This is a genomic window from Maribellus maritimus (assembly GCF_022267315.1).
Taxonomy (GTDB): Bacteria; Bacteroidota; Bacteroidia; order Bacteroidales; family Prolixibacteraceae; genus Draconibacterium; species Draconibacterium maritimum.
The window spans coordinates 173,015-230,685 of the sequence record NZ_JAIKLE010000002.1 but is presented as its reverse complement, the minus strand read 5'-3'; the positions used below and the strand labels follow the sequence as shown (position 1 = coordinate 230,685).

32 protein-coding genes (2 of these 32 running past the window's edge) are annotated in these 57,671 nt (G+C 39.7%); 9 read left to right on the top strand and 23 right to left on the bottom strand.

What is annotated here, in order from left to right:
• From K5G00_RS02950 to K5G00_RS02925, 6 genes are all read right to left on the bottom strand, one after another.
• On the bottom strand, window positions 1-945 hold the start of the coding sequence (locus tag K5G00_RS02950) for a GH92 family glycosyl hydrolase (protein ID WP_238764187.1). It extends 2,097 nt beyond the left edge of the window; 945 of the gene's 3,042 nt are visible here — the first part of the coding sequence; its start codon is at window positions 943-945; its stop codon lies off the left edge, out of view.
• A 25-nt stretch (window positions 946-970) separates the two neighbouring features.
• Window positions 971-1,951: a CPBP family intramembrane glutamic endopeptidase gene (locus tag K5G00_RS02945; RefSeq protein ID WP_238764185.1), complete on the bottom strand. Its 981-nt coding sequence runs from the start codon at window positions 1,949-1,951 to the stop codon at window positions 971-973.
• A gap of 17 nt (window positions 1,952-1,968) precedes the next feature.
• Complete coding sequence (locus tag K5G00_RS02940) at window positions 1,969-4,353, bottom strand: beta-glucosidase (protein ID WP_238764184.1); 2,385 nt, start codon at window positions 4,351-4,353, stop codon at window positions 1,969-1,971.
• Window positions 4,354-4,426: 73 nt separating this feature from the next.
• Window positions 4,427-5,818 (bottom strand): hypothetical protein, encoded by a 1,392-nt coding sequence (locus tag K5G00_RS02935; protein ID WP_238764183.1) that lies wholly within the window; start codon window positions 5,816-5,818, stop codon window positions 4,427-4,429.
• An 87-nt stretch (window positions 5,819-5,905) separates the two neighbouring features.
• Window positions 5,906-7,165, bottom strand: a complete 1,260-nt coding sequence (locus tag K5G00_RS02930; RefSeq protein ID WP_238764182.1) for a sugar MFS transporter — start codon at window positions 7,163-7,165, stop codon at window positions 5,906-5,908.
• A gap of 118 nt (window positions 7,166-7,283) precedes the next feature.
• Window positions 7,284-9,983, bottom strand: a complete 2,700-nt coding sequence (locus tag K5G00_RS02925; protein WP_238764181.1) for a glycoside hydrolase family 2 protein — start codon at window positions 9,981-9,983, stop codon at window positions 7,284-7,286.
• 208 nt (window positions 9,984-10,191) lie between these two features.
• Between K5G00_RS02925 and K5G00_RS02920 the strand changes: the two genes are divergently transcribed.
• The gene (locus K5G00_RS02920; RefSeq protein ID WP_238764178.1) at window positions 10,192-12,567 is read left to right on the top strand and encodes a GH92 family glycosyl hydrolase; all 2,376 of its coding nucleotides are present in this window, start codon (window positions 10,192-10,194) and stop codon (window positions 12,565-12,567) included.
• 111 nt (window positions 12,568-12,678) lie between these two features.
• Here the strand turns inward: K5G00_RS02920 and K5G00_RS02915 are convergent, their stop codons facing one another.
• The 15 genes from K5G00_RS02915 to K5G00_RS02845 form a co-directional block, all read right to left on the bottom strand.
• Window positions 12,679-14,292 (bottom strand): L-serine ammonia-lyase, iron-sulfur-dependent, subunit alpha, encoded by a 1,614-nt coding sequence (locus K5G00_RS02915; RefSeq protein WP_238764177.1) that lies wholly within the window; start codon window positions 14,290-14,292, stop codon window positions 12,679-12,681.
• Between the two features lie 123 nt (window positions 14,293-14,415).
• The gene (locus K5G00_RS02910) at window positions 14,416-15,426 is read right to left on the bottom strand and encodes an ornithine cyclodeaminase family protein (RefSeq protein WP_238764176.1); all 1,011 of its coding nucleotides are present in this window, start codon (window positions 15,424-15,426) and stop codon (window positions 14,416-14,418) included.
• Window positions 15,427-15,447: 21 nt separating this feature from the next.
• Window positions 15,448-17,694, bottom strand: a complete 2,247-nt coding sequence (locus K5G00_RS02905; protein ID WP_238764175.1) for a S9 family peptidase — start codon at window positions 17,692-17,694, stop codon at window positions 15,448-15,450.
• A gap of 75 nt (window positions 17,695-17,769) precedes the next feature.
• Window positions 17,770-20,247, bottom strand: coding sequence for a glycoside hydrolase family 95 protein (locus tag K5G00_RS02900; RefSeq protein WP_238764174.1), 2,478 nt, complete (start codon window positions 20,245-20,247; stop codon window positions 17,770-17,772).
• 17 nt (window positions 20,248-20,264) lie between these two features.
• Window positions 20,265-22,331: a glycoside hydrolase family 31 protein gene (locus tag K5G00_RS02895; RefSeq protein ID WP_238764171.1), complete on the bottom strand. Its 2,067-nt coding sequence runs from the start codon at window positions 22,329-22,331 to the stop codon at window positions 20,265-20,267.
• A gap of 15 nt (window positions 22,332-22,346) precedes the next feature.
• A complete protein-coding gene (locus K5G00_RS02890) occupies window positions 22,347-24,476 on the bottom strand; it encodes a M1 family aminopeptidase (RefSeq protein WP_238764169.1) in 2,130 nt (709 codons plus the stop codon).
• A gap of 156 nt (window positions 24,477-24,632) precedes the next feature.
• A complete protein-coding gene (locus K5G00_RS02885; protein WP_238764166.1) occupies window positions 24,633-26,444 on the bottom strand; it encodes an arylsulfatase in 1,812 nt (603 codons plus the stop codon).
• 43 nt (window positions 26,445-26,487) lie between these two features.
• Complete coding sequence (locus K5G00_RS02880) at window positions 26,488-27,924, bottom strand: sulfatase family protein (RefSeq protein ID WP_238764163.1); 1,437 nt, start codon at window positions 27,922-27,924, stop codon at window positions 26,488-26,490.
• 76 nt (window positions 27,925-28,000) lie between these two features.
• Window positions 28,001-30,097: a LamG domain-containing protein gene (locus K5G00_RS02875; RefSeq protein WP_238764162.1), complete on the bottom strand. Its 2,097-nt coding sequence runs from the start codon at window positions 30,095-30,097 to the stop codon at window positions 28,001-28,003.
• A gap of 210 nt (window positions 30,098-30,307) precedes the next feature.
• Window positions 30,308-31,777, bottom strand: coding sequence for a SusD/RagB family nutrient-binding outer membrane lipoprotein (locus K5G00_RS02870; protein WP_238764161.1), 1,470 nt, complete (start codon window positions 31,775-31,777; stop codon window positions 30,308-30,310).
• A gap of 24 nt (window positions 31,778-31,801) precedes the next feature.
• Window positions 31,802-34,960, bottom strand: coding sequence for a SusC/RagA family TonB-linked outer membrane protein (locus K5G00_RS02865; RefSeq protein ID WP_238764159.1), 3,159 nt, complete (start codon window positions 34,958-34,960; stop codon window positions 31,802-31,804).
• A 61-nt stretch (window positions 34,961-35,021) separates the two neighbouring features.
• Window positions 35,022-36,188 carry an iron-containing alcohol dehydrogenase gene (locus K5G00_RS02860; protein WP_238764157.1) on the bottom strand — a complete coding sequence of 389 codons (1,167 nt, stop codon included), beginning with the start codon at window positions 36,186-36,188 and terminating at the stop codon, window positions 35,022-35,024.
• A gap of 315 nt (window positions 36,189-36,503) precedes the next feature.
• Window positions 36,504-36,647, bottom strand: coding sequence for a hypothetical protein (locus tag K5G00_RS02855; RefSeq protein WP_238764155.1), 144 nt, complete (start codon window positions 36,645-36,647; stop codon window positions 36,504-36,506).
• A 9-nt stretch (window positions 36,648-36,656) separates the two neighbouring features.
• Window positions 36,657-37,679, bottom strand: a complete 1,023-nt coding sequence (locus K5G00_RS02850) for a zinc-dependent alcohol dehydrogenase (RefSeq protein ID WP_238764152.1) — start codon at window positions 37,677-37,679, stop codon at window positions 36,657-36,659.
• Window positions 37,680-37,765: 86 nt separating this feature from the next.
• Window positions 37,766-39,400: a sodium:solute symporter gene (locus K5G00_RS02845; protein WP_238764151.1), complete on the bottom strand. Its 1,635-nt coding sequence runs from the start codon at window positions 39,398-39,400 to the stop codon at window positions 37,766-37,768.
• A 702-nt stretch (window positions 39,401-40,102) separates the two neighbouring features.
• Between K5G00_RS02845 and K5G00_RS02840 the strand changes: the two genes are divergently transcribed.
• Window positions 40,103-41,335: an ROK family transcriptional regulator gene (locus tag K5G00_RS02840; RefSeq protein ID WP_238764149.1), complete on the top strand. Its 1,233-nt coding sequence runs from the start codon at window positions 40,103-40,105 to the stop codon at window positions 41,333-41,335.
• A gap of 115 nt (window positions 41,336-41,450) precedes the next feature.
• Here the strand turns inward: K5G00_RS02840 and K5G00_RS30125 are convergent, their stop codons facing one another.
• Complete coding sequence (locus tag K5G00_RS30125; RefSeq protein WP_394800852.1) at window positions 41,451-41,630, bottom strand: hypothetical protein; 180 nt, start codon at window positions 41,628-41,630, stop codon at window positions 41,451-41,453.
• Window positions 41,631-41,780: 150 nt separating this feature from the next.
• Window positions 41,781-41,984: a hypothetical protein gene (locus K5G00_RS02835; protein WP_238764147.1), complete on the bottom strand. Its 204-nt coding sequence runs from the start codon at window positions 41,982-41,984 to the stop codon at window positions 41,781-41,783.
• A gap of 479 nt (window positions 41,985-42,463) precedes the next feature.
• Between K5G00_RS02835 and K5G00_RS02830 the strand changes: the two genes are divergently transcribed.
• From K5G00_RS02830 to K5G00_RS02800, 7 genes are all read left to right on the top strand, one after another.
• On the top strand, window positions 42,464-46,534 hold the full coding sequence (locus K5G00_RS02830) for a hybrid sensor histidine kinase/response regulator transcription factor (RefSeq protein WP_238764145.1): 4,071 nt from the start codon (window positions 42,464-42,466) through the stop codon (window positions 46,532-46,534).
• Window positions 46,535-46,631: 97 nt separating this feature from the next.
• Window positions 46,632-48,953 carry a family 43 glycosylhydrolase gene (locus tag K5G00_RS02825; protein ID WP_238764144.1) on the top strand — a complete coding sequence of 774 codons (2,322 nt, stop codon included), beginning with the start codon at window positions 46,632-46,634 and terminating at the stop codon, window positions 48,951-48,953.
• 98 nt (window positions 48,954-49,051) lie between these two features.
• Window positions 49,052-52,105 carry a SusC/RagA family TonB-linked outer membrane protein gene (locus K5G00_RS02820; protein WP_238764143.1) on the top strand — a complete coding sequence of 1,018 codons (3,054 nt, stop codon included), beginning with the start codon at window positions 49,052-49,054 and terminating at the stop codon, window positions 52,103-52,105.
• A gap of 12 nt (window positions 52,106-52,117) precedes the next feature.
• Entirely contained in the window at window positions 52,118-53,611 is a 1,494-nt protein-coding gene (locus K5G00_RS02815; RefSeq protein WP_238764141.1) for a RagB/SusD family nutrient uptake outer membrane protein, read from the top strand.
• A gap of 162 nt (window positions 53,612-53,773) precedes the next feature.
• Entirely contained in the window at window positions 53,774-55,849 is a 2,076-nt protein-coding gene (locus K5G00_RS02810; protein WP_238764139.1) for a LamG-like jellyroll fold domain-containing protein, read from the top strand.
• A 134-nt stretch (window positions 55,850-55,983) separates the two neighbouring features.
• Window positions 55,984-57,396 (top strand): sulfatase family protein, encoded by a 1,413-nt coding sequence (locus K5G00_RS02805; protein ID WP_238764138.1) that lies wholly within the window; start codon window positions 55,984-55,986, stop codon window positions 57,394-57,396.
• Window positions 57,397-57,486: 90 nt separating this feature from the next.
• Window positions 57,487-57,671: the 5' portion of a glycoside hydrolase family 2 protein gene (locus K5G00_RS02800; protein ID WP_238764137.1), read on the top strand. Its footprint extends 1,657 nt past the window's final position; the window shows 185 of its 1,842 coding nt (coding positions 1-185); the start codon lies at window positions 57,487-57,489; the stop codon falls past the right edge of the window.

The window sequence follows — 57,671 nt, the reverse complement described above, 5'->3', positions numbered from 1 at the left end:
AATTTTTTTCAGCAATGCATTCCAAACATTTCTCGCATTATCGTGTGCTTTATCAAAATCCCAACCAAAAGGATCCATTTCGGTATTCAGGTTCAACCAGGCTTGTTCTGTACTTACATATGAAATGGCTGTTTTTAACAACACAACCTGATCATCTGCCAAATCAAATCCAAGAAAAGCGCCCAAATCCATGTCTTCAGAGACTTGTATATCTTCGGTATCTTCAAGAATTTTTGTTCCTTTCCATCCGCCCATAGATTTAAAAGGACGGTTAAACCGAGCTGCGAAATGAAGCGTATATTCATTCCATTCACCTGCTTCGCGCTGCACAAATCCTTCTATTTCGGTATCACTTACTTTTCGGATTTCAGCTTTTATATTTTTTGAAGGCTCTTCTTCAGCAACTTTTAAATCAAAAAGAACCCGGCCATTTTCTCCTTTTGGAAACGTATACCGCTGAAATCCGGCCCGAGTGGTTGCAGTAAGTTCAGCAAGAATATTATAATCTTCCAAAACAGTAGAATAATAACCGGCTGTGGCAACAGTGTTATCATTGTTTATACGTGAGCGATATCCGGCATCCGGATCATCTGATGTTCCGGGGTTTATTTTTAACTCTCCGGTAGTTGGCATGGTTGTAAAACTTCCCATCATCCATGAATGCACATGCCCAAAACCGGAAATACTATTTATTTTATATTCGTATCCGGCTCCCAACTGATAATGTGTCTCATCGGTATTATCTGGACTCAGTTTAACCATACCAAAGGGCATACTTGGCCCCGGATAAAGCATCCAGCGTGATGAAGAAGTTCCCAACAAAGTATTTACATAATCAACGGGCTGTTTTTCTTTTGACATGGGAGAACAACACCATAAAGCCCCTGTTAAAAAAAATACAGAGACAATTTTGAAGAACACTTTACAATTTTTGATTTTTAACATTTTAGATATTTAAAGATTTATTCTGTTAACCTGCGAGAACCAGTTTCCAAACCCAATCGACTAACGTATGAGTAAGAATGGCGGCCAATAAATTATTGCCACTCTTTTTGTATGCCCAGGCATAGCCAAGTCCGGCAATTGTGGCTAAGGAAAAATAAGTTATCTGTGTTGGTAATGTACTAACATTATTCCAGTGCATTAATCCAAAAGCAAGTGAAGACACTACCCATGGAATCCATTTTTTTGAAGTTGCCTTCTCAAGTCCTTTAAAAAGTATACCTCTAAAAAACAGCTCTTCAGGCAAAGCAACAGTTAAAAAAAGGCCGATAAAATGAGCAGCAAGTTTTGGAACGTCAAGTGTTTTGGGAAAAGCGAAAGTCAGAAATCCTGTTATTAATCCGGGAGGAACAACCAATACCATTATCCCTAAAAGGGCAAGAAGTGCGATATACAAATCTTTAATTTTGGGTACCAGACGGTAGCCGATATCAGCATTCCTATATCCATACCAACCTATAACAGCGATAACCGAAATGGTTATTGACCACCAGTTATAATCCAGTAACGGATGCATTTTCGTTGACCAGCGAAGATCAAATGGAATCCAAAGAATAATCCAAAGGGCAAGGTCAATCCACCCGAACTGAAAGTGGTTACTTTTTATATGTTTCAATGAACCAAATACAGCCAAAACTATACATGCAAAAATTGCAGTAAAATAAGGATCAAAAGTTAACGTCAATAATCCCGGAATGGCAAATAATAGCGTTATTCCTCCAGCAGTATAGTAAATTGAGCTTTTATCCTTCTGTAGCCAGGAATTAAATTGTTGCAACGCTTTTGGAGAACCTAGAGCCAGCATTAAACCCAAAATAGGAGAAATGCTTAAAACCATTGAAATAACCGACATTATTGTCTGGTCTGAATCGAGACTCAGTAAGGCGTATATTAACACAGCCCCTAACAAAGACCAAATAAACCAAAGGACAAAAAATCTGTTTTTCATGATTTGCAATCTAAATTCTATTTACTATTATTTCGGCTCAATTCCTCCATAGCGAAATTAGGATAAAGCACATCGTGCACTTTTTCTACCACAATATCATTCGATAAATTAAATGAAGCTTTTAAACGAATATCTCTGGAAGACGCTCCAATACGCACTTCATAATCACCTTTATCAGCCATCCAGGCACTAATACCACTTCTAAAAGATGCCAGTGAAAGCGGAGCCAGTTCAAAAGAAAGTTCCTGGCTTTCTCCTGGTTGCAGAAGTTTCGTTTTAGCAAATCCTTTTAATTCCTTATCCGGTTTTTCCATTTCAATGGTGGGAGCTGCCAAATACAGTTGAACCACCTCTTTTCCGGCCACATTTCCTGTGTTTTTAACGGTTATGCTGACTTGTAAACTGCCGGAAAATTGTGTACTGCTTAAAGCTAAATCTGAATATTCAAAGGTGGTATAGGAAAGGCCATAGCCAAACTCGTAAGCTACCGGGACATCAAAAGAATCGTAATACCGGTATCCTACATAAATACCCTCTTTATAAAAAGAATTTATTGGATCCTCCGGAGGTAATCCCGGAAAAGTAGAAGCCGAAGGAACATCTTCATATTTTAACGGAAATGAATCTGTTAACTTCCCTGATGGATTTACTTTTCCTGTGAGAATATCGGCTACTGCGCGACCACCTTCCTGTCCGGGTTGCCAAGCCATTAAAATGGCATCGGGATAATCTCTCCAGGTTACTGTTTCCCATACACCACCTACATTGAGTACTACAATAACCTTTTTACCGTTGGCATGGTATATTTCGCACACATTTTTAAGTAAATCAAGCTCAACCTGCGTGATAGGCAGATATCCATTTTCATAATTTTCACCACCGCTTCTGCCAAGTGTTATTAAAGCAACTTCAGATTTGGGTTCGTATTTTACAATATCTGCTTTTGAAAGCGGTTGTTCCTTACTAAAAGCAACCAATCTCTTTTTGAAATGTGGCGGTGCCTGATCATCAGTTATGCCATTGTCTGCCCGCATTTTTGGATTGTTAAAATAATCAGGAACCAGATTTTCCCGCTTGATTTTTTCGATATAATCCAGGTAATTTTTCTCCATCTCAGGTAAGATGCTAAACCCAGCTTCTTTCAAACCTTCATTTACAGAAATTGCGTATTTGTTACTTCTGATTCCTCCACTTCCTGTTCCGGCCTCAATCAGATGATAACCAGTTTTACCAAAAACAGCTATGGTATTTTTTTCTTTTAATGGCAGCGTATTATTTTCATTTTTAAGAAGTACCATTCCTTCACCTGCTGCCTCTCTTGCAATTTTTGCATGCGCTTCCAAATCAGGCTTCATGGTTGGTACATACCCTTTTTCTGAAGGTGATTTTTGCTTCAATTGCATATTAAACACAAGGTTTTCGTCAAGCGTACTTTCGTCCAGTGTTTTATCTTTAATTGCCTGTGTCAACTCCCTTACTTCGTCCATATTTCCTCCCATAAGCATATTGTTACCAGCTCTTACTTTTGCCACCGCACTTCCATACCCATCAAAATCGGTCATAAAAATTCCTTTATATCCCCATTCCTGTCGTACAATGTCTTGCAGTAATTCAGGATTCTCTGCTGTATAAAAACCGTTAACTTTATTATAAGAAGTCATTATTGCCTCAGGATGTCCCTCTTTTACAGCAATTTCGAAGCCACGCAGATAAATTTCTCTAAGCGCCCGCCGGCTAATCACCGCATTGTATGTTCTGCGATTGGTTTCCTGGTTATTTCCTACAAAATGTTTTAACGTAGATCCAATTCCCTTAGATTGAAGTCCCTGAACCATTGAAGCTGCCAATTTTCCTGAAAGCAAAGGATCTTCGGAATAATATTCAAAGTTTCGTCCACACTTTGGATCTCGGTGAAGATTCATTGCTGGCATCAAAATAACATCGTAACCGTATTCCAGTAATTCATCCCCAAAAGCCTCTCCTATTTTTTTGGTCAACTCTGTGTTCCAGGCTGACGCAATACAGGTAGAAGTTGGAAAAGAAGTAGTGTACGTGTATTCTGTTGCTCCTTCAGGATGCGGATCACGGTTTATTCCCGAAGGTCCGTCGGTAAGCACAGTTTTCTTTACTCCAAGACGTGGAATGACAACATTTGCTTCCTGATTGGCGATTATAACTCCTGTCCCCTGTTCTATTTTTTCAGGTTTTTCTTTGGGAAGAAATTTTCCGTCACCAACAGTCAGACCTATTTTTTCCTCGGTCGTCATAGCAGAGATTATCTCTTTTGCATTGTCTTTTCCAAACTTTGGTGTATCAGTTGGTTGACTATTTTGACAACTCTGCAAAACAAGTTGAACGACCATCAGGAGAAGCACTCCAATAAAACTATTCTTTACCTTCATAATGGATAAATATTATTTGTTATGAACGGAAGGATACTGAATGAACAGGTAAACTCTCGTTCGGATTATTATATCAATTAGTTCCGAATTTTATTTTCTTTTTTAAAACCCAGGTCAGCGCAATGGCAGAAGCGGCAAAAAAGATATCCACGATATATTTTCCACAGACAACCTGACAAAAGGTTAAACCTTCAATATCTAATTTTGCGGAATCGACAAACATCCGCAAAAAAGAAATTGAGATACATGACCAAATCAACAGATAAAACAGGTTAACTATCACCATTTTTCTTTTGCTGAAAAAATGGGTTAACAAAGCAACTGCCATCGTAAAAATAAAAATGTAGAAGAAACGAAGATTAAAAGGCAACCACGGATTTATATCCGGATAAAAATCGCGAAATAAGTCGATAGCTGTATGACAAAATGTAAGTGTAATCCCAATTTGCCAGGCAGCTTTTGGAAAACGCATCAATACCAATACAAATATCAGCCCTGTAACGGTATAATTATCTGCGATCCTTGCAATTTCTGCGCTGATTGTTCCACCAGTCATATTATTGACAATAGATGTATTTCCTAACCATTCAATTGTGTTAGGCAGTAACCAGAAAATAAAAAGTCCTGTTCCTAACCCAATACTTATCTCTTTCCACGCCGGAAATTTTTTTTCATTGGGTTCCTTTTCTTTCAATCCTTTAAGAATGACTTCTCCCCGGCTTAGCCAGGCTGCATATCCTAAAAAAGCCCCCAAAAGCAAGCCAAATGAAAACTCCATAGCCTTCCACCAACTGGTAAATACTACCCCAGGCAACCGACTTCCCAAATAAAGCCATAAACCGCCCAACCCAAAACCCAATGCACCGCCAATCATTCCCCATAAAGCAAAGCGGAAAATGATCTTAAAAGAAGAAGCCTGAATTTTTAGCTTCAGATAGATTAAGAGGAAAATAGCGCCAAATAAAAGGCCAGCCCATGATTCTGCACGAGGCTTTTCAGGATCAGAGAAATAAAGAATCATAGGATCGTTTATCAGTTTAAATCCTAAAAACATTCCCAGAATCACTAATAAAAGGGCAACTATAATTCTTTTTTTAGAAATTTCTTTGTAGACAAATCCCAACGCCAAAACAGCACCTCCCAATAATCCCCACATGGCACCTTTCAGGGTAGTTCCTGCAGTTCCCCACATAACGGTATCCGGACTGCGAAGAAAGCCAAGGGTTTGGCCGTAGGTCATTTCCCCACCAATACCAATTCCAAATACGGCAAAAACAAGTAATACGGAAGTTGCTGCTGCCGGAAGTTCAAGTAAAAGACCAATACTTAAAGCAACCATTGCTCCGGGAATCATTGCCCCAAACGGGCCTCCTCCGATATGTCCTCGAAGTCCCCACCCTAACATCATGGCGAGAGCAGGTAAAATAATATACATCCACTTAGGAAATCTTTCGTTTTTGCTCATAATTTTTTTGGATTAGTTAAATTTCTATAATATTAATCTGGATTTCTATCACATAATAACAAACTAATAAACAGCCAATTAAATATTTCAAATTTTTCGGGTAAATAATTCTCTCAGGCTTACGGTTTTATTATTTACAAGTGGTTTGGCCCAAAAACTTATACTTAAAATATAGCCCAGGGTTAAAAATATCAACATCATTCCCACGCGCAGCGAAGAAAAATCGCTGACAGCCCCTATTACTATCTGAACAACTGCACCTCCGGCAATTCCAGTCATTAAAATGCCTGCAAATGAACCATGATGTTTAGCTACTGAATTTAACCCCAGCGAAACAATTGTCGGATACATGACTGAAAGAAAAAAACCGGAAACAGGCAGAGCCCACAATGCAATGTTAACATTGCCAAACAAACCTGCTGCCACACAAATGACAGCTAAAACCGTAAACCAGCGCAAAATTTGTTTACTATCGAACAATTTCATGAGTACCAAACCTAAAATTCCGCCAACTGTCATTAGTCCCCAGAAGTAAGAGACCGCATCGGCGCCTTCAAGATCGGGATCGATATTATGGTATATATTCAAAAATTTCGACAACCAATATGATATCCCCTGTTCAGAACCTACATACATAAAAATACCAAGAAAGTAAAGGATGACATATTTGTTTTTTATAAGCTCTAAGAAACTGTCTTTGGAACCCACTTTTTCGTCTTCCTGTAATTCAACTTTCGGAAAATTCACAAAAAATATGATTCCCCCCATCAAAATGGCAATAACTGCGAAAGCCCAGTACACAGAAACCCAGGACATGTTTTCCGGAACAAGTTGAGACATCAAATCAATCAACGGCTTATCCAGGTTTCGTTCGTCGATATTAACAACAAAATAGGTATACATTTGTGGACTAATAAAAGAAGCCAGGCCGAAAACCAATTGCCCCAACACGGAATAAAAAGCGTAATTAGCTTCACCTCCCGAGACACGCAGCAGCGGATTTATCACCACTTGCAAAGCAGCCATTCCGGCTCCGATAGTAAATAAAGAAACAATAAACACATCGAAAACAGGAAAAACAGCAAATACCAATGAGGCTGCGAAGGCCATTAAAAAGGCCAGAATCATTATTCTTTTTTCGCCATACTTCTCTACAAGAGAACCAAAGGGAATTGACATTACCCCATAAGCAATAAAAAAAGCAAAGGGTAGTAGTCCGGCAAGAGTTTCTGTAAGCGTAAAACTCACGGACACTTTTTGGTTTAGTGCACCTAAAATATTAGTGAGAAATGAAATCGCAAAAAACACCAACATTATCAGAACAACCAACAGGTCTTTTTTTTTCATAACAAGACAATTAAATCATATCCCCAACAATTAAGCAGTTCTATACCAGCACATTCACAATACACAAAAGTATTCCTGCCCTTTTATACTATTTTCTTTTTGGTAAAAATTAACCAAGCTACTTTAAAACTATTGCATCCACATTCCATGCCTTTACTTTTAGTTCAGGCTTGTTATCGCTCGCATCGGAAAGGAAGTATTTTGCCTGGTATTCACGCTCTTCTCCAGGTAATAACGTAATATAATTATCGTCCCAGTACACCGGTAAAACAGGTTTATTCGTTTCCGGGTCGGTTACATCGAAGTACACAAAAAAGGCAATCGCATCCGATGGATTTTTCACTTTCAAATTTACCATCCCAAACTGATTGTCCTTCAGAAAGGTATATTCGTAATTTAACTCAATAGCGGGAAGCTCGTCCAGACCTGTAAAATCGGCATAAGCTTTGGGAGGAGTGAAAAACGGCCACTCTAATTTTTTGGCTGCTTCATAATCCAGTTCATCCTTTTTAAGAGAAAGCCAGTAAATGCTGTTGTCCACTTCAATATTGTTTTCATCAAACACTCTCAAGTCGAGAAAATACACCGGAGTCCGATTCTCAATTTCAGGTAATTTGTAGATAAACTTTGAAATGTTTGTTTTTACACTTCCTTCCCATTCATCACTAAAAATTTCTTTTGATTTAGTATCAAGTACCTTGATTTTAACAGTCAGATTATTTGCATCATTTAAATCTTCGTTAGCAATATAAATATCATCAAATCCATAGCGATAAATGGCGTGAATCGGATTACAGGCCTTACGAACTCCGTAAAAAGAACCGTTGGGTTGCAGGTAAGTATCATAAAGCTGCCAGTACAATTCGGGCCACGCAGAGTTTAGCATCCACTGTACCAGACCAGTACTTTTGGGTTTGTGTGCTACAAATGCTTCGAACATAGGGCGCATCAGCTCATAGTTGCTTACCTGGCATTTAAATGCAAATTCTTCAACACTGTTTGATTTTCCATACCGCTCATCCATCGCTTTGCGAAACCTGTCAAGTGTTTTAAACTGGTTTCTTCCAGTATGGTATTCCCAGTATTTTTTATCGATTGGCCAAAGGCTTTCTTCCGGTAGCATCTTTTTTAATGAAGCCAAAGGAGGAATACTTGGTCCGGGGCAAGTTTCGGTATTAAAACCATAACCACCGCCAAGCATCGAGTCGGTAAACCAGTAAACCGGTGGTGTATATGCATAAGGCCCCAGCATTTTCATCCCGGTTGGTCCGCTTATATCGCTAACAAGGGGAACCTCAGCAACGATCTTATTATCTTCAGTTCCTGCTCCACCGGCAGAAGTTACATACGTTCTGGAAGGATCGTATTCCTTAAACAATTCAATGTACTTTCGCTCCAGTTTTGGCGCCGGTAGTTTATCGCTCCCCAGCATCCATACGTATATACTTGGGTGGTTTCGCAACCACAACATTTGGTCCTTCCAACTAGCTTCCATTAAATTGATGTCTTCGTCACTGGTTGCCCCACCATATTTTTCATGAGTTGGTTTTAACAGATATTCCTCCCACTCCCAATGACAATTCCAACCTATCATTACCAAAATACCGTATTCATCGCAGAGGTCATATAACGTCTCATCCTTTCCCCAAAAGCCTTCACACCGGATACTGTTCATGTTCATATGGCGAACATATCTCAACTGAGCTTCGACCGATTTGGGTGTATCCTGCAGCAATACGTCATCCGTCCATCCGCCACCTTTAATAAGAACAAACCTTCCATTCACTTCAAAAGCCCGGTTTTTATCTTTGTTCAGATAACTGTTGATTTCTCTTATTCCATATTTCTTTTCAACCTTATCAATTATTCTATTGTCTGATATAAACTCCACAGACAACGGGTATAAATTTGGAGCGCCCATACCATTGGGCCACCAAAGATTTACATCTTTTACAGCAAGTTGGTTGAATTCCTGTGGCTCAAATTTTACATTAACGGTTTTTCCAGGTTCCAGCACAATTTCTTTTTCTACGACACCCAACTCATAATCAACACGTAGCGTTCCGGTTATCAATTTTTCAGAACTGTTTACCAGTTCCGTTTGAACATATAAGTCAGCATCTTTAAGTGTTTCTTTGTTTACTTTAGAATAGATAAACGGACTCCTGATTTTTACGCCTTCATTTACTTCAAGAAAAACCTCTCTGAAAATACCCAGGTTACGGTCGCGGGGTAAGGGATTCCAGTCAACAAATCCGATGGAATATTCACCATCGGCATGTTGCCACATTTTAAGTGCCATTGTATTTTCACCCTTCTGCACGAAATCGCTGATATCAAAAGTAAACATGCGGTACGTTCCGGCAAATCTGTCCTTTCCAACCACTTTTTTCCCGTTTATCCATAAATCAGCACGGTAGTTAATTCCATTAAACCGTAAGCTGATTATTTTACCTATATCTTCTGAATCTATCTGAAACGATGTACGAAACCACCACGGAACTTTAAACTGTTCGGGATCTACTTTTTGCATATTAATTCCAAAATATGGGTCTTCAATTACACCATTTGATGCCATACTTCCCAAAACAGTTCCGGGTACATTGGCTTTGTACCAGGAACTATCATCAAAACCACTTTCTGAAATGATTTCATCTCCCACACCACCAAGCATTTCATCAGACTGCATCTTCCAGCCGGAATTAATATTTTCTATGCGGTAGGTTTCCTCATTCTTAGCACCATTGCATGATGTTAATAAGATCAAGACAAACGATAAAAATCCAAAATACTTGCTAAATCGATTTAATAATTTCATAAAATTTTTTTGAAAAAGAAAATTACTGCAAACTTTGTACAGAACTCACTATAACAAAATAATAATTAATAAAAGATAAAAACTTCGCTTATATTAATCAAATTACATTATCTTTTAACCCATCAATAAAAAATTAAAATATAATTTCGCCAAAAAGGTTAAGATTCTTTTTATTACATTCTGTAAACAATAACTAAAACTCAACATCATGCAACTACGTTTATTATTACTTGGATTGTTTTTTTCGCTTTACGCTGTTTGTGCAAACTCAATTCCAGTGAATAAAGAGAAAAAAACTTCTGATTATGTAAATCCATTTCTAGGCACCGACTTTTTCGGGCATACGTTCCCGGGAGCATCTCTCCCCTATGCTATGGTTCATTTAAGTCCGGACACGGATACAAAAGGGTGGACCTACTGTGCCGGCTATGTTTATTCTGATAACTCAATCATGGGATTTAGCCACACTCATTGGAGTGGAGTTGGTATGGTAAACGGCGGTGATATTTTACTGATGCCTGTTGTTGGTGATAAACTACAAATTATTCCCGGAACAAAACAAAATCCGGATTCCGGTTATCGTTCGAGATTTAGTCATGACAATGAAACCGCCTCTCCCGGATATTACTCAGTATTTTTGGAAGATTATAAAATAAAGGCAGAACTAACAGCAACCCAACGCACAGGTTTTCACAGATATACTTTTCCCAAAGCAGACAATGCCAAAATTATTCTTGATTTAGGCCACCAGATTGGAGATATGACTTCGGGAGAAATATCAAAATTAAAAATCGCAGATAATAATCGTATTGAAGGAGAAAGAAGCTCCGGGCTAGGCAAAGTTTATTTTGTAGCGGAATTTAGCAAACCTTTCCACTACTACGGAACTTTTGATGCATCGTATGTTACACCTGAATCGGGCGGAAGTATTTTCCCATACAAAAATGCCGAAAACGGAGATAAAATTGGGGCGTTTGTTAGCTATAAGACAGAAGAAAACGAGCAGATTCTTATAAAAGTTGGCATTTCATACACCAGTGTGGAAGGTGCAAGAAAAAATCTTCAATCAGAAATAGAAGACTGGAATTTTGACGCAGTAAAAGGTAGTGCAGAAAAAACCTGGAACAATGAGCTTTCACGAATTGAAATTGATGGAGCAACCGATGACCAAAAAGAAATTTTTTATACCTCAATGTATCACTCTTTTCTGGCGCAGTACATTTCGCAAGATGTTGACGGAAAATATGTCGGTTCAGACGGAAAAATTCATGAAGCCAAAGGATTTGATTTTTACGGCTCATTTTCCTGTTGGGATACCTATCGCTCGCAACATCCTCTGCTTACTTTAACGGCTCCTGAGCATGTAAATGATTTTATAAAATCGATTGTCGCCAAGGTTGAAAACTATCAGTGGTTACCAGCCCAACATTTTTTGAATATTTTTGGCGAATCGATGGTTGGCGACCATTTGATTCCTGTAATTGTGGATGCCTATACAAAAGGCTATCGCGACTATGACGTAAAAAAGCTTTACACCGCAATGCGCAAAAAAGCACTGGAGAACCCGCAAGCTCCGGTTCCCGCCCATGCTGGCCGTTCAGGTTTAGACTATTATAAAGAATTGGGCTATACTCCGGTTGACAAAGTTACCGAATCAGTACCCAATACGCTTGAACTTGCTTATGACGATTGGTGTATTGCGCAGCTAGCCAAAGAACTGGGCAAAAAAGATGATTACGAAATGTTTATGAAGAGAGCAAAGAACTATACCAATGTGTGGGATCCTGAAAGCCAGTTTATGCGTCCGAAACATGCCGACGGAACCTGGTTGGAGGCATTAAACGGAAAGGAACAGGAAATTGTTAAGGCGGGAAAACATTCCTATTACAAATATTTTGATCCGCTTTTGGTCGGACGGCGTCCTAACCGGTATTATACGGAATCAAATGCCTGGCAATACATTTGGTCTGTTCAACATGACATAAAAGGTTTAATTGATTTATTTGGAGGAGAAAAAGCTTTTGTAAAAAAACTGGATACCTTTTTTGAAATGAGTCCGGTTATTACCCCTCCCAAATATGTGGGTGTTGTTGGAACAATCGGGCAATACGTTCACGGAAACCAGCCATCTCACCATGTAGCTTACTTATATAATTATGCAAGTCAACCCTGGAAAACACAACAGCGCGTGCGTCAGGTTTGCGAAGAACTTTACAGAAGCGGCCCGGGAGGTTTGTGTGGAAACGAAGACATGGGGTCGTTGTCATCATGGTATGTTTTAAGTTCTATGGGATTTTATGCAGTAACTCCCGGCCTGCCTGTTTACACCGTTGGGAGTCCTTTGTTTGGGAAAGCCACTTTAGATGTCGGCAATGGTAAAAGTTTTACAATTACAGCAGAAAATAATTCAGAAACAAATAAATATATACAATCAGCAGTACTCAACGGAGAAACGTTCAATCGTACATGGATTACGCAGGAAGAGATTACAAGTGGTGGTGAACTTGTTTTCCAAATGGGCCCGGAGCCCAATAAAAAATGGGGAACCGGCAAAAATGCACTTCCTCCGTCAATGACAGACTAAACATTAAATTATAAATAGCTATAAAAACTTTTTGCAGAATTTCTATTTCCGGTATATTCCGGAGGAAATTACAATCTGCAATTATATTTCTGCTGACGACAAAAATGCTGATTAATCTCTTTTTACATCAATTGACAAATCAGCATTTTTTAGACTCCCGGTAATTGATAGTTCTTTTAGCTTGTTTTTTAAATTAATGGCCGTTTCCGTAATCGCCAATCCTCCTTTTCCGGTACATTTATTACAGCTGGGCATTGTTTTACTCACCCTTGAAACGGTTTGGATAACCTGGCTTAAAGGAATGACCGGATTATATCCTGAAACTGCCATAATTGCAGATGAATATGCATTAACAGCTGCACTTATATTCTTTCCCAAACAAGGTACTTCTACCCTGTCTGCTACCGGATCGCAAACTAATCCAATCATATTTTGAATGGCCATTGAAGCTGCTCCAATAGCTTGCCGGGCAGTACCTCCCATTAACTGTACCATTGCAGCGGCAGCCATTCCTGAGGCAGCTCCGCACTCCACCTGGCAGCCGTGTTCTTCTGCTGAAAATCCGGGGCCCTGTGCAAAGTAAGCTCCTACCAAACCGGCAGCATAATAGGCTTTTACCAATTCCTCTTTGGCAGAGCCAATATTTTCTGCAACGGCCCGCAATGATCCTCCAACAGTTCCGCAGGAGCCGGCAGTTGGCACGGCAACAACCACTTCCATGGCGCTTTTGGATTCCATAAGAGCCGATACATTGGCAATTATACGGGTTATAACAGAATCTGCAATTTTCCCGTCTTTTACTGCATTCCCAACCAGGTGTGATTGTTGCTGCAAAATCCGGTCGGCATACTCCGTCCCGTTTAAACCGGTATCGATACTTTTATGAATGATTTGAATCATTTCCTTCATTTTATGAACTAACTCCTGCTCCGTGAGCCCGCTGGTACATTTTTCGTAAACAAGACCCAAATCCCCTAAATCCAAACCTTTTTCTTCGGCATAATTAATTGATGACTCAATGGTGGAGAATGGCATTTCTGTTTGCCGACCCGAAACTACAGGCATTATTGGATTGATGACGGCTATTTCACCAACATGCGGGTGATTTTGCAGTTGAGCTATAAATTCGGTGGAAAAAGGATACGACGATTTAAACTCGACCTTAGTTATACCCTCTTTTTGTTCCGTTAAAAACTCGACTTCCGGCGGAGTTACAGATTCTAAATCTTCAGAAAAGTCCGGATTATTGGAAGCAAATGTGATAATTCCAAACAAATCGCCATTCAAAAACACAGGAAATCCTTCAACAGACCTTATTTCAAAAGATCCTCCCCCCAGGGAAACCGCAACGATCTGCACTCTTTTTTGTGAAGTCCCCCAAAGCGTCAATCGCACCGTGTTTGCATGATCCGTTGGGAAAGAGCTTATCTTATATTCAATGTTTATACCTTCTTCCCGTGCGTATCTTTCGGCAAACTTCATTCGTTCATCGGTTATTTCAAGTCCCAGAAGTCCGCCGTCGATACCCATTGTTGTTCCCTGTTCTCTATAGTTTGGAGCCCAGGCCCCATCGCGGTCAAATTCGATAAGCGCTCTCTCCAGTGGATCATTTAAAATATCCAAAGCAATTCTTGCAATTCGCCACGATGCAGCGGTGTGTGAACTTGACGGCCCCCGCATCACAGGGCCAATCACGTCGTTAAATATGCCTGGTAGTTTTTTCATAACCGTGTGTTTTTATTCTCTTCTATAATATATTAACAATTGTAAAAGGAAAGGTTTTATTGATTCAGAAAAAAGCCAAAAGACTTCGTCATAATTATCTTTCCATTGTCACAAGCAGTTTAATTATTCAAAAAGGTTGATTTCGAGACCAAAGTCCTTTTCCAGGGAAAATTTATAAATATCAGCAGCAACCGCATAATCCTGAATGGCAACTCCTACACTTTTAAACAAAGTAATTTCATCACCGGACTCCCTTCCCGGTATTTTTTTCAAATAAAAATCACCAATCTCGCCAACAATGGGATTATCGTCAATTATACCCTCCGCTTTTGCTTTTATAAAATCGCCACTTTCCTTTAAACAAGGTTCTGCCTGATCGACATATACTTTTGCATCCTTTATTAAAAGAGGATCGAGTTCCTGCATGTGCGGCTGAAAAGAACCGATTGCATTAATGTGTGCACCCTTTTTAACTTCCTCCCTCCGAAACAACGGTTTGGTAGAGTTGGTAGCAGTACAAATTATTTCAGCTTCCGGCAAAACGGAATTATCTCTGCAAAAAATCATTTCCAGATTTAACTTCTCCTCCATTTCATTTATAAAGCGTTCTGCCCTTTTACTGTTTTTATCAAAAACCAAAACTTTTTTGATATTGCGTTCACAAACAACAGCTTCTACTTGTGTTTTTCCCTGTGCTCCGCAACCAAACAATGCCAAAGTTTGAGCATCTTTACTTGCAAAATGCCGGGTAGCCAAGCCGCTAGCAGCACCGGTTCGCAGTGCAGTAATATACTCGCCATCCATAATCGACAGGATTTCTCCCGTTACTGAATCGATTACAAACACAACACCCTGAATAACGGGAATTCCCATAATACAACTGTTTTCCCGTTGTGTCAGAAATTTTATCGCAACCTGTTTGTCATCTTCCACATAAGCAGGCTTAAAAAGCATAAGCAAATCATTGGAAGGAAGCCTGAAAACATTTCGTAAAGGCACAAAACTATCTCCCGACGACAAAAGGGAAAAAGCCCTTTCCATTGCATCAATGGCCTGTTTCATTGAATAATATTGTTTTATTTCACCGGCTTTTATTATACGTGTACCTTTTCTCGAAATTCGTTTTGTAGTCATCTAAGTTGGTTTAGTCAATATCTATTTTGCGCCCAATGGTAAATTCTTTTTAAAATAGTTTAGCATAGTCATCCGCAAGTGAAGCGATGTATTTTCCCGTTCGTTTATGCTGTGCGTTCGCATTGGATATTCCACCATCGAAAAATATTTATTCTGTTTGATCAGTTCATTTACCAGCATTTCACAACTTTGATAATGGCAGTTATCATCACCGGAGCCATGAATCAGAAGCAGGTTTCCTTCCAGTTTTTTTGCGTGGGTAATCGGACTCCCGTCGCGATAACCTTCCACGTTGTTCTCCGGCAAATTCATGTATCGTTCCTGGTATATGTTATCATACAATAACTGATTACTTATAAACGCAATGGCAATTCCGGTTTTATAAATTTCGGGATGTCTGAACATACAATTTAATGTATTTGAGCCACCTCCGCTCCAACCCCAGATGCCAATACGATCAGGATCCACAAAATCCCATTCCAGAATTTTACGCGCACATGCTGCCTGGTCTTCAGGAGCAGTAATCCCGATTTTTTTATACACACATTTCCGCCAGTCGCGTCCACGGGGCGTATTTGTCCCGCGGTTATCGATACTCATTACAATGTAACCTTCCTGCGCCAGCAACTGATCCCACAAATTGCTGCTCCAGCTGTCCTGAACAGTAGAACCCGCAGGTTCGCCATAAATGTAAAATATAAGAGGATATTTTTTCTCCGGGTTGAAATGAACAGGCTTAATCATCCAGGCATCAAATTCCAATCCATCGTCAGTTTTTATTTTGAAAAATTCTTTTTCCGGAATGGTATACTCTGCCAGTTTGTTGTTTAATTCTTTGTTGTCCTCCAAAACACGGAGAACTTTATGATCGGGCAGTGTGATTACTTCGTACCGGGTTGGCGTATTATGGTTTGAAAAGGTATGAATAGCATATTTACAATCGGGGGAAATTGAATAAGAATGATGACCGGTTTGGTTGGCTGGAGACAAACGTTCCTGCTTTCCTTTTCCATCCATCCGGTTTCTGAAAAGATAACGCTGTGTCGCATTATCCGGTGAAGCAATGTAATATGCCCATTTATCGTCAAGATCAATTCCTGATAACCCGACTACTTCAAAATCTCCCGAAGTGATTGGGGTTATTTTTCCATTCTCCCTGGAAACCCGGTTAAGATGCAGCCACCCGGTCTGATCGCTAAACCAGGTAAACTCTTTCCCTTTATTGAGCCAGGTAAGGTCGTCGTGAATATCAAGCCATGTTTCCACTTTTTCAGTATAAACTACTTTTGCCGTTCCGTTTGCTGCATTTGCAAAAAATACTTTATTGGTATTCTGCTGGCGGTTTAATTGCTGAATTATCAGTTCATCAGAAGAATTCGCCCAATCCATACGCGCCAGATAATTGTTTCGCGGATCGCCCGGAATGTCCATCCAGGTAATCAATTTATCATCGAGTGTTATGGAACCAATTTTGGCCGAAGAATTGGTCGTGCCTACTTTTGGATAAGGCAAAGGAATAATTTTGGGATAAATTGAGTCGATGTTGTTTATCAGGTAAAATGTACCCATTCCCTTGGTATCCATCTGCCAGAATGATATTTTTTTGCTGTCGGGGCTCCACCTGAATCCGTCGCGGCAATTCAACTCTTCTTCATAAACCCAGTCAAAAGTTCCGTTAATAATCCTGTCGTTTCCATCAAAAGTTAACTGCTCAACAGCTCCTGTTTCCAGCGATTGCACATAAATGTTGTTTTTGTATACAAAGCCCACATTTTTCCCATCGGGCGAAAATTTGGCAAACATTAAACGGGCCGGTTCCATGGAAGCGCCAATCTGAGTTAAAGCGCCGTTTTGTAAATCCAGTACCCAGTAATCGCCACGGGTGTGATAACGCCAGACTTTTCGCGTATTGGTAAAAATAAGGAGTTTATTATTGTCTTCGGTCCAGGCATAATTACTTATTTCCAACGGGGCCTTTTCTCCGGTTGGAATTAGATTTCCGGCAGATACCAACACCTCACTGTCCCCGGTTTTGGCATCGTACCTTACAATGTCTTTTGCTCCAATTTCTTTATTTGTTTCCAGAACAGAATATCCTGTATTATCCTTCATCCACCGGATCGCATTTATTCCTTTCTGGCGAAACACATTATTTTTATATAAATCCTCCAGAGTTAGTTTCTTTTGTATTGTTTGCTGTGCTGAACTGTATGGAATAAATCCTGTTACAAAAGCAAATCCCAATACGAATGCAAGTAATTTTTTCATCTTCAATGTCTAATTATTGTAGTTGTATTTTTTGTTCGTGAAATTCAAAAAAGAACTTAAAAGTATAATGGTTTCTTATTTTTCTGAAAGCTGATATAAACCACCTTTGATTGTTTCAAATTCAATTGAACCATCTTTATTTACCTTCGATGCAATCTTTTTCCCGTCTTTGGTTACTTTGAAATTTTTCCCATCATCTATTCTGCAAATTTCTCCTGCTTTCGATAAGATTTTCAGTTTCGAAATTGTATTATTTTCCCATGTAAAATCCAGTTCAAATCCACCACGTGCACAAACACCTTTAAAACTTCCTTGCTCCCATTCGCCTGGCAATGCAGGAAGCAAATCAATACAACCTTCATGCGACTGAACGAGCATTTCTGTAATTCCGGCGGCAACGCCCATTGTTCCGTCAATTTGTAAAGGCTTTCCACATTTGGCAAATAGTTGCGGGTAACATTGTTCCTGAAGATAGCCTTTAAAAATTTTGTTGGCCCTGTCACCGTCGTACAACCTTGCCCAAAGCGCCATTTTCCATGCCCGTGAAAATCCCATAGCACCGTCTCCCCTTTGGTTGAGCACCTTTTTACATCCATCAATCCACTCCGGCGTCCTATTTACTGAAATTACATTTCCCGGATACAAACCGTACATGTGAGAAAAATGGCGGTGTTTATCCTCCATTTGAGCCATATCCTCCGTCCATTCCTGTAAAGTTCCATCTTTGCCTATTTGCGGAGGCACAAGCCTTGCCCTGGTTTGTTCGGCTTTTTCCAGCAATTGAGAATCAAGCCCAAGTATTTTTTCAGTCTCAATGTAATAACCAAACAAATCTTTCAGAATTTGCATATCAATTGACGCTCCATAACAAATAGTTGTAAAATAATACATGGAGGTAACTTCATCAAAGAAATATTTATAGCCGGGGGCTTCTGGCGGATTTTCGGGGGATGTAGACGGATTTGTTACCAGCCATTTTGTATTAGGATCTTCCACCAGAAAGTCCAGGAAAAACTGCACAGCGCCTTTCATCACCGGATAAAGTTCTGTCAGGAATTCTTTATCACGGGTAAAAAGATAATGTTCATATAACTCATTGGTCAGCCACGCACCACCAACCGTAAAAGTTCCCCAGCACGGGCCATCCATTGGTGCAGCTACACGCCATAAATCGGTATTCTGGTGAAACACCCAACCACCTGCTCCATAATGTTCTCTTGCCACCTGCGCACCCTGATCGCTTAATTCTTTAACCATGGTTGTAAGCGGTTCCAGAAGTTCGCTAAGGTTAGCTGTTTCAGCAGGCCAATAGTTCATTTCTGTATTAATATTGGTGGTGTATTTTGAATCCCAGGCAGGGTTCATATCGTTATTCCATATTCCCTGCAGGTTAGCAGGTTGGGTTCCGGGCCGGGATGAGCTAATCAATACATAACGCCCGAAATTGTAAGATAACGAAGCCAGACTGGGATCGGCATCTTCCGCAATTTGAGCCATTCGTTTATCGGTAGGAAGATATGAATTTGCTGTTTTGGGTAATTCCAAGGAAACTCTTTTAAAATATTGCTGATAGTCATCTACCGCTGCAGACATCATTTGCTCATAGGATTTCCCTTTTACCTGCTCCAGATAATTTGATACCCGTGCTGTTTGGTCTGCACTAACATCTTTATAATTAATAAAATTAGTTGCTGCTGCAATAATCAGTGTTACTGCATCGGCTTTATCAACAATGAGGTAATTATCTTCTTCCTTTATCGTTCCACTTTCAGGAATGGCTTTTAATTGCGCCCTGTAACGGATTTTGCCTTCAACTCCCATATAGTCGGCTGATTTTCCGTTTACCATCAACCCGTCCTGTCCAACGCCATCCATCCTGAAATAGTCGGTAGCATAATTGGAGTGGGCGCTGTTTCTTACACCTCTTAACTGTGCTTTAAATGTAAGACTACCCGGTTTACTTGCCGTAAGACGCACCAATATTACCTGATCGGGTGCAGAAGACAACACTTCCCTGCGATATGTAATGTCATCTACTGTATATTCGGTACAAACAATTCCTGTTTCTAAATCCAGCCATCGTTTGTATTGGCTCACTTCTTCCTGGTTTTCAAAAAAAAGATGGAGATTAGCCAGCGACTGGTATTTTTGCTGTTCCACAGGATATCCCATCAATTTACGGCCAAATAATTTATGAGCTTTTATAGGTTCACCTTCAAAAATATACTTTTGAATTTGCGGCAAATACGCTGCGCCTCCCTCAACAACGGTTGAATAAGGACCACCGGACCAATATGTCTCTTCATTTAGCTGAATACGTTCTTCTCCATACTTTCCAAAAACCATGGCTCCCAACCTTCCGTTTCCAACAGGAAGTGCTTCTTCCCACTCTTTGGCGGGAGCATCGTACCATAGCAATGTTGCAGGATTGAAATCCTTTTTGTCAATTTTTTGCGACATTCCATTATTCTGAGCATTTATATTTGCCGAAATTCCTGCAATCAACAATAATTTGATAATTAAGATTCTATTCACAATGATAATTTTTTTCATTTATACTTATTTCTTCATTATAACTTAAAGTCAAAATTATTTCTGGTAAAAAGAGGTATATTTTCAATTTCAACTTTATAATCAATTGTTTGGCCACCCTTGTAACTTTTCCCTGTTAGCGCATCTTTCCATAGGGAACCTTTTGGCAAATAGATTTGCCTGGTAGTTAATTTCTCTTCCAACACTGGAGCCACCAGAATATCGGGACCAAACATGTACTGATCCTCTACAATATAACACATTTCATCTTCAGGGAAATCAAAAAAAAGCGGACGCATAACCGGGATACCTTTTTCTGAAGCAATATCCATATGTTTTTGTACATACGGGCGTAACCTCTCCCTCACATCCAAGTAGTGAGACATAATTTTAAATGCATCATCGCCGAAGCTCCATACTTCGTTTGGCCCGCCGGTACCGGTAAGTTGCCCCTCAATTTTTTTCATTGGACTGTTTACCCCGTGAATCCTCATTACAGGGCAAAATGTACCGTACTGAAACCATCGGATTAACACCTCTTTGTAATCCTCCGATTGTGGATTGGCCCAAAAACCTCCAATGTCAGTAGTCCACCAGGGTATTCCGCACAAACTGATGTTTAAGCCTGCCTTTACCTGACGTCTCAGAGTAGGAAAATCTCCTTTTATATCGCCTGACCACAAGATAGTTCCCAAACGTTGACTTCCAATCCATCCGCTGCGGGTAAGATTAATAACTTCGGTTTGCCCACTGGCGATCTGTCCGTCGTAAATGGTTTTAGCGAAATAATAAGGATACAAACATGATAACTCAAGGCCGTTCCCCTCATAGTACCTGACATTATAATATTCAAGAGGTTCCATTTCGGGTTCAGCTTCATCCATCCAAAACATACGAACTCCCAAATCCCAGTAATTTTCTTTCAGTTTGGACCAAAATGCTTTTCTGGCGCCCGGATGTGTTACATCAACAAAGGTAAGGTCATCGTTTACCTTTAAAAAGAGATTATTCCCTGATTCAGGGCGAATGGTAAAATTGCTGCGTATAAATTCTTCATAATTTTCACTTTTAGCGGCAAGTGTAGGCCAAACTGAAACAAGTAATTTTATTCCCATACTATCCAGTTCCTTTATCATAGCAGCAGGATCGGGCCAAAAATCATTATTAAATTTCCAGTCACCGGTAACCGGCCAGTGGTAAAAATCAGCTACGATTACCGAAATTGGCAAATTTCGTTTTTTGTATTCACGAGCTACCGACAATAAATCGTTTTGTGAATAATAACGTAGCTTTGATTGCCAGAAACCGGTTGCATATTCCGGCATTTTGGGTGACTTCCCCGTCAGGTTGGAATAATGAGTAACCAAATCGGCAGGTGTTTCTCCCGGGAAAATAACATAGTCAATTTGCTTTGCATATTCAGCATAAAAACTGGTATGGGTAAGCGATAACTCCGCCCGGCCAATAGCGGGATTATTCCAGATAAAACCATATCCCTTACTCGAAAGCAAAAAAGGAATAGAGATTTGCGTATTTTTTTGTGCGAGTTCCAAAACGGTTCCTTTCAGGTCGAGACAGTCATTCGGATATTGCCCCATACCGTATAAATGTTCGTCTTTTTCTGCGTCGAAGGTCACTTTCATTTCAAAACGATCACTCCCTTTGCTTTTATACTGACGTGCAAACTGTGGGTGATGATGATGATAAGCTTCACGAAGCAGCACCTCATCTTTACCGTTTAAGTAGGTAATCCGCCCTCTGCGTGATTCTATTTCGGCCTTGATTTTGCCATTTCTTACTACCGCCTTATCTTCAGTTATTGATATTTCAAGCTGTACATCGGGTTGCGAAAGCAAGTTCCAGTTTTGGTCGGAGATGCGAAGACTTTTTGTACTCCTGAACCGCAGTGCATCGGGACCGAAAGCGTCGATCCAAAATAATTCTCCTTCATCTTCCCATTGCAAACGATTTTCAAATTGAGTAAACAATCCCTCCTTTTTAACCTGGGAATAAATTTTCCCCGGTGTAAAAATAAAAAGCACCAGGATTACCCCTGTAATCGTTTTAAAATTTTTTATCTGTTTTTTTCTTATCGCAGTTAACATGAGCATTCCGATTTGTTATTCGTTTTCTGAAATTATTTGAATAGCCTTTTGTGAAGCTTTCGCAACAACATTGCTATATGATTTTTGCAGCCCTGCTTCCTTCAAAAAGGAAATATCTGATTTACCGCCACATTTCCCAATTGCAATTAATGCTTCTGCTTTTACAGCATAGCTGTTTTCAGTTTTGAAAGTTTTTTTAAAAAAGTCTTTATTCGATGATTCTTTTAAATCCCCCATTGCTTTTATGGCTGCTGCCCTTGTTTTTGATCGGTTATCACCTGCACATTTTTTAAGAAAATAATTGTTGTCTTCTCCATGATATTTACCAATCATTTCAATGGCTGCCGACCTTACTGCCCAAAATACATCTCCCTCCGCAATTTGTTTCCAGAGGTCCAGAGTTTTAGGCTCATCTTCATATTCAGCCAACTGGTTTACAGCCCACATCCGGCCGATCATATCGTCGTTAGTTGCCTGAAATAGCAGCTCTTTCTGACTTTTTCTATATGTCCATTCTTTTAAAATATAGTTTCCATCATCAAACCGGACAATGTCGGGTTCCTTATCAAGACGAATTTTAATAACCTCTGTTTTTTCCCTTATCCAGTATTCCTTTACTTCTTTTTTTCCTTCTGAAAAAATGCCTAAACGCACGGGTATCGCATAAATAGGTACATTCTCCCATTTGTCCTGTTCCTGAATTATTGTCAGGGTAAGTTCTTTATTTTCTTCATCCCAGATTTTACTGATAGTAAAAACAGGATGCCCCGGTTTATAGAAGTACTGGTCAAAAAACCAATCCATATTTTTCCCACTAACATCTTTTACGCATTTTATAAAATCAGACGTGGTTACCGATTGAAACTCATGCTTATGAAGAAAAGCGCTGATGACTCTAAAGAATATATCATCCCCGAGAATATACCTAAAAAGATGCAATGTACATGCTCCTTTTTCGTAAGTGTGACGATTAAAATTATCACCTGGTTGTTTATAATTGAGGTATACAATTGGCCTCATAAACCGGTTATGAGCTTCTTCGAGATAATTGTTTTTCTTTGTCAGAAGATCATAATCTCCTTCATCTTTCCCTTTATCGTAACTTGTATACAAGTGGTCCGAATATGTGCCAAAACTTTCATTGAGCCAGGTATGTTCCCAACTTCTGCATGTGATAAGATCGCCCCACCACTGATGCGCAATTTCATGGGCGATTACATATTCCCGGTAATAGTCCTGCTCCGTGTATCCATCGGTTACAATTCCTTCTCCCAACAAAGTAGCAGAAGTTGCTTCTGCACCTCCGCCTATGTAGCCGGAAACAACCTGATCGTATTTTGCCCACGGGTATTCATAATTATACAAGTGGTTAAAAAAGTCAATCATATAGGGTGTTTTTCCAAATACCCTCTCTACATCATTGGCCATTGAAGGATATACCCAGTAATTAACCGGTAGATTCTCCAACGAATCTTTAACCACCAAATAATCGGCAATGCTTAAATTAATAAGATAGGTAGAATTGGGGTTTTCCTGCCGCCAGTGCCACGTAGAAGTACCATTATTGTTCTCAGTTTTACTAATAAACCTGCCATTCGACAGAACTTTGTATTTGCTGTTGGTGGTAATTATCATTTCCTGTGTTGCCTTATCGTTGGGGAAATCATAACAGGGAATCCATTGTCGCGCCTTGTTTGGAAAACAGTCTGACGATACCTGTTCAGGCCTGTTACCTTTGGCTTCAATAAACCTCAAACCGGGAACAGGTTCGGACAAATGATATTTAACTGTAAAGGTAATGGTATCATTATACCCATAAGACCGGGCTGTTTTAATAAACAAATTTTCCTCCGTTTGATAAAAATCAAGATGGACACCCTTATTACTCAGAACATCTGTAACCAATATTGATTCAGCATCAAGTTTTATCGTTTTAAGGCCGTTCGTTAAAGAAGCTAAAGTGATTGTGTTCTGACCTTCCAGATATTTTTTGTCAAAATCAACAGACAAAGATATTTTATAATGAATAGCATCATAATCTCTTGATCGTTCAGGAGAAACCGAGAGACCGGCAACATCAGCAACCTGACTATGGCCCATTAATGAAAAAATAAGAAATATGCCAATCAAAATAATATTTTTCATAATGTATTTATTTGTTTTTCAAAATTGAATAAATACAGTAGTGAGGCAAAAATATCCGATTCCTGAAACGTCAATCTGATTCATTTAGAATTTAATATTTTAAGTAAATTTTGTGCCATCGTTAAATTGAACCAAACAAAATCATTATTCTCATTTTCAATCATATAAAACTACGTTTTGACGGTAATTTTCCTTTAAAACATCGAACGGAACTGATGCATTGTATTTAGCCAATTCTGTTGGATCGGGGTCGCCCAGATATTCCACATAAACACAATCTGTTCGTATCGTTTTCCCTGGCTCTTTCAGGTTAAAATATGCTTGCAGGCATGTTGTACCGGCTTTCAAATCAACCTTGAAATTTGCACTTTTCATTTCTGCTGTAACCTTGGCTGTTCTGTTCATATTACCGACCGTCAGATCTGCGCTGGCAATTGGCAAATCAATATCGCCAGAAGTGTTTTCAACAATTCTTTTGCCCGACTCTGCGGGCCAGTGATTAAGCTTTATCTCATATTTGCCATCGCGAGCAACATTAACAACCCAGATCTTTTTGCCGTCTCTTGTATGGGCATCGTGAGCATTCAGAGTCACGGGATTTTCGTGTTCCGTTCCAATCGCTATTTCAGCATATGTATCAAAATCAACAGAAATATCTTCCCACCATTTTTCGTACCTGCCATAAAGATCTTTTACAATATCGGGGTTTTGTGCCGCAACATCGTTTCTTTCCCGGGGATCGGATTTTATATCATATAATTCATCTTTTTCGCGTTTCACGAGCCTCCATTTCTCTGTAAGCACTTGATATTCCTTGTCCTTAACAGGATATTCAACCCTTTGATTGTGGATAAAAAGGGTTCTTTCCGGCCACTCTTTAACTTCCTCGTTTAAAAGAGGCACCAGGCTTCTGCCATCGTGTTTCAGATTTTCAGGTTTCTTTAGATCGCACAAGTCAATAAGTGTTGGCATTAAATCGATATGGGCTGAAAGCGCATTAATTTCTTTCCCCCCACCTATTTTAGCCCCGGGCCAACGAATAAAAAATGGCACTCTGTGGGCGTTCTCATATCCCCAAATTTTGCCCCCTCTCATTCCTGCACTATAGCCTTCTTTCACAAAACCTGTTTCAAAATCAATAACAATACCACCAAACCATGGGCAGGGGCCGTTATCCGTCATAAATATCAGTATTGTATTTTTCTCGAGGTCCCATTCTTTCAATGTCGTTAACAGATTTCCAAGGTCTTCGTCCAATTTAGTCACCATTCCATAATAGTGAGCCAAACGATCGGAAACAAGGTTCTTATAAGGTTTTACATATTCCTCGTCAACTCTCAGGGGCGCATGAGGTACATTGGTTGAGATGTAACAAAAGAATGGTTTATTACGGTTATTTTTTATATACTTAATTGCTTCGCTAAACCAAACGGTATTGCAATAGCCTTCAAACTTTTCGTAGTTCCCGTTATGAATATAAGTGTCATCGTCATAATCATTTCCCCAGTAATCGGGGTTAGCTCCTATTGCGCCGCCGCCGTGTACTATTGATTCCCTGAATCCGCGATCGTTGGGTCTGAAAGGATAATTTTCGCCCAGGTGCCATTTTCCAAAAATTCCTGTCGCGTATCCATTGTTGTCAAAAACGTCGGCAATTGTAGTCATACCCTCCTTTAAAAGCGATCGTCCTCCAATTGTATTCCACACTCCGGCTCTCGACGAATAGCATCCTGTCATTAATGCCGCACGGGTTGGTGAGCAACATGGATCTACATGGAAATCGGTAAAGCGTGCACTTTCCTGGTAAAGTTTGTCCAGTGCAGGAGTTTTTACATAAGGATTTCCATGACAGGCAAGGTCACCATACCCCTGGTCATCTGTCATTATTAAAATAACATTGGGCTGTTTCTTTGAACAAGAAACAAACAAAACAGAAATCACCAATATTGAATATTTTAATCTGTTCATGTTTTATTTCTTAGAATTTAAATTAACCATAAACCTCAATCTGTTATTTTAAGAGTATTTCCGGGGAATCAATATAAATGGTCTTCCGGACTTCGGGACCTTTATTTGTCCATTCCCCAAGCGCGCTTATTTCTTTTTCAGCTAGTTTTTGAATTTGAGCTACTATTTCAGGATTTTTATCGGCTACATTTGTTTTTTCCCCCGGATCTGAACACAAATTATACAATTCAATATTGTCGGGAAAAACGGTATGTCCATAAGTGCTTTTAAGAATATTTTGCTGCTCCTCTTTTGAAAACCGTCCAAGTAAATTAAGTTTCCAATCGCCGTAGCGAACCGCCTGAAGATACCCCACATGCCAGTAAAAAAATGGACGAGCTTCTCTTATTTTTGCGGGATTAAACAGATAATCAGAAATATCTGTACCGTCCCTTTTTAAACTATCGTTAATGTTAAGATTTGCCAGTGCAGTAAATGTTGAATAAAAATCGAGTACAGAAGCAGTAGAGTTACAAGTAGTTCCGGGCTCTATTCTCCCCGGCCACCATGCAATGCACGGAACACGAATACCACCTTCAAAAGTCTGCCCTTTGTTTCCTTTCAAAATGCCGTTGCTTGCTCCCCAATAGGGTTGACCGCCATTATCAGAAGTAAAAATCACCAGTGTATTTTTTGCAAGCCCTTCTTGTTTTAAATAATTGAGAATTTCACCTGTTGACCAGCTAATTTCAGCAACCGATGCCCCAAATCCTTTTTTAGAATGATTTGTTTTCCGGTGGAACTGTTTCCGGGCGGCCACCGGATTGTGAGGCATGGTATGTGCCAGATACAGAAAAAAAGGCTTTTTCTTATTTTTCCCTATCCAATTCAACGCTTCTTCAGTGTAACGTTCCGTGAGTGTCGACATTTCGCTTTCACTTTTCTGATTTATTACACCAATAACCTTTTCATTTTGCATGACGGGTAACAGCGGAATATTTTCTTTTTCAATCCCCATATCGTTGGAATAAGGCAGTCCGAACCAATAATCGAAACCATGATTTATCGGTAAAAATTCCGGTTGATCCCCCAAATGCCACTTGCCAATAATTGCCGTTGAATAACCAGCTTTTTTAAGCGCTTCAGGCAAAATTGTTTCTTCCGGATTGATGCCTTTTTTAGCTTTTGGGAAAAGCACCCATGCATTATTTTGATCTAAATCCAGGTCGACCCTCCGAGCGTAGCAGCCCGTCATTAAACCGGCACGAGACGGTGAGCAAACCGGAGCGCCAGCATAAAAATCAGTAAACCTGACTCCTTCAACAGCCATTTGATCCACTTCCGGGGTTTGGTTCCATAACGAACCGTAACTCGACAAATCAGCATATCCCAGATCGTCGCAAAAAATTAAAATGATATTTGGGGGAGTTGATTTATTTCCGGCGAATAAATTGGATGATAAAGCAGTGATAAAAATAAACAGTAAATAAGTGTTTTTCATTTTATTCGATTTATAATTATAGGTATTGGGTATAGCAGCCCGTCAAACGCTCACATCCGCGCCAAATAAAATACAACTATAATTTCACCGGGACAATTGTTATTGTAACCGTCTCATCTTTTTCAAGAAACAAGAAAACCACCAGATTATCTCCTTCGAGTTCATGGTTAATTCCTACTCTTGCATCCTTTGCTGGTTTCCCGTTAACAAGTACCTCTGCCTTTTCTGCTGACCAGTTCTTTATAAAAAACGCCGGATTACAAATTGGATTTTCATTCTTTCCTACCAGTTTAAACTCCAGTTTTTTGGATTTTAATGTTTTACTTTCAATTTGGTAGCATCTTTCACTTTTATCGTAACCATACGAAACAAAATCTCTCCCTTCTATTTTTATATCAGGCGCATAAGCCCAGGACCGGCCAAGTTTTACAACTTCTTTCATATCCATTCCGTTTATTCCATACAGCCCATTCCAGTAGTTGCGATCGCCTTTTTCATTTATTACCGGGTATGAAATAGGAAAACTGCCACAATGGGAAGGGCGATCGGATGTGGTACTGGTACGCCCGTCGCACCTCGCCTGGCCAACCGGGAAATGGTTACACCCGCCATGTTGGTTGTATCTTGCCAGATTATTCCATCTCACTATCATCTCGTTGCCCGGTTCAAAACATATAAAGGGTTTGTTTTCCGATTTGAAATTGTATTGTTGTACGGTGTAATCCTTTGCAAATTCAGTATCCATACTTCCCGGATTTTCAACATAAGAGACCGGGGCAATATTGCCCTCATAATCGGCCACGTGTACATAATCCTTTTGGAGTAAATCGCTCTCCACCTGACCGGGATGAAGCAATGGCAACGATTCCTGAAACTGGCGCGGGTAACCCAGTGTTCCCTTTTTCCATGATACCTTTCGGATACCTGCCGCATCGGGATATATATAATGATATTCATCAATCCAGCACTCCCAACCGGTTTTTGGGTCAACTCTCCAGGTATTGTTGTATGCGCTAACAGGTGCATATCTCCAGTGAACAACAACTCGGGCATCGGTATTTTCAATAATTCTCACATGAGAAAAACGACAATGGCGATCCTGCATATGTTCAAAACAGCCTTCCTTGTCTGCATCACCAACTCCCCAGGCTTCAACACTTTGATCCGACATCCAGTTGTTATTTTCAGAAACCCAGGAAGTGCCATATCTTATTCCCCGCCAAAAAATTACATTTACCGGCAGTTTATCAAAACAGACCGCAATATCCGGATCCTGATCAACCGGCCACAGGTTATCCCACTCATCGTAATATTTTAATTTGGTATAAAACGCTCCAAAACGACCGGACTGGTTTTCAACCGAGGGAAGCTTGTGCAGTTCAATTTCAGGAGCTTTAGTATCGTAACCGGCAAAATCACTGGCAATATCGTTGCTTGTTTTTACTTTATCAAAAATTTTTACTTCATCTATTATTCCGTTTAATCCAAAATATTGGGGCAGTGTTCCCCAAGTCCGGTGAATGTCGGAAGGCTTTTCAGGATATGCAACCATGCCGATAATACAGTTCTTTTCTCTGGAATAATTTATTTTTCCCTGAATCGGGAGTTCTGCACTTTTTTCACCGTTAATATAAACAGTCATCTCTTTATTGGCACGGTACACACCAACAATATGCATCCATTTTCTTAAAGGAATACTTAATCTTTCGGTTGTGCACGAAATCCATTGCTCGCCAATGGCAGTTTGAAAAGAGGCCTCTCCGTGCGGGCCTATCATTAAACGGTAGCCTTTTATTTCATTGCTTTCGGTGGTAAGCACAGGACACCAGTTCCATGGATAATTTCCCAGGGCCACCCATGCTTCAACGGTTATTTCTTCGCCGGGAATCGGTAATTCGGAATCGTTGTGTATCAAGCGGGATGTAAACCCATCCAGTTTCAAACCCTTGCCTTTTACTCCTGCTGCAAGGTTAAAATTCCCTTCCAGTGTATCCTGAATCCCGCTTTGCTGCTCGTTTGTTTTACGGTTTTCCATCTCATCAAAACCCCAAGAAAGAATTGGATTTTGAGCAAAGGAGAAATTACAAAACAGAAGCACCGACAAAAGCGTAATGAAAAAATTTCTCCATTTTTTTTGACTATTTATCATTTCAAATTTTGTAATCCGTTGCATCCTAAAATTTATTAAAGATTTATACTGAATTCTTAATTCCACACCATTAATTCCAACTTTTTAAAATATGCTAACATAAACCTGTACCTGGCCTTCCGAAGTAAAATAGGCGAAACCAGCCGTCTTTAAGATTCTGCTGTTTTGCTGACAGAAAAGAAACAGGTGAACACCTTTCTGTCCAGCTGTTTCTTTCTTTTCTTTAAAAGAGAACTATTCTACACCGGTTCTTTTATCCCACCACAACTGGGTTCCATAGAAAATATCTTCTTCCTCAATATCAAACGGGAAATTGGAGTTTAATGATTTCTCCTCATCCGCGTATGCCATTCTAAATGGAGGACGATTGTGCGATGCGGCGTAATCAGAAGCGACGCCAGTTAGCAAAGGAACATCTGTTCTTCTGGCTTCAGACCAACCTTCCACACTCTGTTTAAATAAACATATCCACTTTTGTAATGCTATTTTTTCCAGATTTGAGGTATTGCCTTCATCCCAGGCAACTTCGGGTTCAGTTAAAAATGTTGCAACAGCAACCGAAGTAATTTGCCCGCTCTCTTCGCAGGATTTTTTTATCCCGGTTTCATATGCAGCCTGCGCGTCGCCAGTGGCCAGACCTCTTTCGTATGCCTCGGCCAAACAGAAATATACCTCGGCGCAATTCATATAAGGAACAAAACCCTGAGGATCATTCATAAACCAATCACCGATGTGTGATCGATTAAAACTATTATTCAAGGTATCAGATTTATCATTCGGCCCAAACCGGTGGCCGGAGTAAACACCGTACGCATTTTTGTCGGCATAGACTGGTAAACGGGGATCATTATTATTCTGAAGCGCATCAATTATTGGCTGTTGCATCCTCCAGTTGGATTGTTTGGCTGCATCACCAACTGTCCCCATAGATTCATACCATATCTCTTCGTCGGGTGCAATTCCCGGAAAATACCAATAAGCATTATCTTCATTCTCAGTCATAATCGGATATTTTGCGGCATCTCCCAGAACATCCTGAATAACAGCAGCGGCAGCGCTTTCATCGGCTGAAGACATGCGAATTGCGACTCTTAACCGAAGTGAGTTACAAAATTTCTTCCATTTTTGAATATCGCCATCAAACAAAAAATCGCCATCACCAATATCGTCTCCTTCTGGATCAAACATATCAGCAGCAGTTTTTAACTCCTCAAGAATAGTATTGTATACTTTTTCCTGAGAATCATATACCGGATAAATAACACCATCTTCAAGCTGGAATGCTTCGGAATAGGGAATGTCTCCCCACATATCACAAGTTTTATGCGCATTGTATGCTCTGAATGTTAAGGCAGCTGCATAAAGATTATCATTTTCTTCCTCAAGTGCCAAACTCATCGCGTCGGTTGAATAAGTCATCGAAGTGTACATGCTTTTCCACATACTGTTATTGATGTCTACCCTGTATTCATAATCGGCAGCGCTTATGTATCCCGAATATGCTCCGGCATAATAGCAGTCCAACCTTGTTCCAAACAGAGTATACATTGAGGTTAGCATTGATGCACCCAACACACTTGTTCCGGGTACAACTGTTGCCGAATTAGGACTGGTATTCATTTCATCAAATTCGCTTGTACAAGCGCTAATGAACAGGATTATACCAGCCAATAAAAATACTTTTGATCTAATTATATTCTTCATGATTTCAGTATTTATATTCCGTTATTAAAAATTCACGTTAACTTTCAAACCATAGCTTCGTGTAGTAGGAATCTGGAAATTTTCAAACCCTACTCCACCTTCTCCGCCACCAAGACCTACTTCAGGATCAATGCCCAAATCTTTGGTTGATTTATCCCTGTATAAAATTGCCAGGTTTCTTCCAACAAGTGAAACATTGAACTTTTGTATCCATTTCACTTTTTGCAGATTAAAATCGTAGCCTAAAACCAGTTCGCGAAACTTAACATATGTTCCATCAAGTATAGAATATTCATGGTTGTTCCACATCCAGGCTCCGCCGTAGTAATCCTGTGCAGAAACGCGAATATCGTTGGGAGTACCATCTTCAAATACGCCGTTAACAATCAAACCTTCCTCACGTACGTGATTGGCTGTTGTAACCGCGTACGTTCCTGTCGGGTAAGAGTGCCAGGCTGTTGTACTAAATATATCTCCTCCAACCCTGACATCAATTAAAAAACTCAAATTAACTCCTTTGTACCTGAATGAATTTGTGATACCCCCGGTCCAGTCCGGCGTAACTGTCCCCAGTTTTTGGGCAACACTGGTCGTTTTTGGAATACCTCTTGAATCAACGACAACATCTCCATCGTCGTTTCGAACAAAAGGAAGTCCCCATAGTACTCCCCACTCTTCTCCGGGAATACCAAGAGATGTAGCACCACCAAATCCACTTGAGATTTGATATGATTCCAGATCACCATAAAGCGAATTTACCATACTTTTGTTTGTGGCCCAGTTTACTGTTACATCCCACTTTAAGCCAGACGTATAATCAAGGACACGGCCCGATACCATTAACTCAACTCCTTTATTTTCAATCTCACCGGCATTAAGTCTCATTGCCTGATATCCTGTTGCAGATGACGTTGCCACAGAAAGTATCTGATTAACGGTAGTTTGATCATAATAAGTAAAATCCAGAGAAATACGATCGTTCAACAAACGCATGTCAACACCAAATTCGTAAGAAGAAGTTTCTTCCGGTTTTAATGCAACAGGAGGCATCGTACTTGTGGGACTGAATGTAGAAATTGAATTATAACTACCCGCATTATACGTTCTGGCTAATTGGTAAGGACCGGTATCTCCCCCCACCTTAGCAATACTTGCTCTCAACTTTGCATAGGACAGCAAATCAGATTCAACCGAAAAGGCATCAGTTACACTGAAACCAAGACTTGCAGAGGGATAAAAATAAGATCTGTTTTCCGCCGGCAAGGTAGAACTCCAATCGTTACGACCGGTAATTCCAAGAAAAAGATAGTCTTTATAAGAAGCATTCGCAGCAAAGTAAAGGCTGTTTGTTTCGTATTCACTTTTATACATACTTACGGTGGGATTCCCTTTTACATTCGAAATAGTGTATAAATCGGGAACGGTAAGATCATTCGCAGCCATGTTCATATTTTTATACTGGTCGTTCCTGTAATTTGCCCCCACAAGTCCGTCAATGCGAATATCTCCAAAAGCTTTGTCAAAATTTAGCGTGAAGTCGCCATTTGTTTCCTTTGTGTAAATTTGCGTATCAGCAAACTGACCTCCTCTTCCCCTTCTGATATTATTCACCGTACCCGACTGGGTAATATCACTTCTGTACTCATTATAAAAATCAACACCAACACGTGCATTTGCATATAACCAGCTTGTAAAATTGTAGGTTACGCTGACATTTCCGTAAACCCTGTCTCTTGAAAATCCGGTAAGGTTTCTTTGTGTATAAAAGGGATTGTCGCCACTTGGAAATATATAGTCTTCATTTCCTTTCTCATAAAACAAATCTTTAACATACTGTGTTGGATAATCTCTCTGCAACCATCCAAAAATATCTGCCCAACTGTAACCATTATTGGGAATATTATCACTCTCTTTTCTCAAATATGTAAAATTTGCAACTGTTGTTATCTTTTCAGAAGGCGTAAGTCTGAGGTTAACAGCAATAGAGTTTTGTTTTTGATCGGTGTTATTCACAATCCCGGTACTGTTCCGGTTGGTAAATGTAACTCTACCAGAGGCTTTTTCACCGTTTGCAGATAACGCCACACTATTTTCGACATTTACACCGGTTTCAAACCACTGTTTTATATTATCAGGACGAGATACCCATGGACTATCAGGGCCGGTAGACCATTGATCGAGTAGAAGTCCGGCATCCAATCTTGGTCCCCAGTTAATAGGCCAGCTGTCATTAACACCACCGCCATCACCATCAACATAGTTATACGAAAACTGCTTTGCGTAATCGTTATAGCTCAGCGACGTGCCATTTTCCTCATTATATTTATTGTAAATATATTCACTGCCGTCCCAGCCTCCCCCATATTCATTCTGAAGATTAGGAAAATAGGAGGCTTTGTCGAAAATTACCGATGAGATTACATCGACTCCGATTTTTCGCTTATCCTTATTTCCCTTTTTTGTAGTAATAAGAATAACACCGTTGGTCGCCCGGCTTCCATACAAGGCCGAAGCACTTGCACCTTTAAGTACCGTCATCGACTCGATGTTATTGGGATCTATGTCTGACGCGGTGTTTCCCCAGTCCACACCACCTGCACCAGAGAGGTTGGTCGTTGAGTTGTCGATAGGAGTTCCGTCGACAACAAAAAGAGGCTGATTACCGGAAAAAGAGGCATTACCTCTGATTACTATCCTTGAAGAAGCCCCTATCGTACTCCCTCCGCTGGTAACCTGAACCCCGGCAACTTTTCCTGAAAGCGAGTTTACAATGTTAGCATCATTCGCCATGTTCATTTCCTCTGAGGAAAGATTTTGTACAGCATATCCAAGTGTTTTTTTCTCCCTGGTGATGCCAAGAGCTGTTACAACCACTTCATCGATTCCTACATTTTCAGGTTCAAGAACAAAGTCGTAAACATTTGAATTTGTAAGCGGAACTTCAACCGTTTTCATCCCGATAAAAGACGCAACCAAAGTTCCGGAGGCCGGAACTTCTAATGTGAATGTACCATCCTGCCCAGTAATGGTACCTGAACCAGTTCCTTTTACCGAAATGGTGACAGCTACCATTCTTTCACCATTTTCTGATGAAGTAACTGTCCCACTTACCATCCGGTTTTGTGCAAATGCACATATTGCAGTAAACAGAACCAAATAGATTAAAATTAGTGCTCTTTTCATAGACTCATTTTTTAAGGTTAAAAAATTAAAAGGTATTTATTCATATTCATTGGTTTCATTTTCAAAAACATTGTTTTACAAGTTCAATCATTTCACTTTTGGTGGCTACCCTTGGGTTTCCCTTGTAGTCTGGTAAAACCATACACTGGTCCGCCAATTTTGGAATCTCATGTTCGGGCATCCCTATTTCACTTAATGTTTTATTGAGGTTTAAACATTTTAAAAACTTACTGATTTCCACCGGAGATTTCGCAGCAGCTTCCTCATCAGAAAGAGTCTCCAGTTCGGGATTTAGTATTCTGGCTATTCTTGAAAATTGGGGTATAGCATGCTTCCATGTATATTCAGCAAAAACAGGATATACTATCGCCAATGCTTCACCATGGGCAACATGAGGATACATTCCCCCAATTGCCATCCCCATGCCATGCGGAAGTGTTACGCCAGCATTGGCAATACAAAGCCCTGCCAACGTATCGGCCCACGCCATTTTTTCACGTGCCTCAATATTATCTAAATCTGACAAAACCTGAGGCAAGTATTCCACAACAATGGTTATTGCTTCCCATGCCAACAAATCGACATAGGCCCCGGTCCCCGGGTTAATTGTACTTTCAAAAGCATGACACAAGACATCAAATCCGGTTGTTGCCGTAACAAATTCCGGAATAGTAAGCATTAACTCCGGATCGACAATACACACCTCCGGATACAAAATGTTATTGTATAAAGCTGACTTATCACGTAATTTTGAATTGGTTACCACAGCAACCTGTGTAACCTGTGAACCTGTGCCGGAAGTTGTAGAAACTGCAATTACTGGCAATAATTTGTTCGGATCGGGCTGAGGTGATTTATAAAAGAGGTAATCCCAACTGCTGCCTTCATGTGTGGCTTCAACTGAAATTGCTTTGGCGGAATCCATACTGGAACCTCCCCCTAACCCGATAATAACATCTGCTCCAAATTTTTTGGCCATTTCAGCCCCTGCAGCAATTGTTTCAATGGTTGGATTAGGAATTACGCCATCGTAATGTGCAACCTCGATTCCTGCATTTTCAAGAATTTTTATAACCCTCGTGTATTGTTCTTTAAATGCCGCCAGGTTCGCCTGTGTTGTCACCAGAAGTACTTTATTTCCATACTTTTTTGAAATTTCACCTAATTCATTTACCCGTCCCCGGCCGAATAATATTTGTGTTGACTGATGAAAATTAAAATGTTTCATTATTGTTGGTTTAATCCTTAATTTGAATAATTGAAGTTTACTTTTTTCATTTTTAAAATGAGAAAACTTCAAACTCTTTATTCTCCAGTTTTATCCCCTTTTGAAAAACTGCTTCGCATACAGCTACAAGAGGACACAGAAATATCCCATTCCAAATATTTCGGGCGATACTTCACTCGTGAAATAATCTTTACAGCCCTTCATATTCTGTCTTCTCGCAACAGCCTGTCAATAAAATTTGGCTTGAATAATTTTATAGCGAATACAAGAAAGCAACTGGAACTTTTAGGTGTTCCTTTTAAAAAAATGTGTCAGTTACATTATATCAGATAGAAACCAGAAATAATAAGCACCCCACACACAAAAAGGAAATTCGGGTACATCATCGTTTAATTTGCCCCGAGGCAGCAATCCCCAAAGTAATTTTCCGGAACCATTATCCATTTTCTTTTGTTTCATATGAGCTAACTAAAGATCGATCATAACTTTCATTGCTTTGTCTCTCATATCCTCGATGTATTTATATGCTTCCCAAAACTCGTTAAATGGAAAATGCTTTGAAACAAGAGGTTCTGTTTTTATCTTTCCTTCAGCAATCATAGATACAGCTTCTTCATAATCCTTGTGTCGGTACATCATCGAACCATAAATATTCAACTCGTGTTCTCCGACATAATACATATTCACCTCCGGATTTTTTGCATACACTCCAAGTATTACAACATCACCTCCTTTTTCAACATTCGCAAGCAATAAATCCAATGAAGTTTGAACTCCGGCGGCTTCAAAACCCACCTGAAATCCTTCATCGCCAAAACATGATTTAATTTCATCTTCAACGGAAGCATTTTTAACATTGAGTGTTAATTCGATACCACACTCTTTTGCCTTATCCAGCCGGTAATCACTTACATCGGTTATTAATACCTCTTTTGCTCCGCGGGCTTTTGCAAACTGAGCGACCAAATTTCCGATGGTACCAGCCCCCGATACCACAACGTTCTTTCCTTTGAGTCCTGTTGGTCGACTTGTTGCGTGTGCTCCAACTGCAGTTGGCTCAACCATTGCACCTTCTTCAAAAGTAAATGAGTCGGGCAGAACGACAAGCCTGTCTTCAGAAACAATAAAATAGTCTTGTGCTACTCCGGGAGCCTGAAATCCTTCAACTTTCAAATTCTGACATGCATTGTACTGTCCTCTTTTACATGGATTACACTTACCACAAACCTGTTGGGGCCTGGCAGTGACTTTCATTCCCGGCTTTGCCTTGGAGACTTCTTCCCCTACAGCTTTTACAATAGCACAATACTCATGTCCCTGAACTACAGGATACGGAGTTGCCGGATGCTCGCCATGAAACACATGAACATCACTTCCGCATATTCCAATCCGTTCAATTTTGAGTAAAAGCTCGTTGGGCTTAAGTTCTCCCGGAGCCTTAACTTTGAAATATTCTATTTTGCCCGGTGAGGACATTATGGCTTGTCTCATTTTTTTACATTTGTCTTTTTGGGGAGCTGTACCGGACAGATAAAAATCCACCCGGCTTGCTCTTGTCTTAATAAACTAAACTCTATCTATGAAAATAATACGTACAACGTTACCAGAGAAACAATCAAAACGATGACAAAAATACGCACATCACTTAACTCTGTGATTTTCCCTTTTATAACTGCCAACGGATGCTCCCATGTATATTTTTTCACCACCTTGCTGTCGGGTCTTGGTTTAGCATAACTAACTGTAAAATAAATAAATGTACAAATTACAAACAACCACCAGGCCTGCATCATAAATGGTATCTGCAAACCTTTGGTTATATACATATAACCACTAATAGGCTCAAAATCGACACAAAAAGCAACAACTCCGAGCAGAAGACCAACTATTAGTGTAACAAACGCAGCCTGCCGGGTTCCTCTTTTTGAAAAAACGCCAAAAAGAAAAACAACAGCAACCGGTGGAGCTATAGCTGAAGCAATTTTATTAATCGCTTCAAAAATACTTGTAAACTTATCGCCCTGCGTAGACCACGCCATGGCCAATATCATAACAACAACAGCGGAATAGCGGCCAATCCGAATTTGTTTTCTATCTGAAATCCTGGGATTAAATCGTTTCACGATATCAACAGCGACCAAAGTGGCAGAGCTGTTAAGCGCCGCAGCAATTGTGCTCATCAAGGCAGCCATTAAGGTTGCTGCCATCAACCCTTTTAACCCGGTTGGCAACAACTGGTTGATCATTACAGGCAGAGCCATATTGGAGTTTGTTCCTATGACATCCTTAAACAACACATATCCAATTACTCCGGGAAAGACCAAAATAAAAACCGGTAATATTTTTAAAAATCCGGCAAATATTGCCCCTGCTTGAGCATCTTTTTGAGTCTTTGCTCCCAATACACGTTGCACAATAGTTTGATCAGAACACCAATACCAAAGACCTAAAATCGGATAGCCTAAAAAACAAGCGTACCAGGTCAATCCTGTATCTCCTCCAAGCGCTTTAATGCTTTCATTTGTATGCAACATATCAAGCTGACCCGGCTTTAAATTTGCTTTTAATTCCGTTATCGAGTTAATGCCAGCATCTGACAATGCATAAAGTCCGAATCCGGTCAGCAATATTGCCCCCAGTATCAGCACCGCAGACTGCACCGTCTCTGTAACGACAACTGCTTTTAACCCACCAAGAACCGTATATATGGCAGTAACTGTTGATATTACCAAAATTGAAGTTACTACATTAATTCCGAAGAAAGTTTCAAAAACTACAGCTCCTGCATACAAGCTCATACCAATATGAACAAACAAAGCACCAATAATTGCAATAAAAGCCAACACTGTCCGGGAACGCGAATCATATCTTTTTTCTAAAAACTCGGGCAAAGTTGAAATCTTACTCCTAAAATAAAAAGGTGCAAATATTAATCCCAACATTATAAGAGAAACCGAGGCAAGCCACTCAAAATTTCCCCAAACAAAACCTTCATTATAACCCGACGCAGCCAAGCCCACCAAATGAATAGTTGAGATATTTGATGCAAACAAAGCAGCTCCAACAACAGGCCAGCTCAAGCCTCGTCCGGCTAAAAAATAGCCTTCACTAGTCATCCGCTTTAACCTTGTGGACAAAACACCAATTGCCAAAATCCCAACGAGATAAATAACAATAATTGACAAATCAACTAAATTTACTTTTTCATTCATATTTGCAGACTTTGTCTAACTTAACTTACAACTTATTTTCACTGAACAACCTGCCTTCTGCACCAAATATCAAAACTACATTTCTAAATATATACTATAAAATTACTTATGTACTCGAATTGTTTTAAACTACCGCGAAACTTTTGACTATGTTAAAGAAACCTATATCGAAAAGTATCCCATTGATTACTGCACTCATCTTAAAAATACTGAATGCTTCTATTCTAAAGAATAAGAGTGCACATTCGCTTATTCTTCAACCATTTCCCCAACCACATCAACCTCAGCACCAAAACGGAGAGTCCTAACTTATCACATCGCGACAACCAAAGCCTGGCTGGCCAATCTTCCACTTTTCTATTTCAAACTCGATAGCCATACATCAATCATACTTTTTAATATCATTTTCAAATATAAAATATAATATTTCACAAAACAATACAAATAGGTTTTTTTTACGATAAAAAAAATATTTTACAAAATAAAAAATGCAGCAAAAACAGAGATAAACAACTGAATAACAGAATAATAAAATACAAAAATCATACAAAATAGCTCTTAACAATAATTTTATATACTATTTTAAAACTAATTTAAAAAAACTTACAAAAAGAGAGAAATATGAAATACAAAGTTTATAAATGAACAAAGAAATCATACATTATAATATTATTTTAATATCTTTGTCGCAAATTATTTTACATGAAGAACGAATTCTCTAAGATGGATGCAGGACTATTGCATCTTGCTAACAAAAAGGTACTTTTAAAACTGATAAACCAAAAGGGGCAAATTAGCCGCTCCGAACTTTCAAAAGCAACAAAACTCACCCCCCCGACAATTACAAGAATAGTTGATGAGTTAGTTTATAAAGATAATCTGGCAGAATATATAGGAACTGGAAGCTCAAACGGAGGCAGGCCTTCTATGATTGTTAAGTTCAAAAATGAAGGTAATTATATTATTGGTATCGACCTTGGAGCTACTTATATAAGAGGAGGTCTTGTAGATTTAAACGCAAAATTTGTTTACGAAATACAAGTCCCGACAGAAATAGAAAAGGGATTTTCCAGTATAATTGAAAAAGTCGCAAACGTTATACAAAAACTTAAAAGCAGACAAGAACCTAATTCCAAAGTGTGGGGTGTTGGTATAGGGGTGGCCGGACTTGTGGATAGTAAAACCGGTATGATTGAGTCTTCTCCTGACTTTGGATGGTCAAAAATTGATTTAAGAAAAGAACTGGAAGATCGATTGGGTCTTCCCTTTTTCTACGATAATTCAACACGCCTGATGGCATTAGGAGAATTAAAATTAGGTGCAAAACAAAATTTGAAAAACTTCGCGGTAATAAATCTGGGGTACGGTATTGCTTCAGGATTGGTTATCGAAGGCAATCTTGTGAAAGGACATGTTGGCTTTGCTGGTGAATTTGGACACATTTCGGTTGATACCGAAAGCAGTGTAAAATGCAAATGCGGAATGTATGGCTGTTTGGAGGCGCTGGCATCAGGACACCGTATTGCTGCTTTAGGTAAACATGCTTTGGCAAACCAGGATTCTTCACAAATATTAAATGAACTTTGCAACGGAAATCCAAACCTGATAACCGCTGAACTAGTAGCAAAAGCAGCCCAAATGGGCGACAAGTCGTGTTTAAAAATATATAACGAGGTTATCGAATACCTGTGTAAAGGAATTGGAATTATTGCAAACCTCTTAAATCCCGAAGTAGTTTATCTGGGGGGAGGAATCTCGTTAAACGAGCAATTTCTTTTTGATTTAGTTCAAGCCAAAAAATCAAAATATTTATTACATACAAATACCGATATGCCTATTGTTCCATCTACATTTGGCGAACAGGCAACAATTATCGGAGCGGTTTCTTTGGTGCTCGAAAAGATAATGGATCTGGAATTGTTGGCTAAAGAATGATTATTCGCTTTTTATTTTTCAGAGAAGATATTACAGAGTGATTGTACCCCTCACAATTGAGTTTTTTGTAAAATTATGACCCGTTTTCCAAGTATTCCCGTGTGGTAAAATCTTCTCACGGGCTTTCTTTATGTTTGTTCAACTTTGTTTCATTTTCAATAACAGGCAGGCATATTTCACTTACTCCTCGATTTTCCCAAGTATAATATGGTATCGCTTTAAAATTTGTTTTCTTTTGATTGATGTATCCCTCCCCTTTCAAAGTGATTACACCCTCAAATAAATTCTTATTCATTTCTGCTTCGACTGGGCAATCCGGAGGCGATACCATTTAAAACATTAAAATTACGATTGTCAATTCCCTTCAAACAATAAAAAACAGGACCACACACTGACGCAATACATCCATCATTGGTACGAATGCGCACATGGCACACCTGAAGGGTTATTTGGAATCGGGTGCGTTATAAAAGCTGATTTTTCCATCTAAACTATTTGTTTTCCTGCTGTTAATACTATCCGGATGTTGGGCTCCTGCCCGTTCCAAACATGTTGGCGTAGTATCAACATCAACTACCCAAATTAATTCGTCGTTACACTGGTTTGCCGGATCGGACTGGTCAAATACACTTGCATAATCATCCAGCAAAGTGTGTGGCGAATTTTCGATTATATTTTTGCATTCCGTTAATGCGTCCTGCCATTCTTGATCACCAGATAATATTTAGCTTTTTAAAAACATTGTCAATACCCATTATTTACAGGAAGACGTAGGTCAGTAACAATATTTTAATCTCAGGAATGATGCATCTTCAATTATTCTTGTATTATTCTAATTGAACAAGCTGGTGGATGTAACTGACTTTTAAATTAAAACTGAATCAAATTCCAGTAATTATAACTGAAATTGCAGGCTAACAATTTAAAGTTTTACTCTCTTGCATAGTTGTATCCAACAAAAAATGGAAAAACTTATTTCTTGTTTATTTTGCCGGATGTATCTATTAATGATTTTGGGAAAATATGACAAGTTGTAGTAGTCAGTTAACAAGTCCGGTTCACAAAAAATAAAACAACAGAAAAAATCAGGCAATACAAATTTCAGGCAAATAGTATATTTGAAAAAGAATGTGGAGGGGAGTAACATATATTTTAATTTTATTATTGTGGGGGGTTGCAGCCAAAGCAATTGAAAACCGTTATGTATTCAAAAAACTAAATAACGAGGACGGATTGACGTACAACACCGTTCATGATATTGCACAGGAACAATCCGGAATTGTGTGGTTTGCTACGAAACAAGGTTTAAACAAATACGACAGTTACAACATCAGACGCTACTATAAAGAAGATGATGTTGGTATCCCATCAAATTTTTTCACAAATGTTATAGTTACAAAAGATAATCGCCTGTTTGCCGGAACAGACAGAGGTGTAATCGAATACAACCGCCGTTTTGACAAATTTGAACCTTTATTATTTGAAGAACACCCCTTGCCAGGAGTTATAACTTTATTTGAAACAAAAGAAGGTACGGTATTAATTGGAACCCACCGGGGAATTTATGCATACCACCCAAAACAAAACGTAGTTGTAAAATTCGTTTCGTTACAAAATGAACCAATTGCATCAATTGCTGAAAGTGCTGAAAATACCTTCTACGCAGGTACAAATTCAGGGGTCTATGTATTAAATTCCGATGGAGTTTTAATCGAATACTTCAATACAACCAACACTCCCGGATTACAGACCAGTGTCATTAATAAAATTTTTATCGATCATGCCGGTAATTACTGGGTAGGGACCGAGAACAGTGGTTTGTACCTGTTTGATACAAAAAACAAAACTTTTTTAAAAATAAGACTTGCAGAAACAGACCAGGCTGAAACTAAAGTTGTGCGTGACATTGAAGATGATTCAAACGGGAATATCTGGATTTGTAGTGAACTGGGAATCTTTATCCTGGATCCCGCAACAAAAGAGACCGTTAATATTCAACACTCGCTGGAAAAGTCTGAGTATTCTTTAAATGATAATGCCACCTACTGTGTGCTCAGGAGCAAGGAAGATATTATGTGGATTGGAACTTATTTTGGCGGAATTAATTATACCAATCTTGGCAATTTCAAGGGATTCTTTACGATTTATCCGGGCGACGGGCAAAATGAACTTCGCGGAAAGGCGGTAAATAAACTGTATAAAGATTCAAAAGGAATTTTATGGATTGCCACAGAAGACGGAGGCGTATGTACTTTTAATACTGAAAAGAAAGAAATTCTGGATTACTACCAGCATCAGGAGAAAAACAGTCTCAGCTCGAATAACATCCATGCCATATGCGAAGACAAGAACGGATACATCTGGTTTGGACATTTTATGACAGGGATTGACATTTACAATCCCCGGACAGGAAAATTCAGAAATATTTCCATTCTTCCGGATATCAAGTACAGCATTACCGAAAATTCGGTCTACAGTATTTATAAAGATTCAAAAGAAAATATTTGGGTAGGAACCCGCAGGGGCGTATACCTTTATGATTATGACACTCAAGAACTAAAGCCTATCAAACAAGAAGAACTGGGGCAATTGTTTATATACAGCATCCTGGAGGATAACCATGGAAATATGTGGTTTTGTATCCGGCATGGCGGCATAGCATCTATCAATAAGAAAAACGATTCCATCAGTTTTTACCGGGAGCCGGAGTTTTTGTCAACCAATAAGATTATTGCTGTAAACGAAGACAGCAAAGGGAAAATATGGTTTGGAACCGTGGATGGAGGAGTTAATATCTATGACCCGCTCACCAAAAATTTTCAACATTTAAGTATGGAAGACGGACTACCCAATAATACTGTTTACGGAATACTGGAAGCAGTAAATCACAATATCTGGCTCAGTACCAACCAGGGATTATCCATGTTTAATCCCAAAACCCGGGAATTTAGAAACTACAACAGAAACGACGGATTGTCGCAAATGCAATTCAATTTTGCGTCTTATTATAAAGATGCTGATGGTACACTTTACTTTGGTCATGTAAACGGGTTAAGCTATTTTAATCCTTCTGAGATAATTGATAATAAAATAAAACCACAGCTGATTTTTACTGATTTAAAACTCGCGAATGAAAGTGTCCATATATCCGAAAAAGGGATTTTAACAAAACCGATCGATCAAACCGATAAAATTACTTTGAGTTATTCCCAAAAATCATTTACAATTGACTTTGTTGCAGTAAACCACATATCAGCGGGGAACAACAAATTTTACTACTATCTGAAAGGTTTTGATGAGAACTGGAATGAAATGGGAAATAAAACCAGTGCCAATTACACTAATTTATTACCCGGAAAATATACTTTCCATCTAAAGGCCGAAAACAACGATGGCATTGAAAGTGCAAACAGCAAAAATCTTATTATACGCATACGACCGCCTTTTTATCTGTCTTTTGGTGCATTTGTACTTTACTTTTTCCTGATAGCAGGAATTTTCCTTCTGTACCGAAAAATCACAATCGACAAGGAAAAAGAAAAGGCAGCTCTAAAACTGGAACGAATTGAAAAGGAAAAAATTAAAGAATTAAGTCAGCAGCGGCTGAATTTTTACACCTACATTTCCCATGAATTTAAAACTCCTCTTTCCATTATTATCTCAAGTATCGATCAGTTGTTTGACAGGAGTGATATTTCAGAAGATCTAAAACAACGCTTCCAGCGTCTTAGCCGAAGCTCAAAGCGGCTTTCATTTCTGTTTAACCAGTTAATGGATTTTCGAAAAATTGAAACCAAACATGCCAAACTTGTTTTGCAGAAAGGCGATATCGTTAACTTCCTGCGTGAAACCTGTCTGGTTTTTACGCCTCTTTTTGACCAATACCGGGTGAACTTCGAATTTAAAGCGAACCGCGACGAGTACGAATATTGGTTCGACCCTGATAAAATTGAAAAAATCATTGCAAACCTGATTTCAAATGCACTAAAACATACTCCCATTCATGGAAAAATAATTTGCGAAGCTAAAATAGCTGACGAGATTAGCGATAAAAACCAGAAGCATTTAAATATTTGTATTTCGAACACCGGGAAGGGCATTTCCGAAGAAGAAAAACAAAATTTGTTTACTCCTTTTTACATGAACTACCGGCAAAACGAACAAAAAAGTGGTTCGGGAATAGGGCTCACGCTGGTTAAGAGCCTGGTGGAATATCTTCACGGCACCATCGAAGTAAAAAGTAAAATGGATGAAGGTACCCGTTTTAAAATTCAACTGCCCCTGAATTACCAGGGAATTTCAAATATCAAACTCGAGAACAACAGAGATACAATCAGACATAATTTGGATTTGGAAAGTATTTCAGAAGTAACTACAAGCCCTGCTCCGGTGAAAGAAAAACCGAACAATGACAAGGAATTCAAACTACTAATTGTAGAAGACACCGTAGATCTGGCAGAAGTTTTGATGGAGCATTATTCAGAACATTTTGATGTAAAATGTGCTCAAAATGGAATAGAAGCATTAACAATTGTAAAAGAAGAAGAACCCGATATAATTATCAGCGATGTGATGATGCCGAAAATGAATGGAATAGAGTTTTGTGAAAAAATCAAGGAAGATGAAGCTACCAGTCACATTGCCGTAATTTTACTCACCGCAAAAACCACACACGAAGATAAAATAGCCGGATTGCAGGCGGGTGCCGAAGCCTATGTGAGAAAACCATTTGATTTAAATGAACTTGACCTCCATGTACGCAACTTTATCGAAATGCGTAAAAAACTAAAAGAAAAAGTTGTTACCGGAGCGCATATCGATCTGGAAAGGCTGAATTTCCAGGACAAGGACAAAGATTTTATCGAAAAAGTATCTGCAATAATCAACGAGAATATTGAAAGTGAAACCCTTAACACAGAAGAACTCGCCCAAAAACTGGGGATAAGTAAAACCCTCGTCTATTTAAAGCTTAAAAAATTGCTCAACATGTCTGGCTCCGATTATATCCAGTCGTTGCGTTTTAAAAAGGCCATTGAATTAATGGCGGATTCCGCACTTAATATTTCCGACATTGCCTACGAAGTTGGCTTCACCGACCCAAACTATTTTAGCAAGGTATTTAAAAAAGTGTATAAAAAAACACCTACAGAATATCGAAAAGAATTGCTAAACAAGATTAAAGGTTTAAATATGAACTAATTAGAAAAATACGAGTTTCTCATTTTCCTTTTTTTTTAACTTAAATTCCAGTTCCAGAAACACATTATTTCCGATTCTTGCATCAAACTTAAATCTTATGCAACGGATAGAATCGACCTTATTCCTGATTTTTATTTTAATTGTCTTTTCAAAAAATGAATTAAAAAGCCAAACATTAAATCCGCAGGTATCGGCCATGTTTGAAAATGCTATTGACAGCATTGAACCAACTATGCCCAATGTGTGGCCTCTTTTTAAATACCACCTGCGTGACATTGCCGTATGCAAAGGCCCCGAAAACAAATATTATCTTACCGGAACAACTGACGACAACTGGGGAGTAGCTGAGGGTATCCGCGTTTGGGAATCGTCAGATTTAAAAGACTGGCAAATAATTGGTGATGACGGTTTTGTTTGGACTTTTGAGAAAGATGCCAGTAACGAAGCTCAACGAAGGATAAAAAGAACCAACGGGCGTTTGGTTCGTGGAATCTGGGCTCCGGAGATTCACTATATCAATAACAATTTTTGGATTACCTATTCGGTTAGCGGCGGCTATGGTTCGGGATTATTAAAAAGCACTACAGGAAAACCCGAAGGACCATATGAGGACGTAAAAAAGGAAGGCGCAATGGTCAAAGGAATCGATGCTACTTTGTTTAAAGATGTTGACGGGACGGTTTGGTATATCTGGGGACCGGGGAATATGAAAAAGCTAAAGCCCGACATGATGGGATTTGCCGACACCGCCCCTCCTGTGTTTCCCAAAGATGCCAGCGGCAAGGAAGTGGGTTATGAAGGTGTAAATATGTATTACAAAAATGGTCTCTACTACCTGATGGCAGCAGAATGGAATTGTGAAAGCCCTAAAAAAGGCCATGTATTTGGAAATACAGATGTAAACCGCCGGACCGCTGATGGCCGGTATGATTGTATGATAGCAATGGCAGAAAATATAACCGGTCCGTATTCAGAGGCATACATTGCCATTCCGCACGGTGGGCACAATATGATTTTTGATGATTTTGATGGCAACATCCGGGCAACCATGTTTGGCAACGATGAAGCAGCGGCACAATGGCGTGAGAATGCTGCCCTTTTGCAAATGAAACTGGATGACAAAAAACGGTTGGTTCCTGTTGTTCCCTTTCCATCGGCAGCAACAGAAAAAATGCCGGTAATTTATGTTTCTGAAAAAGGAGACAACAGTAACGGGAAATCATGGAAAACAGCTCTAACATCTCTGCAAGAAGCAGTTGAACTGGCAAAGCCGAAATCTCAGATTTGGATTGCCGGGGGAAACTACGGAAACATGCTGAAGATTGAAGGAAAAACAGCTCTTTATATATATGGCGGATTCAAGGGGGTTGAGAAAAAGTTATCCGACAGAAAAATGTTGACAACAACAAAAATTGATGGACAGGGAAAAACAGCTCACGTGCTCACTATAGTCAACTCCGAATACCTTCGAATTGACGGATTAATCGTAACCGGCGGGAAAAATACAGGCCAAAAAACTGAAGGAAACGGTGCAGGAATCTGGCTTGAAAATGGTGGTGAATCAGTTCGGTTTGTAAACTGTACCATATCAAATAACTATGCAATAAAAGATGGTGGGGGAATATATGCCGCCAATGGAGCAAGTCCCCTGTTTGTTGGTTGCGATATAATAAACAATGAGGCTAACCTCAACGGTGGAGCGGTATATGTAAATTGTAACGCTGATAACGGTTATCACACCCGTTTTTACAATTGTAATATCAGCAACAATAAAGCGCAGGCAAACGGAGGGATTGCATGGTTTATAACCGACTTAAAACAGACCGGCACCTTACGTTTTATAAACAGTTTACTAAATAATAACTTTACACTTCTGGAAGGCGGAAATATTGTTATGAACGGCGGATCAACCCTGTTAATGAGCCATTGCACAGTGGTAAATAACCGGGGAATGTCGAAAGGTGCAGCCATTTCCCAATTAGGACGAGTGCCGGCGCAAAACCGCATTATTAATTCAATTTTTGCCAATAATTATGGCGCGGCACTTTTTGTTGCTGACGCCTATGAAGGTTCAGATCCTACGTCAGCACGGGAACAAAAATGGACAGAAATTCAAAACAACTTGTTTTTTAATAATGAAACCTTAAGCCTTTGCAGATACTCATACAAAGCCGCCGATTTTAAAACCGCTCAGGAGCTAAACACAGAAAACTGGGCTGCTGATAATCTTGAAGGAAATCCACATTTCGTTAATCCCGGAAATTCAAATTTCAAATTAAAAAAAGGGTCAAAAGCAATTGGAGCAGGGACTTTGAAAAATGCCTTTCCTGTTGATTTTTTCGGAGAAAAAAGATTTACAGATTTTGATACAACAACAAATAAGATAGACATTGGATTTCAAATGTTTTCAGAAAAATAGAAAATCTGGTTAATTCAGATTCCAGTTTTTCTGAATCAATTTCAAGTAGGTAACACATGAAAGATTTTAATATTGTATAAACCAAATTAATCGAATTTATGAACAAGCTTAAATTATTATTTCTAGTCTTGTTTATCCTTCCGTTAGCATTATTTGCACAAAATAAGATAACGGGGGTGGTAAAAAGCGATGCAGGAGAGCAGCTTCCCGGTGTGACGATTATTGTGGAAGGAACAACTCAGGGAACCACTACGAACTTCAACGGAGAGTATTCTATTACTGCTCCCGCAAACGGAAACCTGATGTTCAGTTTTATTGGCTATCTGTCACAAACTGTTCCGGTTAACGGACAATCAGCAATAAATGTAATTCTTCAACAGGATATTGAAGAATTGGAACAAGTGGTCGTAATTGGTTATGGAACTGTAAAAAAGAGCGATTTAACAGGCTCCGTAACTTCTGTAAAAGCCGATGAACTAAATCCGGGAGCAAATGCTTCTGTTGAACAGGCTTTACAGGGGCGTGTTGCCGGTGTGCAAATTTCGCAAAAAAGTAACGAACCAGGTGGAGGATTAAGCATCAGCATCAGAGGCTCGGGTTCTATCCAGGCAGGAAACGAACCGCTCTATGTAATTGATGGTATAATCGTTAACAATGGAAGTGTTGCCGGCACCGGCGGAGTTGGTTTCACAGGAAACCAGAATCCAAGAAACCCGTTAAATTCGTTAAACCCGTCAGATATTGCATCTCTTGAAATTCTGAAAGATGCTTCGGCAACTGCAATCTATGGTTCAAGAGGTTCAAATGGTGTTGTAATCATTACTACTAAAAAAGGTAAAGAAGGAAAACTTCGTGTGGGTTATGATGGCTACTATGGTATCCAGCAGGTATACAAGCCGCTGGATGTTTTAATTGCCCAGGAATACAAAGATGTATTGAATTCCATTATTGATTTAGGTGGAGGTGATGAATTGCAGCGGATCGATCAAATTGAAGGGGGCGGAACCGACTGGCAAGATCTGATTTACAGAACAGCACGGACACAGAATCATAACATTACAATGTCGGGAGGTTCAAATAACCTCACCTATTTTACATCAATAAACTATTTCGAGCAGGAAGGATTGGTGAAGGGCTCTGCCATCGACAGATATAACATGCGATTTAATCTCGCATACGACGAAAATAAAAAGCTACGGGCAGGAGTCAGTTTTAATGGTTCATACATTCATGACGATTTCGCCTCAACGGGTCTCGGAATCAACGAAAACGGAGGTGCAATTTACACGGCTGTGAATTACGATCCCGTAATTCCTTCTTACAATGAAGACGGAAGTTACAGAAAATCTGAGTTTTTTGTTGGGGATAATCCACTGGCCATTCTTGATGGTGAAGATGCGACGGCTGAAACTTTTCGCTTTTTTGGAAATACCTATCTGGAATACTTTATTTTGCCTGAATTATCAGCTCAGGTAAAACTGGGTGGCGATGTGCAGGATGTAAGGAGAAATATTTTTATTCAGCCTTTTACAGTGTCTGGTGCAGGTACCGGAGGAATCGCTTCCATTCAAACAGGTCGAAAAGATTATGTTTCTGCCGAAGGAACCATAAATTATACTAAAGAGTTTGAACAGAGCAGACTGAATGCTTTATTGGGAACAACTTACGAATATTTTCAAACCAAAACATTCGCAGGCGACGGACGAGGATATGCCCTTCCTGATTTGGGAACCAATGCCATTGGCTCCGGTGATCCCTTATTAAATAACCTGGGGAGTGGACGTACACAGGCTAAATTTATTTCCTATCTGACCAGAGTAAATTATTCACTGATGGATAAATATTTAATCACTGCTTCCATCAGGGCTGACGGTTCTTCGCGTTTTGGTGAAAACAATAAATTTGGTTATTTCCCATCGGCTGCAATCGCTTGGAAAATGCATAACGAAATTTTTATGGCTGATGCCGGTTGGCTAAGTGAACTAAAACCAAGATTCAGCATTGGTAGTACGGGGAATGCAACTATCGGAAACGAGTTGACTTATCAAACATTCTCCACCGGTTCGCAGGTTCCCTTCGGAGACAGCTATTACAGCACAATTACTCCATCACGAATTGCCAATCCGGATTTGACCTGGGAAAAAGCGGTTCAAATCGATGTTGGTTTTGATTTTGGCATTTTGGAAAACAGGCTAACGGGTTCTTTTGATTACTTTAACAAAGAAACAACCGACTTACTTGTTTATATCCCTCAACCATTAAACACGGGGTTCTCCGGTCAGGTACAAAATATGGGCGGCGTTCGGAACCAGGGTTTTGAACTTTCGCTAAGCTGGGATATCATCAGATCAAACGATCTCTACTGGAATCTTGCCGGTAACATTTCAACATTAAAAAACGAGGTACTCAACATTGGCGATCGCGGAGATATCATCCGTGGAGGTCTATCACAGATTCCTGATTTTTCAATCATTACACCAGGAGAAGCTCTGGATTCCTACTATGGTTATATTGTTGATGGAATCTGGCAGGAAGGCGATGACTTTAGTGTAACCAATGACAATGTTCAGCCAGGCGACCTGAAATTCCGCGATCTGAATGATGATAAAACCATTAATGCAGAAGACCGGACCATCATCGGAAAACCTATCCCTGATTTTACATGGGGCCTTACCAGTAATCTTCAATTTAAAAATTTTTCACTCGACATTGTAATGCAAGGCGTACAGGGAATTGATAAATTAAATGCCAACCTGGCCAATTCAATGTTCCCAAATAATTTCAGACAAAACCGCATAGCAGAACCACTATTAAACCGTTGGACACCGAGCAATCCTTCCAACAAGTATCCATCCTTTGTCAATCCGCTCGCTTCCGGAGGAACAACGGCTTTGATCAACACGATAACCGTTGAAGATGCTTCTTATATCCGCTTGCAGTCGGTACGCCTTGGATACGACGTGCCGGTAGAGAATATCAGCGTTTTCAACAAACTGGCGATTTATGTTTTAGCTCAGAACCTGTTTACAGTGACCAATTACCTGGGAACCGATCCGGGCGCCAATGCCAGTGGAAGTAACACAGCAGCAATTGATTTTAACGCTTATCCGCTCCCACGAACTTATATGGTGGGTCTGAATGTTGAATTTTAAAAAATGGATGACATGAAAAATAAAATAGTAAAACAGATAGTCGGAACCTTGCTACTTTTGATGGCAATTGTATCCTGTGAAGACCAACTCGAATTATATCCTGTAGCTGAATTTGCTCCGGCTAACGCTTTGCAGAATGAAGACGGAATAGAAGCATTATTATTTTCTGCCTACAATAACTACACACCGGGTTCCGGCATTCGAACAGAAATTCTGATTAACGAGGTAACTACCGACATGGGCAGGGTGCGTATTGGCGCCGTAGAACGCGAAATGAAACCATTTATGGATTTCAACTGGGATGCATCGACCAATCATCTTGAGGGGTTACTCTGGTCTCGCCCGTATACAGCTATCCGAAATGCAAATACACTACTCGATAACATCGATGACTCGGCAGTTAATGAGGATTTCAAAAAAATGGTGGTAGCAGAAGCGAGGTTTATCCGTGCCTGCGAATATGTTTTTATGTACAAATATTTTGGACCGGTGCCACTCCGGACAACAAGCGATCTGACCATCCAACCAAAAGAGCTTGGACTTCCAACCGAACAGGAATTTCTTGATTTTGTTGAAACAGAATTAAATGCGGTTGCCCAGGATTTGTTAGCACCATCAGAGCAAACTCAGGTTGGAAGAGCGACCAAAGGACATGCCTATGCTACGCTGACAAAATTTCTGATGAACACCAAACAGTGGAATAAAGTTTTGGATGCAACACAGGTACTTATGGATTTGAATTACTACGAATTGTTTCCGGATTACAGAGCTGCCTTTTTTGTTGAAAATGAACCCCAGACCAATCCTGCAAACAAGGAAATGATTGTAACATGGTCGTTGAGAAACGAAAGTGGTGGTTACAACAACGACTATCAAAACGGAGCTTTCCCTCCCGGATTCAGAACTGCGGATAATATTCCCGAGTTTGAATGGACAACAAGTATGGCTAACTGGCCCACACAATTTAGTTTACGTGACGGATTTGTAGATTCTTTTGATCCGAATGATGCAAGGAAAGAAGCTATTGTGGAAATGTATTACAACGCAGGTGGCAACCTTGTTAATTTAAGAACGGCAAATACCGATAACAGCCGAAGTCTGAAATATTTTGATAACGACCAGACCGGGAATTTTAGCGGTTGCGACGTACCTTACATTCGTTATGCCGACATTTTGCTGTGTCGTGCAGAAGCATTGAATGAATTAAACGGCCCTACCCAGGAAGCTATAAATTTGATAAATGAAATACGCAACAGGGCAGGTGTAACTCCTTATACTTTAGCCGAAGTTGGCGACCAAAACAATTTCAGAAATTTGATTTTGGATGAACGTGGATGGGAATTTTTCTCGGAAGGAAAACGCAGAGAAGATCTTATCCGCCACGGTAAATTTTTGGAATATGCGGAAGAACGTGGTTTAACCACCTCGCCGAAACAGGTTTATTTCCCTTATCCTTTGGCAGAAGTAGATGCCAATCCGGCATTGGACCAGAGAGAAGGATATTAATAGTTGGTTTAGTTTGTTAGCGGGGCTGCATAAAAAAAATGCAGCCCTGCTTATTCTGGTCGAATGGTTTGGCTAAATAAATAATTGATTATTGTTTATTTATCAAGTCAAAAGAGATACAACAACAAGATTTAACAAAGCCGAAGAAATAAATAGAATGAGATGAAAAGTAAAAATATAGTTATAAAAGGGATTTTTGCGCTTTGCCTGATGTTTACATCGTTATGGATACATGCACAGGAAATGGGTATAAACTTTAACGAATCGCTGTTTCATGCAGAGGACGTCGACAAATTGGGCCGAACAAAAACCACCTGGGTAAGGGGCTTTTTTGAGTTTTTCAAGTATTATGAAAATCAGAGTAGCTTAACTGATGTTGACGATCAACTCGAGGACTTTTTAAACCTGAAAAATGCCGGGTACAAAACTATTCTCAACATCAAATGGAATTTTCATAACCAATCTTATCCTGATACAACAAGTGCAGAAATTGTCGCATATAATGAATTTCTCCAGCGCGTTCTGGATCGTGTTTGGGGGAAAATCGACATTATTGTGGTGGGTAACGAGCCCTTTATCGAATCGATGAACGACCTGGAACGAAACACAAGGTTGGCTCCGTTTTACCAATTCATGTGTAATCGGGTTCACGAATATAAAAACGGAAAAGCAGACATTCCAATCTATTTCGGTGCTTTTAACAGGTTATACGATTTCTACCGCGATACGGACGGTGTGCTTCAAATGTTGAACTTTGTAAAAGAAACACCGTGGATTGAGGGAATTGATTTACACATTCACCACAAAAACAATAACGACATTGTTTCAATGTACAGCTATGCAGATGCCAGGATAAGAGACGATCAGAAAATACTGATGACAGAATTCTCGCTGGTTTTCTGGTGGCAGGATCATACCCGGGATCTTATTCCTTCAGAATTTGCTTCGAAATACAATTATTCGGCTGATATGCTGGTGCATCAATATATTTTCCATGCCTTAAATGAACGCCGCCCCAAAGAAGAATGGGACGACTTTTTGAGCGGATGTCCGTGGTTTGAGAACAGAAAACACTATTTGTGGGAAGTGTACGAACTCCTGACGCAGTATGAATCGTTCAATATAGCTACTTATTCTTACCAAATCAGCTGGGGACCAAACTTCGATGGAAATACAATGCCCTGGCTCCTGAATAATCTAATTGCTGCAACCACCATCGAAGATGATCCGGAAACCGGAGAAAACCAGTTTAATTATGCCTTTATCGATGATTTTCATAAAATTCAGGAAGTTGAAACAGGAGAGAATAACCCCACTTTACCTCCTGATCCGACAAAAATTTTTATGGAGTTTAATTTTGATGAAAACCTGACAGATGCATCACCCGAAAATGTTATATTCAATTTAACAAAGGGTACTGAAACCTATACTGATGGTAAATTCGGGAAAGCACTAAATTTTAACAATACAGCATATGTAACTCTACAGGATGCGCTAATAAATGCAGGCGCAGAAAACAGTACGCTTGGGGTTTGGGTAAAAATGGATCAATCAACCGATGTTGCCAATGCCGGAATGACCATCCTTCATCAAAAAGACCCCGCCGGAGGTACACCACCCGGAAGGATAATGATGGAAATATTAAATGGCGATATGCCTGCTTCTTTCGAAAGCGGAATCAGGGCACAAAGTTTTGAGGTGATTAATCCCGAAACCTGGTACCACATCGCTATTGTTCACGATGCCGAAAAAAGGATGAAGAGCATTTATGTAAATGGAGAATTAAAAGGAATTGCCGATTTTGGCACAGAACAATCGCTCGGACCATTTGTGCTGGGTGCTTTTAAAACGGAAGAAAGGGCCTTTCTTTACGGAAGCATCGACGAACTTTTTTGGACCAGGGAAGTTCTCAGCCCAAACCAGATCAAATCGATCATGAGCAAGGGCATAACACAAAGTTTTGACGACCTGCTAACGGCCGTCACTACTGTTGCTCAACCATCGGATTTTAATCTTTTTTTTCCTAATCCCGTATCCAATAGCATCAGGTTTTCCAGCAAAGTAGTAGAAGAACAGGGACAATTCCGGTTGTTCGATTTAAACGGAAGGGCAATGACAGCTTTACAACCTGTGCACTCCGGTCAGATAAACTTAGGTAACCTCACAAAAGGAATGTATTTACTAAAAGTTTTTACTGAAAAAGAAGCCTGGTCCGAGTGTTTGATTTTGGCAAATTAAAAAGATAATGTTCAACTTAACAAAAAACAAATATAACCGCATATGAAGGTCGACTCTTGCTTTCATTGGTGTTTTGTCTCCTTGTATCCGTCAAAAATGAATATTTTTACATCGAACACTCGAAATATTAAAAAATGAAACTAAACCTGACCCTACTTCTGTTATTAATTTGCCCGGTTCTTTGGAGTCAACCCAAACCGCAAATTTCAGGATTGGATAAAACACCCAATATTCTTATCATTATAGCAGATGACTGTACATACAGTGATTTGCCGCTTTATGGTGGAACAAATGTAAAAACACCACAAATCGACAAACTGGCTTCACAGGGGATGACGTTTAACCGCGCCTTTGTTACCATGTCGATGTGTGTACCGTGCCGCGCCGAATTGTATACCGGTTTGCAACCCGCCACCAGCGGCGTTTGCTGGAATCATTCCATTGCGCGCAGCGGAACAACAAGTATCGTTCAGTATTTGGGAGACTTGGGATACCGTGTAGGGATTGCCGGAAAGGTACATGCGAACCCTCGCGAGGTTTATCCTTTTGAAATGATTGATGGAGTTGAACGCGACTGTGTTTCAAAAACAGCCGGTTACGATGCAGCCGGTTTGCGGGACTTTATAACCAAAAACAGAAAACAACCATTTTGCCTGGTTACTGCGCTGGTGGTTCCCCACATTCCCTGGACGGTGGGCGATCCCTCACATTTTGATCCCGAAAAACTGAATTTGCCGGAGTACGTTGCCGACACCAAAGAAATGCGCAGTGAATTCACAAAATACCTTGCAGAAATAGAAGTACTCGACCAGCAGATAGGTACTACGCTTGACCTTTTAAAGGAAGAAGGTATTGAAGACAATACAATTGTAATTTTTACTTCTGAACAGGGTTCACAGATTCCGGGCTGCAAATGGACCAACTGGAACAATGGCGTCCATACCGGGTTGATTGTGCGGTGGCCCGGAAAAGTGAAAAGCGGTACGTGTACCAATGCGCTAATCCAGTACAACGACGTCTTGCCAACTTTGCTTGATGCGCTGGATTATAAAACCAGTGCGGGCTTCGATGGTTCAAGCTTTCTCCCGGTGCTGCTGGGAGAAAAGGATACCCACCGCGAGTTTGCTTATTTTATGCACAACAACGTTCCGGAGGGGCCTCCCTACCCCATTCGTTCAATCACCGATGGAAAATATCATTATATCAAAAATCTCGCCCACGAAAATCTTTATATCGAAAAACATTTGATGGCCAGAATGACGGAAAATCAATACTGGCCGTCCTGGATTTTTGAAGCTTCAAGCGATCAAAAAATACTGGACTTGGTGACTCGCTATCAGAAACGACCGCCTGAAGAATTGTACGATATGACAAGCGACTCAAATGAAATGAATAATTTATCAAACCGGGAGGGATTTACAGCAATTCAAAACAAGCTTTCAAAAAAACTGGATGAATGGATGACAAAGCAAGGCGATCCCGGTACGGCAATTGATTCATTTGAAGAGCTAAACAATGCCCGAAAAGGGAACCATTTTGAAAACTGAAATATTTACAGGGAAAATTACGAAAGTTTCTTTTTTGTCGAATAAAATCAAGTATTTAATCAAATTGAATATCAATCAAAAATAAAATAAATGAAATTTAAACTTACAACACTATTATTGGTAACCTTTGTTACAACATTTGCTCAAAAATGGCAACCGGCCGGCGAAAAAATGAAAACCCGCTGGGCAGCAGAAATTACGCCTGAAAATGTGTGGCAGGAATATCCACGTCCGCAATTTGAACGTTCAGACTGGATAAACTTAAATGGACTTTG

What these genes read in the sequence shown, in the direction of transcription:
- K5G00_RS02895 (WP_238764171.1), bottom strand. Translation starts at nt 22,331, where the DNA reads ATGTTAACTGCGATAAGAAAAAAACAGATAAAAAATTTTAAAACGATT.
- K5G00_RS02840 (WP_238764149.1), top strand. Translation starts at nt 40,103, where the DNA reads ATGAAGAACGAATTCTCTAAGATGGATGCAGGACTATTGCATCTTGCT.
- K5G00_RS02945 (WP_238764185.1), bottom strand. Translation starts at nt 1,951, where the DNA reads ATGAAAAACAGATTTTTTGTCCTTTGGTTTATTTGGTCTTTGTTAGGG.
- K5G00_RS02820 (WP_238764143.1), top strand. Translation starts at nt 49,052, where the DNA reads ATGAACAAGCTTAAATTATTATTTCTAGTCTTGTTTATCCTTCCGTTA.
- K5G00_RS02815 (WP_238764141.1), top strand. Translation starts at nt 52,118, where the DNA reads ATGAAAAATAAAATAGTAAAACAGATAGTCGGAACCTTGCTACTTTTG.
- K5G00_RS02830 (WP_238764145.1), top strand. Translation starts at nt 42,464, where the DNA reads ATGTGGAGGGGAGTAACATATATTTTAATTTTATTATTGTGGGGGGTT.
- K5G00_RS02925 (WP_238764181.1), bottom strand. Translation starts at nt 9,983, where the DNA reads ATGAAATTATTAAATCGATTTAGCAAGTATTTTGGATTTTTATCGTTT.
- K5G00_RS02845 (WP_238764151.1), bottom strand. Translation starts at nt 39,400, where the DNA reads ATGAATGAAAAAGTAAATTTAGTTGATTTGTCAATTATTGTTATTTAT.
- K5G00_RS02880 (WP_238764163.1), bottom strand. Translation starts at nt 27,924, where the DNA reads ATGAAAAACACTTATTTACTGTTTATTTTTATCACTGCTTTATCATCC.
- K5G00_RS02875 (WP_238764162.1), bottom strand. Translation starts at nt 30,097, where the DNA reads ATGCAACGGATTACAAAATTTGAAATGATAAATAGTCAAAAAAAATGG.
- K5G00_RS02805 (WP_238764138.1), top strand. Translation starts at nt 55,984, where the DNA reads ATGAAACTAAACCTGACCCTACTTCTGTTATTAATTTGCCCGGTTCTT.
- K5G00_RS02860 (WP_238764157.1), bottom strand. Translation starts at nt 36,188, where the DNA reads ATGAAACATTTTAATTTTCATCAGTCAACACAAATATTATTCGGCCGG.
- K5G00_RS02825 (WP_238764144.1), top strand. Translation starts at nt 46,632, where the DNA reads ATGCAACGGATAGAATCGACCTTATTCCTGATTTTTATTTTAATTGTC.
- K5G00_RS02850 (WP_238764152.1), bottom strand. Translation starts at nt 37,679, where the DNA reads ATGAGACAAGCCATAATGTCCTCACCGGGCAAAATAGAATATTTCAAA.
- K5G00_RS02905 (WP_238764175.1), bottom strand. Translation starts at nt 17,694, where the DNA reads ATGAAAAAATTACTTGCATTCGTATTGGGATTTGCTTTTGTAACAGGA.
- K5G00_RS02910 (WP_238764176.1), bottom strand. Translation starts at nt 15,426, where the DNA reads ATGACTACAAAACGAATTTCGAGAAAAGGTACACGTATAATAAAAGCC.
- K5G00_RS02920 (WP_238764178.1), top strand. Translation starts at nt 10,192, where the DNA reads ATGCAACTACGTTTATTATTACTTGGATTGTTTTTTTCGCTTTACGCT.
- K5G00_RS02890 (WP_238764169.1), bottom strand. Translation starts at nt 24,476, where the DNA reads ATGAAAAATATTATTTTGATTGGCATATTTCTTATTTTTTCATTAATG.
- K5G00_RS02870 (WP_238764161.1), bottom strand. Translation starts at nt 31,777, where the DNA reads ATGAAGAATATAATTAGATCAAAAGTATTTTTATTGGCTGGTATAATC.
- K5G00_RS02940 (WP_238764184.1), bottom strand. Translation starts at nt 4,353, where the DNA reads ATGAAGGTAAAGAATAGTTTTATTGGAGTGCTTCTCCTGATGGTCGTT.
- K5G00_RS02865 (WP_238764159.1), bottom strand. Translation starts at nt 34,960, where the DNA reads ATGAAAAGAGCACTAATTTTAATCTATTTGGTTCTGTTTACTGCAATA.
- K5G00_RS30125 (WP_394800852.1), bottom strand. Translation starts at nt 41,630, where the DNA reads ATGAATAAGAATTTATTTGAGGGTGTAATCACTTTGAAAGGGGAGGGA.
- K5G00_RS02810 (WP_238764139.1), top strand. Translation starts at nt 53,774, where the DNA reads ATGAAAAGTAAAAATATAGTTATAAAAGGGATTTTTGCGCTTTGCCTG.
- K5G00_RS02930 (WP_238764182.1), bottom strand. Translation starts at nt 7,165, where the DNA reads ATGAAAAAAAAAGACCTGTTGGTTGTTCTGATAATGTTGGTGTTTTTT.
- K5G00_RS02885 (WP_238764166.1), bottom strand. Translation starts at nt 26,444, where the DNA reads ATGAACAGATTAAAATATTCAATATTGGTGATTTCTGTTTTGTTTGTT.
- K5G00_RS02915 (WP_238764177.1), bottom strand. Translation starts at nt 14,292, where the DNA reads ATGAAAAAACTACCAGGCATATTTAACGACGTGATTGGCCCTGTGATG.
- K5G00_RS02855 (WP_238764155.1), bottom strand. Translation starts at nt 36,647, where the DNA reads ATGAAACAAAAGAAAATGGATAATGGTTCCGGAAAATTACTTTGGGGA.
- K5G00_RS02935 (WP_238764183.1), bottom strand. Translation starts at nt 5,818, where the DNA reads ATGAGCAAAAACGAAAGATTTCCTAAGTGGATGTATATTATTTTACCT.
- K5G00_RS02900 (WP_238764174.1), bottom strand. Translation starts at nt 20,247, where the DNA reads ATGAAAAAAATTATCATTGTGAATAGAATCTTAATTATCAAATTATTG.